This is a genomic window from Candidatus Dechloromonas phosphoritropha (assembly GCA_016722705.1).
Lineage (GTDB): Bacteria > Pseudomonadota > Gammaproteobacteria > Burkholderiales > Rhodocyclaceae > Azonexus > Azonexus phosphoritrophus.
Map to the genome: position 1 here is coordinate 115344 of JADKGN010000005.1, position 54374 is coordinate 169717.

Annotated in this window: 61 protein-coding genes, 2 tRNA genes and 2 pseudogenes (2 of these 65 cut by a window edge); 38 read left to right on the forward strand and 27 right to left on the reverse strand. The window is 62.2% G+C overall.

Going from position 1 to position 54374, the window contains the following annotated elements:
• From IPP03_20110 to IPP03_20150, 9 genes are all read left to right on the forward strand, one after another.
• Nucleotides 1-509, forward strand: the final stretch of a protein-coding gene (locus tag IPP03_20110; protein MBL0354829.1) for a molybdopterin-dependent oxidoreductase. It extends 2215 nt beyond the left edge of the window; only the last 509 of its 2724 coding nucleotides appear in the window; the start codon falls outside the window, past its left edge; it ends in the stop codon at nt 507-509.
• A gap of 349 nt (nt 510-858) precedes the next feature.
• On the forward strand, nt 859-3306 hold the full coding sequence (locus IPP03_20115) for an NAD(P)/FAD-dependent oxidoreductase (GenBank protein ID MBL0354830.1): 2448 nt from the start codon (nt 859-861) through the stop codon (nt 3304-3306).
• A gap of 56 nt (nt 3307-3362) precedes the next feature.
• Nucleotides 3363-3674, forward strand: coding sequence for a nitrite reductase small subunit NirD (gene nirD, locus IPP03_20120; GenBank protein MBL0354831.1), 312 nt, complete (start codon nt 3363-3365; stop codon nt 3672-3674).
• Between the two features lie 75 nt (nt 3675-3749).
• Entirely contained in the window at nt 3750-4964 is a 1215-nt protein-coding gene (locus IPP03_20125; GenBank protein ID MBL0354832.1) for a NarK/NasA family nitrate transporter, read from the forward strand.
• Nucleotides 4965-5025: 61 nt separating this feature from the next.
• A complete protein-coding gene (locus IPP03_20130) occupies nt 5026-6714 on the forward strand; it encodes a bifunctional protein-serine/threonine kinase/phosphatase (GenBank protein MBL0354833.1) in 1689 nt (562 codons plus the stop codon).
• A gap of 12 nt (nt 6715-6726) precedes the next feature.
• Nucleotides 6727-7941 carry an MFS transporter gene (locus IPP03_20135; GenBank protein ID MBL0354834.1) on the forward strand — a complete coding sequence of 405 codons (1215 nt, stop codon included), beginning with the start codon at nt 6727-6729 and terminating at the stop codon, nt 7939-7941.
• A 3-nt stretch (nt 7942-7944) separates the two neighbouring features.
• Nucleotides 7945-8316 carry a CbiX/SirB N-terminal domain-containing protein gene (locus IPP03_20140; GenBank protein ID MBL0354835.1) on the forward strand — a complete coding sequence of 124 codons (372 nt, stop codon included), beginning with the start codon at nt 7945-7947 and terminating at the stop codon, nt 8314-8316.
• A gap of 161 nt (nt 8317-8477) precedes the next feature.
• A complete protein-coding gene (locus tag IPP03_20145; protein ID MBL0354836.1) occupies nt 8478-10418 on the forward strand; it encodes a type IV pili methyl-accepting chemotaxis transducer N-terminal domain-containing protein in 1941 nt (646 codons plus the stop codon).
• Entirely contained in the window at nt 10419-11087 is a 669-nt protein-coding gene (locus tag IPP03_20150) for a response regulator transcription factor (GenBank protein MBL0354837.1), read from the forward strand. It begins immediately after the preceding gene.
• 9 nt (nt 11088-11096) lie between these two features.
• On the opposite strand, the gene IPP03_20155 is transcribed toward IPP03_20150, so the two are convergent.
• The 4 genes from IPP03_20155 to IPP03_20170 form a co-directional block, all read right to left on the reverse strand.
• Nucleotides 11097-11366, reverse strand: a complete 270-nt coding sequence (locus IPP03_20155; GenBank protein ID MBL0354838.1) for a hypothetical protein — start codon at nt 11364-11366, stop codon at nt 11097-11099.
• A gap of 176 nt (nt 11367-11542) precedes the next feature.
• On the reverse strand, nt 11543-12319 hold the full coding sequence (locus IPP03_20160) for a spermidine synthase (protein MBL0354839.1): 777 nt from the start codon (nt 12317-12319) through the stop codon (nt 11543-11545).
• Nucleotides 12320-12331: 12 nt separating this feature from the next.
• Nucleotides 12332-12739 (reverse strand): hypothetical protein, encoded by a 408-nt coding sequence (locus IPP03_20165; protein MBL0354840.1) that lies wholly within the window; start codon nt 12737-12739, stop codon nt 12332-12334.
• 387 nt (nt 12740-13126) lie between these two features.
• Entirely contained in the window at nt 13127-13777 is a 651-nt protein-coding gene (locus IPP03_20170; protein MBL0354841.1) for a class I SAM-dependent methyltransferase, read from the reverse strand.
• Between the two features lie 254 nt (nt 13778-14031).
• Here IPP03_20170 and IPP03_20175 point away from each other — a divergent pair.
• Nucleotides 14032-15248: pseudogene (locus IPP03_20175) on the forward strand (IS256 family transposase).
• Between the two features lie 99 nt (nt 15249-15347).
• Here the strand turns inward: IPP03_20175 and IPP03_20180 are convergent.
• Entirely contained in the window at nt 15348-16733 is a 1386-nt protein-coding gene (locus IPP03_20180) for an IS4 family transposase (GenBank protein MBL0354842.1), read from the reverse strand.
• Nucleotides 16734-16864: 131 nt separating this feature from the next.
• On the opposite strand from IPP03_20180, the gene IPP03_20185 reads away from it, so the two are divergent.
• Nucleotides 16865-17116 carry a hypothetical protein gene (locus IPP03_20185; GenBank protein ID MBL0354843.1) on the forward strand — a complete coding sequence of 84 codons (252 nt, stop codon included), beginning with the start codon at nt 16865-16867 and terminating at the stop codon, nt 17114-17116.
• A 60-nt stretch (nt 17117-17176) separates the two neighbouring features.
• On the opposite strand, the gene IPP03_20190 is transcribed toward IPP03_20185, so the two are convergent.
• Nucleotides 17177-17251, reverse strand: a tRNA-Arg gene (locus IPP03_20190).
• A gap of 184 nt (nt 17252-17435) precedes the next feature.
• Between IPP03_20190 and IPP03_20195 the strand changes: the two genes are divergently transcribed.
• The 10 genes from IPP03_20195 (at nt 17436) to IPP03_20240 (ending at nt 26960) form a co-directional block, all read left to right on the forward strand.
• Nucleotides 17436-19385 carry an ATP-binding cassette domain-containing protein gene (locus tag IPP03_20195; GenBank protein MBL0354844.1) on the forward strand — a complete coding sequence of 650 codons (1950 nt, stop codon included), beginning with the start codon at nt 17436-17438 and terminating at the stop codon, nt 19383-19385.
• 37 nt (nt 19386-19422) lie between these two features.
• The gene (locus IPP03_20200) at nt 19423-20625 is read left to right on the forward strand and encodes an MFS transporter (protein ID MBL0354845.1); all 1203 of its coding nucleotides are present in this window, start codon (nt 19423-19425) and stop codon (nt 20623-20625) included.
• Nucleotides 20577-20756 (forward strand): hypothetical protein, encoded by a 180-nt coding sequence (locus IPP03_20205; GenBank protein MBL0354846.1) that lies wholly within the window; start codon nt 20577-20579, stop codon nt 20754-20756. Before IPP03_20200 ends, IPP03_20205 begins: the two co-directional genes overlap by 49 nt.
• A gap of 52 nt (nt 20757-20808) precedes the next feature.
• Nucleotides 20809-21450, forward strand: a complete 642-nt coding sequence (locus IPP03_20210) for an MBL fold metallo-hydrolase (GenBank protein MBL0354847.1) — start codon at nt 20809-20811, stop codon at nt 21448-21450.
• A gap of 64 nt (nt 21451-21514) precedes the next feature.
• Nucleotides 21515-22132, forward strand: a complete 618-nt coding sequence (locus IPP03_20215) for a DNA-3-methyladenine glycosylase 2 family protein (GenBank protein ID MBL0354848.1) — start codon at nt 21515-21517, stop codon at nt 22130-22132.
• Between the two features lie 57 nt (nt 22133-22189).
• Entirely contained in the window at nt 22190-23158 is a 969-nt protein-coding gene (locus tag IPP03_20220) for an acetyl-CoA carboxylase carboxyltransferase subunit alpha (GenBank protein MBL0354849.1), read from the forward strand.
• The gene (gene tilS / locus IPP03_20225) at nt 23127-24098 is read left to right on the forward strand and encodes a tRNA lysidine(34) synthetase TilS (protein MBL0354850.1); all 972 of its coding nucleotides are present in this window, start codon (nt 23127-23129) and stop codon (nt 24096-24098) included. The genes IPP03_20220 and tilS overlap by 32 nt, the downstream gene beginning before the upstream one ends.
• A gap of 78 nt (nt 24099-24176) precedes the next feature.
• Entirely contained in the window at nt 24177-25055 is an 879-nt protein-coding gene (locus tag IPP03_20230; protein MBL0354851.1) for a 4-hydroxy-tetrahydrodipicolinate synthase, read from the forward strand.
• A gap of 10 nt (nt 25056-25065) precedes the next feature.
• The gene (gene bamC / locus IPP03_20235; GenBank protein ID MBL0354852.1) at nt 25066-26196 is read left to right on the forward strand and encodes an outer membrane protein assembly factor BamC; all 1131 of its coding nucleotides are present in this window, start codon (nt 25066-25068) and stop codon (nt 26194-26196) included.
• The gene (locus IPP03_20240) at nt 26196-26960 is read left to right on the forward strand and encodes an MBL fold metallo-hydrolase (GenBank protein ID MBL0354853.1); all 765 of its coding nucleotides are present in this window, start codon (nt 26196-26198) and stop codon (nt 26958-26960) included. Before bamC ends, IPP03_20240 begins: the two co-directional genes overlap by 1 nt.
• A gap of 52 nt (nt 26961-27012) precedes the next feature.
• Here IPP03_20240 and IPP03_20245 read toward each other — a convergent pair whose 3' ends face one another.
• Both IPP03_20245 and IPP03_20250 read right to left on the reverse strand, forming a co-directional pair.
• Complete coding sequence (locus tag IPP03_20245) at nt 27013-27324, reverse strand: hypothetical protein (protein ID MBL0354854.1); 312 nt, start codon at nt 27322-27324, stop codon at nt 27013-27015.
• 128 nt (nt 27325-27452) lie between these two features.
• Nucleotides 27453-27929, reverse strand: a complete 477-nt coding sequence (locus IPP03_20250) for a hypothetical protein (GenBank protein MBL0354855.1) — start codon at nt 27927-27929, stop codon at nt 27453-27455.
• 51 nt (nt 27930-27980) lie between these two features.
• On the opposite strand from IPP03_20250, the gene rlmD reads away from it, so the two are divergent.
• Nucleotides 27981-29279, forward strand: coding sequence for a 23S rRNA (uracil(1939)-C(5))-methyltransferase RlmD (gene rlmD / locus IPP03_20255; protein ID MBL0354856.1), 1299 nt, complete (start codon nt 27981-27983; stop codon nt 29277-29279).
• A 27-nt stretch (nt 29280-29306) separates the two neighbouring features.
• Here the strand turns inward: rlmD and IPP03_20260 are convergent, their stop codons facing one another.
• From IPP03_20260 to IPP03_20275, 4 genes are all read right to left on the reverse strand, one after another.
• Nucleotides 29307-30884 carry an IS66 family transposase gene (locus IPP03_20260; GenBank protein ID MBL0354857.1) on the reverse strand — a complete coding sequence of 526 codons (1578 nt, stop codon included), beginning with the start codon at nt 30882-30884 and terminating at the stop codon, nt 29307-29309.
• Between the two features lie 9 nt (nt 30885-30893).
• Nucleotides 30894-31271: an IS66 family insertion sequence element accessory protein TnpB gene (tnpB, locus tag IPP03_20265; GenBank protein ID MBL0354858.1), complete on the reverse strand. Its 378-nt coding sequence runs from the start codon at nt 31269-31271 to the stop codon at nt 30894-30896.
• Entirely contained in the window at nt 31271-31579 is a 309-nt protein-coding gene (locus IPP03_20270) for an IS66 family insertion sequence element accessory protein TnpB (GenBank protein MBL0354859.1), read from the reverse strand. Before IPP03_20270 ends, tnpB (IPP03_20265) begins: the two co-directional genes overlap by 1 nt.
• Nucleotides 31580-31725: 146 nt before the next feature.
• On the reverse strand, nt 31726-32418 hold the full coding sequence (locus IPP03_20275; protein MBL0354860.1) for a Bax inhibitor-1/YccA family protein: 693 nt from the start codon (nt 32416-32418) through the stop codon (nt 31726-31728).
• Nucleotides 32419-32547: 129 nt separating this feature from the next.
• On the opposite strand from IPP03_20275, the gene IPP03_20280 reads away from it, so the two are divergent.
• Nucleotides 32548-32635, forward strand: a tRNA-Ser gene (locus IPP03_20280).
• A gap of 53 nt (nt 32636-32688) precedes the next feature.
• On the opposite strand, the gene IPP03_20285 is transcribed toward IPP03_20280, so the two are convergent.
• The 4 genes from IPP03_20285 to IPP03_20300 form a co-directional block, all read right to left on the reverse strand.
• The gene (locus IPP03_20285; GenBank protein ID MBL0354861.1) at nt 32689-33180 is read right to left on the reverse strand and encodes a flavodoxin family protein; all 492 of its coding nucleotides are present in this window, start codon (nt 33178-33180) and stop codon (nt 32689-32691) included.
• Nucleotides 33181-33226: 46 nt separating this feature from the next.
• Entirely contained in the window at nt 33227-33628 is a 402-nt protein-coding gene (locus IPP03_20290; GenBank protein MBL0354862.1) for a hypothetical protein, read from the reverse strand.
• 128 nt (nt 33629-33756) lie between these two features.
• On the reverse strand, nt 33757-33981 hold the full coding sequence (locus tag IPP03_20295) for a hypothetical protein (protein ID MBL0354863.1): 225 nt from the start codon (nt 33979-33981) through the stop codon (nt 33757-33759).
• Nucleotides 33956-34294, reverse strand: a complete 339-nt coding sequence (locus tag IPP03_20300; protein MBL0354864.1) for a YXWGXW repeat-containing protein — start codon at nt 34292-34294, stop codon at nt 33956-33958. Before IPP03_20300 ends, IPP03_20295 begins: the two co-directional genes overlap by 26 nt.
• 154 nt (nt 34295-34448) lie before the next feature.
• On the opposite strand from IPP03_20300, the gene IPP03_20305 reads away from it, so the two are divergent.
• From IPP03_20305 to IPP03_20315, 3 genes are read left to right on the forward strand one after another with little or no spacing between them, the layout of a single operon-like run.
• Nucleotides 34449-34757, forward strand: coding sequence for an IS66 family insertion sequence element accessory protein TnpB (locus IPP03_20305; GenBank protein MBL0354865.1), 309 nt, complete (start codon nt 34449-34451; stop codon nt 34755-34757).
• A complete protein-coding gene (tnpB, locus tag IPP03_20310; protein MBL0354866.1) occupies nt 34757-35134 on the forward strand; it encodes an IS66 family insertion sequence element accessory protein TnpB in 378 nt (125 codons plus the stop codon). The genes IPP03_20305 and tnpB (IPP03_20310) overlap by 1 nt, the downstream gene beginning before the upstream one ends.
• Nucleotides 35135-35143: 9 nt before the next feature.
• Nucleotides 35144-36721, forward strand: a complete 1578-nt coding sequence (locus tag IPP03_20315; protein ID MBL0354867.1) for an IS66 family transposase — start codon at nt 35144-35146, stop codon at nt 36719-36721.
• Between the two features lie 121 nt (nt 36722-36842).
• Here the strand turns inward: IPP03_20315 and IPP03_20320 are convergent, their stop codons facing one another.
• Complete coding sequence (locus IPP03_20320; protein MBL0354868.1) at nt 36843-37052, reverse strand: hypothetical protein; 210 nt, start codon at nt 37050-37052, stop codon at nt 36843-36845.
• A 182-nt stretch (nt 37053-37234) separates the two neighbouring features.
• On the opposite strand from IPP03_20320, the gene IPP03_20325 reads away from it, so the two are divergent.
• The 5 genes from IPP03_20325 to IPP03_20345 are packed head-to-tail and all read left to right on the forward strand — an operon-like array spanning nt 37235 to nt 39682.
• Complete coding sequence (locus IPP03_20325; GenBank protein ID MBL0354869.1) at nt 37235-37543, forward strand: IS66 family insertion sequence element accessory protein TnpB; 309 nt, start codon at nt 37235-37237, stop codon at nt 37541-37543.
• A complete protein-coding gene (gene tnpB / locus IPP03_20330; GenBank protein ID MBL0354870.1) occupies nt 37543-37920 on the forward strand; it encodes an IS66 family insertion sequence element accessory protein TnpB in 378 nt (125 codons plus the stop codon). The genes IPP03_20325 and tnpB (IPP03_20330) overlap by 1 nt, the downstream gene beginning before the upstream one ends.
• A 9-nt stretch (nt 37921-37929) precedes the next feature.
• Nucleotides 37930-38718: a transposase gene (locus IPP03_20335; protein MBL0354871.1), complete on the forward strand. Its 789-nt coding sequence runs from the start codon at nt 37930-37932 to the stop codon at nt 38716-38718.
• A gap of 20 nt (nt 38719-38738) precedes the next feature.
• Nucleotides 38739-39455 carry a transposase gene (locus IPP03_20340; GenBank protein MBL0354872.1) on the forward strand — a complete coding sequence of 239 codons (717 nt, stop codon included), beginning with the start codon at nt 38739-38741 and terminating at the stop codon, nt 39453-39455.
• Nucleotides 39368-39682, forward strand: a complete 315-nt coding sequence (locus IPP03_20345) for an IS66 family insertion sequence element accessory protein TnpB (protein ID MBL0354873.1) — start codon at nt 39368-39370, stop codon at nt 39680-39682. The genes IPP03_20340 and IPP03_20345 overlap by 88 nt, the downstream gene beginning before the upstream one ends.
• Here IPP03_20345 and IPP03_20350 read toward each other — a convergent pair.
• The 10 genes and pseudogenes from IPP03_20350 to IPP03_20395 form a co-directional block, all read right to left on the reverse strand.
• A pseudogene (locus IPP03_20350) lies at nt 39609-41187 on the reverse strand (IS66 family transposase). The gene IPP03_20345 and the pseudogene IPP03_20350 sit on opposite strands and share 74 nt — an antisense overlap.
• Nucleotides 41188-41196: 9 nt before the next feature.
• Nucleotides 41197-41574 carry an IS66 family insertion sequence element accessory protein TnpB gene (gene tnpB / locus IPP03_20355; protein MBL0354874.1) on the reverse strand — a complete coding sequence of 126 codons (378 nt, stop codon included), beginning with the start codon at nt 41572-41574 and terminating at the stop codon, nt 41197-41199.
• Nucleotides 41574-41882, reverse strand: coding sequence for an IS66 family insertion sequence element accessory protein TnpB (locus IPP03_20360; protein ID MBL0354875.1), 309 nt, complete (start codon nt 41880-41882; stop codon nt 41574-41576). Before IPP03_20360 ends, tnpB (IPP03_20355) begins: the two co-directional genes overlap by 1 nt.
• 78 nt (nt 41883-41960) lie before the next feature.
• Nucleotides 41961-42587: a hypothetical protein gene (locus IPP03_20365; GenBank protein ID MBL0354876.1), complete on the reverse strand. Its 627-nt coding sequence runs from the start codon at nt 42585-42587 to the stop codon at nt 41961-41963.
• Between the two features lie 9 nt (nt 42588-42596).
• Entirely contained in the window at nt 42597-42974 is a 378-nt protein-coding gene (gene tnpB / locus IPP03_20370) for an IS66 family insertion sequence element accessory protein TnpB (GenBank protein MBL0354877.1), read from the reverse strand.
• Nucleotides 42974-43282, reverse strand: a complete 309-nt coding sequence (locus IPP03_20375) for an IS66 family insertion sequence element accessory protein TnpB (protein MBL0354878.1) — start codon at nt 43280-43282, stop codon at nt 42974-42976. Before IPP03_20375 ends, tnpB (IPP03_20370) begins: the two co-directional genes overlap by 1 nt.
• Nucleotides 43195-43644: an enoyl-CoA hydratase/isomerase family protein gene (locus IPP03_20380; protein ID MBL0354879.1), complete on the reverse strand. Its 450-nt coding sequence runs from the start codon at nt 43642-43644 to the stop codon at nt 43195-43197. The genes IPP03_20375 and IPP03_20380 overlap by 88 nt, the downstream gene beginning before the upstream one ends.
• 263 nt (nt 43645-43907) lie before the next feature.
• Nucleotides 43908-44111: a hypothetical protein gene (locus tag IPP03_20385; protein MBL0354880.1), complete on the reverse strand. Its 204-nt coding sequence runs from the start codon at nt 44109-44111 to the stop codon at nt 43908-43910.
• A gap of 734 nt (nt 44112-44845) precedes the next feature.
• Nucleotides 44846-45739 carry an ISAs1 family transposase gene (locus IPP03_20390; protein ID MBL0354881.1) on the reverse strand — a complete coding sequence of 298 codons (894 nt, stop codon included), beginning with the start codon at nt 45737-45739 and terminating at the stop codon, nt 44846-44848.
• 175 nt (nt 45740-45914) lie between these two features.
• Entirely contained in the window at nt 45915-46358 is a 444-nt protein-coding gene (locus IPP03_20395) for a universal stress protein (protein MBL0354882.1), read from the reverse strand.
• Nucleotides 46359-46547: 189 nt separating this feature from the next.
• Between IPP03_20395 and IPP03_20400 the strand changes: the two genes are divergently transcribed.
• The 7 genes from IPP03_20400 to carB form a co-directional block, all read left to right on the forward strand.
• Nucleotides 46548-48296, forward strand: a complete 1749-nt coding sequence (locus IPP03_20400) for an alpha/beta fold hydrolase (protein MBL0354883.1) — start codon at nt 46548-46550, stop codon at nt 48294-48296.
• Between the two features lie 146 nt (nt 48297-48442).
• Nucleotides 48443-48889, forward strand: coding sequence for a hemerythrin domain-containing protein (locus IPP03_20405; GenBank protein ID MBL0354884.1), 447 nt, complete (start codon nt 48443-48445; stop codon nt 48887-48889).
• Nucleotides 48886-49113, forward strand: coding sequence for a DUF2249 domain-containing protein (locus IPP03_20410; GenBank protein ID MBL0354885.1), 228 nt, complete (start codon nt 48886-48888; stop codon nt 49111-49113). The genes IPP03_20405 and IPP03_20410 overlap by 4 nt, the downstream gene beginning before the upstream one ends.
• A gap of 12 nt (nt 49114-49125) precedes the next feature.
• Nucleotides 49126-50424 (forward strand): hypothetical protein, encoded by a 1299-nt coding sequence (locus tag IPP03_20415; protein MBL0354886.1) that lies wholly within the window; start codon nt 49126-49128, stop codon nt 50422-50424.
• Nucleotides 50421-50801, forward strand: a complete 381-nt coding sequence (locus IPP03_20420) for a SirB2 family protein (protein ID MBL0354887.1) — start codon at nt 50421-50423, stop codon at nt 50799-50801. Before IPP03_20415 ends, IPP03_20420 begins: the two co-directional genes overlap by 4 nt.
• A gap of 250 nt (nt 50802-51051) precedes the next feature.
• The gene (gene carA, locus IPP03_20425; protein MBL0354888.1) at nt 51052-52242 is read left to right on the forward strand and encodes a glutamine-hydrolyzing carbamoyl-phosphate synthase small subunit; all 1191 of its coding nucleotides are present in this window, start codon (nt 51052-51054) and stop codon (nt 52240-52242) included.
• A gap of 11 nt (nt 52243-52253) precedes the next feature.
• Nucleotides 52254-54374 carry the 5' portion of a carbamoyl-phosphate synthase large subunit gene (carB, locus tag IPP03_20430; GenBank protein MBL0354889.1) on the forward strand. The gene runs 1086 nt beyond the window's last position, so 2121 of the gene's 3207 nt are visible here — the first part of the coding sequence; its start codon is at nt 52254-52256; the stop codon falls past the right edge of the window.

Consider the following 54374-nt stretch of genomic DNA (forward strand, 5'->3'; position numbering starts at 1 on the left):
CGACGATCGGGCTGTACGGACGCAGCAGCCCGCTGGTGGTATTCCGGGCGGCGGCGGCATGTGCGGTCGATGCAGCGCAGATCGCGGAACTGGATCGACTGTTCGGCATGGATACCGACGAAGGCGCCATCGTCTATGAAGACGTCCGGCGCCATATCGCCAAGAAGGCGATTGCCCGCGACGGCAAGTTGCTTGGTGTGCGACTGGCGGGCGAGACACTGGCGCAGAACTGGCTGAAACAGGCGATGGCGGAAGACGAACTCGACGCCAGCCTGATTCGTCTGGCACTGGCCCCCAGTGCCCGGCCACCGGCCACCGTGCCACCTTGCAACATCATCTGCAAGTGCGCCGACGTCAGCGACGTCCGGATTCACAAGGAACTGGCTGGGAGCAGCGGATTGGCAGCGCTCCAGGACAAGCTGAAATGCGGCACCTTTTGCGGCTCCTGCATGCCCGACATCAAACGCCTGGTGGCCGAATTCAAGACCGAAAAGACCACGCCAGCCTGACTGCGGCGGAAGTAGACCAAGAGTTACGCCCGGTACATCAGGGAAATCGGTCATGGCGCAGGGTGCATGTGATCTTCGATGGAAGATGGCCATCGCTGCATAGACCGGTCATCGCGGACGGCAAAATTGCTGCACTGCAACGGAATTCAACGCACCGGCCCGGTGCGGAATTGTTGCGGTCGACCAACTGAAAATGCAAAAAATCATGGACTTATGTGGCTGGCACGGCGATTGCTCCGCTTTAGCCGGAACAGCGAATCAATTGCCAATGACGGTGGTCGGATAGTAACGACGCGAGGCGCTGAAATGGATTTTGCACCCGTGGGTGCGCGCAACACTGGAGCGAAGAATGAGCAAACCCCGCCTCGTCCTGATCGGTAACGGCATGGCCGGTGTCCGCACTGTCGAAGAGCTGTTGAAGATCAAGCCGGACCACTACGACATCACGATCTTCGGTGCCGAGCCGCACCCTAACTACAACCGGATTCTGCTGTCGCCGGTGCTGGCCGGTGAAATGACCATTCAGGAAATCGTCCTCAACGAGATGGACTGGTACAAGGAAATGGGCATCAGGCTGCACACTGGCAAGCAGATCAGGACGATCGACCGTGTCAAGCGCAAGGTGATCGCCGAGGATGGCACCGAGGAGGCTTACGACCGCCTGCTCATCGCCACCGGTTCGACGCCCTTTATGCTGCCGATTCCCGGCAACGATCTGCCCGGCGTCATCGGCTACCGCGACATCAAGGATACCGACGAGATGATTGAAGCTGCCCGCCTGCACAAGCACGCGGTGGTGATCGGCGGCGGCTTGCTTGGCCTGGAAGCGGCCAACGGCTTGAAGCTGCGCGGCATGGACGTGACCGTGGTGCACCTCGGGCCGTGGTTGCTTGAGCGCCAGCTCGACGAAGTGGCCGGCCAGATGTTGCAGAAATCGCTGGAGGACAAAGGCCTCAAGTTCCTGCTCCAGAAGCAGACTGAAATGCTGATCCAGGGTGAAAGTGGCCGCGTCGCTGCGGTGCGCTTCAAGGACGGCATGCAGATTCCGGCCGATCTCGTCGTGATGGCCGCTGGCATCCGCCCCAACTACACGCTGGCCGAATCCTCCGGCATTTATTGCAACCGCGGCATCGTGGTCAACGACACCATGCAGACTTACGACCCGAAGGTGTATGCCGTCGGCGAGTGCGTCAGCCATCGCGGCATCGCCTATGGTCTGGTCGCCCCGCTCTTCGAGCAGGCCAAGGTCGCCGCCAACCATCTGGCCGGTTACGGCATCGGCCGCTACACCGGCTCGGTGACCTCGACCAAGCTCAAGGTCACCGGCATCGACCTCTTTTCCGCCGGCAATTACATGGGCGGCGAAGGCACCGAGGAAATCCTGCTCAACGACCCTTATGGTGGCGTGTACAAGAAACTGGTGATCAAGGACAACAAGCTGGTCGGCGGCGTCATGTACGGCGATACGGCCGACGGCCCGTGGTATTTCCAGCTGCTCAAGGATGGTCGCGACATCCATGAAATCCGCGACCAGCTGATATTCGGCCAATCGCTGGTTGGTGACGTCGGCCATGCCGGCAACAGCAAGGCTGCCTCAATGGCGGACAGCGCCGAGGTTTGTGGCTGTAACGGCATCACTAAGGGCGTCATCGTCCAGGCGATCAAGGCCAAGGGCCTGTTCACCCTCGACGAGGTGAAGAAGCACACCAAGGCGGCGTCGTCCTGCGGTTCCTGCGCCGGCCTGGTCGAGCAGATTCTTGCCTCAACGATCGGTGGCGCCTACACCCCGGCCGCTTCCGACAAGAAGCCGGTTTGCGGCTGTACCGATCATTCGCACAAGGTGCTGCGCGACGTGATTCGCCAGCAGCATCTGATCACCAAGGAAGCTGTTTTTGGCTACATGGAGTGGAAGACGCCGAACGGCTGCGACAAGTGCCGCCCGGCGGTCAATTACTACCTGATCTCGACCTGGCCGCATGAAGCCAAGGATGATCCACAGTCACGCCTGATCAACGAACGCGCCCACGCCAATATCCAGAAGGACGGCACCTATTCGGTTGTTCCCCGCATGTGGGGCGGCCTGACGACGCCCAACGAGCTGCGCGCCATTGCCGATGCGGCGGAAAAATATCAGGTGCCGACCGTCAAGGTCACCGGCGGTCAGCGCATCGACCTGCTCGGCGTCAAGAAGGAAGACTTGCCGGCGATGTGGGCTGATCTGAATGCCGCAGGCATGGTGTCTGGCCACGCCTACGGCAAGTCGATCCGCACGGTGAAGACCTGCGTCGGCATGGAACATTGCCGTTTCGGCACACAGCTGGCGATGTCGATGGGCGTCAAGCTGGAAAAGATGTTGTTCGACATGTATGCGCCACACAAGGTCAAGCTGGCCGTTTCCGGCTGCCCGCGCAACTGCGCCGAGGCCGGCATCAAGGACGTCGGTATCATCGGTGTTGATTCCGGCTACGAGTTGTATATCGGCGGCAACGGCGGCATCAAGACTGAAGTGGCGCAGTTTCTGTGCAAGGTGCATTCCGACGAAGAGGTCATGGAATATGCCGGTGCCTTCCTGCAGCTTTACCGCGAAGAGGGTTGGTATCTCGAACGTACCTGCCACTACCTCGAACGCGTCGGCATGGATTACGTCAAGGGCAGGGTTGTTGAAGACGGCGAGAGCCGCAAGGCGCTCCATGGCCGCCTGCTTGATTCGCTGAAGGACGCCAAGGATCCGTGGGCCACCTCGCGCGAGCCGCAGGCGATCAAGCAGTTCATTCCGATTGCGCTGGCCGTCGAGTAGGTCAGGGCGCTTGCTACGGTCGACACGAAAAAACACTGAAAATCGAGGATAGAACCATGAGCAACTGGAAACTGATCTGCCCGCTGGAAGACATTCCGCAACTCGGCTCGCGCATCGTCAAGCCGACGATAGGCGCCGACATCGCCATCTTTCGCACTAGCAGCGACGAGGTCTTCGCACTGCACGACAAATGCCCGCACAAGGGCGGGCCGCTGTCGCAGGGCATCGTCCATGGCAAGCGTGTCACCTGCCCGTTGCATGGCTGGAACATCGGCCTTGATCACGGCCAGGCGGTCGCACCAGATGTCGGGTCGTGCACAAGGTTTGAAGTGAAAGTGGAGGGTGGCGAGGTATTCCTTTCCGTCTGACGAGAGCAGCGGCTGGCCTAGCAGCAGGTCGCTCGTGAAACGACCGCTATCGCGGTCAAACTGGAGAAAGTAACAATGGACAAGAAATCATTCCTCAAGGCCGGCCATACGCCGACGTTGCTAGTGGCCTTCCTCTACTTCGACCTCGCCTTCATGGTCTGGGTCATTCTTGGCCCGCTCGGGGTCGGCATCGCCAAGGAACTCGGCCTGTCGCACGCCGAAAAGGGCCTGATGGTGGCCACGCCAGTGCTGGCTGGCGCGCTTCTGCGCATCGTCATGGGCATTCTGGTCGATCGCCTGTCGCCAAAAAAGGCGGCTATCATCGGTCAGGTCGTCGTCATCACGGCGATGGCATATGCCTGGCTGGCGGGTGTCCACTCCTATGCCGAGGTGTTGATCCTCGGTGTTTTCCTCGGGGTTGCCGGGGCCTCATTCGCTGCCGCGCTGCCACTGGCCTCGCGCTGGTATCCGGCCGAGCACCAGGGCACGGCGATGGGCATCGCCGGCGCCGGCAACTCGGGCACCGCGCTGGCCGCCCTGTTTGCCCCCGGACTGGCTGCCGCTTTCGGCTGGACCAACGTCTTCGGCATCGTGCTGATCCCGCTACTCATAGTTCTGGTCGCCTTCGTCTTCATGGCCAAGGATGCGCCCGATGCGCCGCCGCCCAAGACGCTGGCCGAGTACATGAAGGTGCTCAAGGACAAGGACGCCTGGTGGTTCATGTTTTTCTACTCGGTGACTTTCGGCGGCTTTGTTGGTCTGGCTTCGTCGCTGGTCATCTACTTCAACACGCAATATGGCCTCGATCCGGAAACTGCCGGCTTCTTCACAGCCGGCTGCGTCTTCGCCGGTTCGCTGGTGCGCCCGATCGGCGGCAATGTCGCCGACCGTGTCGGGGGCGTCAAGTCGCTGACCGTCATGTACATCTTTGCCGCGATCTTCCTCGCCATCGTCAGCTTCGGTCTGCCGCAGGCATGGATGGCACTGGCTGCCTTTGTCGGCGCGATGCTGGCTCTCGGCATGGGCAACGGCGCGGTGTTCCAGTTGGTACCACAGCGCTTCAAGAAGGAGATTGGCGTCATGACCGGGCTGGTCGGCATGGCCGGCGGCGTCGGCGGCTTCTACCTGGCTTACAGCCTCGGTTATTCCAAGCAACTGACTGGTACGTACCAGTCCGGCTTCCTGATTTTTGCCGCACTCGCCGTGCTTGCACTGGTCGGGCTTACCGGGGTCAAAACCCGCTGGCGCACTACCTGGGGTGCCAGCCACCTGACGGCCGCCAGGATCTGACGTAGAGTTGCGGGGCGGGGTAGCCAGATGGCTTCCCCACTTTTTTTCTGCGGACCATGCCATGCCATTGCAAGTCGCTGTCGGCTACGCCTCGCTGACCGGCCCGCGCGAGCGGAATGAGGATTTTTGCGGTCTCGCCACTCCCGATGGCCAGGAGCTTGAAAACAAGGGAATCATCGCCGCCGTCGCCGACGGCATCGGCGGCCACAAGGGCGGCCGCGAGGCAGCGGAATATAGCGTGCGCGGCCTGCTCGCCGATTACTACGCGACGCCCGATACCTGGAGCGTGCCGCGCGCCATCGAGACGGTGACGACGGCGCTCAATCGCTGGGTCATCGCCGAAGCGAGCCGCAACGCCGAACTGGCCGGCATGGCGACGACGCTGTCGGCGCTGGTCCTGCGCGGTCGACGCTATTACACGGCGCATATCGGGGACAGCCGGATCTGCCGGATGCAGGAAGGGCGGCTGGCCGCGCTGACCGTCGACCACACCTGGGAACACCCGGAACTCAAGAACGTCCTGTCGCGCGCCGTTGGCCTCGACTCGCGCGTGCTGATGGACTTCGCCGACGGTGAGCTGGTCTTGAACGATCGCTTCCTGCTGGTTTCCGACGGCGTCTGGGGCGTGCTGCCCAATGCGCTGATGGCCGAAGTTCTGCTCGACCATCCCGAGCCGCAGGCAGCCGCCGCCGCCCTGAGCAGTCTGGCTCTGGCACACGGCGGGCACGACAACGCAACGGCGGTCGTCATCGACGTGCTGGCCCTGCCGCGGGCGAGCCTGCGCGACAGCCTCGAGAGTGCCGCCAGCCTGCCCCTGCCGCATCGCCTCAGGGTCGGGCACGAAATCGACGGGCTGATTGTCGAGGAAGTGCTGCATGATGCCCGCGAGACGCTGCTCTATCGCGTGCGCAACCTGCGCAATGGCCAACAGCTCGTGCTCAAGACGCTGCAGCCGACGCTGCAAGGCGATGCCGGCGCCAGCGCCGCGCTGCTGATGGAAGAATGGCGGACGCGACGGGTGCTTTCTCCTTGCTTTCCGCAGGTTGTGCCGTCCGATGAAAGAAGCGGTCTGTACTACCTGATGACCTGGCACGCCGGCGCCACGCTGCAGGCGCGGCTCGATGCCGATCAGCATTTTCCGGTCGGTGATGTCGTGCGCTTTGGCATCGCGCTGCTCAAGGGCATTGCCGCGCTGCACCGGCTCGATATCGTGCATCGCGACATCAAGCCCGACAATGTTCATCTCGGGCAGGATGGCGCGTTGCGCATCCTCGACCTCGGTGTTGCGATCAGCCTTGGTGAGCGCAAGGCCGACGACCCCGTCGCCCAGGCCGGAACGCCATCGTACATGGCGCCCGAACTCCTTGCAGATGCGCCGCCGGCGCCGGGCTTCGATCTTTACGCCGCAGGTGTTACGCTCTACCACCTGCTTACCCGCAAGTACCCTTATGGCGAAATCGAACCCTTCCAGAAGCCGAAATTCGGCGAACCCGTCCGACCGACCCGCTGGCGCCCGGAAATTCCTGGCTGGCTCGAGAACATCCTGCTTAAGGCCGTCGCGCGCGAGGCGCAGGACCGCTTCGAAACTGCCGAGGAATTTCTGCTGGCGCTCGAGCGCGGCTCCAGCCGGCCGCTCGCGGCACCCAGCCGGCGGCCGCTGGTCCAGCGCAATCCGCTCATGCTGTGGAAGATCGTCGCCGCCGCTTCGCTCGCGGTCAACTTTGTTTTGTTGCTCAAAATTCTGCGCTAGGGCGAGGTGGGAATGAGTTTCGCGCCAAGGTCAACGCTCGGGCAGATCCCGTCGGGGGTCTGGGTGCTCGGCATCGTCAGCCTGCTGATGGATATCTCGTCGGAGATGATCCATAGCCTGTTGCCGCTGTTCATGGTTACCACGCTTGGCGCGAGCGCGCTGGTGGTCGGGCTGATCGAAGGGCTGGCCGAGGCGACAGCGCTGATCGTCAAGGTTTTCTCGGGGGCGCTCAGCGACTACCTTGGCCGGCGCAAGGGGCTGGCGGTCTTCGGCTACGCGCTGGGGGCGCTGACCAAGCCGGTTTTCGCGCTGGCTTCCGGCACTGGCATCGTCCTCGCCGCCAGGCTGCTTGACCGTGTCGGCAAAGGGGTGCGCGGTGCGCCGCGCGACGCGCTGATCGCCGACATCGCGCCGCCGCAGGTGCGCGGCGCGGCGTTCGGCCTGCGCCAGTCGCTCGATACGGTCGGCGCCTTCGTTGGTCCGCTTCTCGCTACCGGCCTGATGTTGCTGTGGGCCGACGATTTCCGGTTGGTGTTCTGGGTCGCCGTGATTCCCGGCCTGCTCGCCGTCGCCCTCCTCTGGCTCGGCGTTCGGGAACCTGACAAGCCGGCCCCGGAAAGACGCAGCAACCCCATCCAACGCGACAATCTGCGCCGTATGGGCGCTGCCTACTGGTGGGTTGTCGGGGTCGGCGGCCTGTTCGCCCTGGCCCGCTTCAGCGAGGCCTTTCTCGTCCTGCGCGCGCAGCAGATTGGCATCGCGCTGGCGCTGGTTCCGCTGGTCATGGTCGTCATGAACATCGTCTACGCGCTCGCGGCCTATCCCTTCGGCAAGCTCTCCGACCGCGTCAGTCATTCCCGCCTGCTTGCCGGCGGGCTCATTGTGCTCATCGCCGCCGATCTGGTGCTGGCCGCCAGCAGTCACTGGAGCGCCCTGCTCGGCGGGGTGGCGCTGTGGGGCATCCACCTCGGCATGACGCAAGGCCTGCTGGCGACGATGGTCGCCGATACCGCGCCGGCCGACCTGCGCGGGACGGCGTTCGGTTTCTTCAATCTGGTCAGCGGGCTGGCCATGCTGGTGGCCAGCCTGGTTGCCGGTCTGCTCTGGGATTCCTTGGGCGCGGCGTTCACCTTTTATGCCGGCGTGGCCTTCTGTCTGGTGACGCTGGCGGCACTCGCCTGGCGTCCCGCCGGCGCACGGCAAACCCCTGCCCGAAGGGAAGCCTGATCCATGGCCACCGCGCTGATCCTCTTCGCCCACGGCGCCCGCGACCCGGAATGGGCAAATCCGCTGCGTCGCATGCAGGCGGCGGTTCGCCGGCGCGCGGGTGATGTTCCGGTCGAACTGGCCTTTCTGGAATTCATGCCGCCGACGCTGCACGATTGCGCGACCGCGCTGGTATCCGGCGGCGCTGGGAAAATTATCGTGATACCGATGTTCATCGCCCAGGGCGGGCATCTCAAGCGCGACGTGCCGGTAATGCTCGACCGGTTGCGGTCGACCTGGCCGGAAGTGCAATTTTCGCTGAGCGCGGCCATCGGCGAGAATGAAACTGTCGTCCAGGCCATCGCCGCGGCGGTGCTCGAGGCAGCCGCCCTGTAGCTTGCCGGGTGAGCAGGCAGGCCGACCGGACACGTACTCCCGCCGCCGTCGTCGCATCCGGAGTGGCCGGAAGCAGAGATTTTGCCGTCCCTTGACCGGGACGCTTGCATTTTTCGCGAACACGAGGCTAATGTGCTTGGCACAAACTTACCGAGGCATTGATGTTCGTCGTCCCTGGAAAGCTTTCGCGCAAGATAGTCGGGATGCTGTCCGTCTTCTTTCTGGTGGCCCTCGCGGCGATCGGCATGACGCTCTACCTCTCCTGGCAACTCGAGGGCGTGGCGGCAGCGATCAACGACGCTGGCAGCCAGCGCATGCGCGCCTATCGCATGGTCCACATGATGTCGCATGGGCTAGCAGGCAGGCAGGACGCTGCCGGGTTCGTAACTCGCCTACGGGCCGAAATCGAGGGCTTCGACCAAGTGCTGCTCGATCTGCGCCGGGGTGATCCATCGCGACCCATGGCGCCCCCGCGCGATGACGAAGTCGGGAAACGGCTGCTCGCCGTTGAGGATTTCTGGTATCAGGCAATCCGTCCTTTGGTTGCTGGCTTTCTCAGCCAGGTGCCGGATCGGCGCCGGGTGGCCGTCGAGCGCTTAGATAGCCAGGTGGAAGATTTCGTCGGGAATATCAACGACCTCGTGCTGGCGATGGAACAAAGCTATGCCGCGAACACCAATCTCCTGCGCTCGGTGCAGGCGGCGCTGGTGCTGATGGCCGGCCTGGGGACGGCAGTCCTTATCTGGTTCTTCAATCAGCAGGTAATCCGCCCGGTCAACGAATTGCATGCCGGCATCCGGCGAATGGGAGAGAGTGACCTCGGAGTTCGCGTTCCGGTCGGGAGTGACGATGAATTCGGCGGTCTGGCGAACGGCTTCAACGAGATGGCCGAACATCTGCAGGCTGCCTACAGTACGCTCGAGGAACGCGTGGTGGCGGAAACGCGGAGTCTGGGTGAGCGCAACCGGGAACTGGGCATCCTATACGAAATAACCGCCGTTCTCAGCGAGCCAGTGCCGATTGAGGCGCTGTGCCAGGGGTTCCTCAGCCGGATCCGTGCGGCGCTGGGGGCCGATGCCGGCGCCGTGCGCCTCTACGCCGCCGATACCGAGAAGCTCTACCTGATGACCCATGAAGGCCTGTCTGCGGAATTCGTCGCCCGCGAGTCGGAAATGGATTGCGGCGACTGCCTGTGTGGCGATGTCATCGATACCGGGATGCCGGTCGCCTTCGACACGGTCAACCCGCCGCCCGGCATGAAGTTGCGCACCTGCATCCGCGAGGGCTTCGCTTCCGTGACGGCCTTTACCGTGCAGTACGACCGGCAGCGGATCGGGGTTTTCAATCTCTACTTCCGGCAGGCGCATCCCGTTTCGGCGCAGGAGGTGAATCTCCTCGAAACCCTTGGCCGGCATCTTGGCGTGGCCATCGAAAACCAGCGGCTGCGCTTGCGCGAGAAGGATCTGGCGGTTTCCGAGGAGCGCAACCTCCTGGCCCAGGAACTGCACGACTCGATCGCCCAGGGGCTCGCCTTCCTCAATATTCAAGCCCAGTTGCTGCAGGATTCGCTCAACAAGCAGGATGTCGAGGAAGCAAGCGGCACCGTGGCGCAACTGCGGGCCGGCATCCAGGAAAGCTATGACAAGGTCCGCGAGCTGCTGGTCCACTTCCGCACCCGGATGCACCAGACCGATCTCGATTCCGCCATCGTGGCGTCCCTGGCGAAGCTGGAGGACCAGACCGGCGTCGCGGTGCGCTTCGATCGCTCGGGCAACGGCCTGCCGCTGCTGCCTGAAAGCCAGATTCAGGTCATGCACATCGTTCAGGAATGCCTGTCCAACATCCGCAAGCATGCCCGCGCCGCGACCGTCAAGGTGATCGTCAGACGTAGTCGGGAAGGCATGCATATCGAGGTTGCCGATGACGGTGTCGGATTTGACCCGGAAACCGATCCCGCGGTATTGTCCGACCGCCATGTCGGGCTCAAGATAATCAGGGAAAGGGCGCGCCGCGTGGGCGGTCAGTGCCAGGTGAAATCGGTGACGGGGGAGGGCACGCTTGTGTCGCTGTGGCTGCCCCGGCAACAAAGAGAGGCTGCATAAATGGGAGAAAAAATCCGGGTCCTGATCGTCGACGATCACGCCCTCTTTCGCAGTGGTGTCAAATCGCTCCTGCAGCGGCATCCGGAATTCGACGTGGTGGACGTGGCGGGTGACGGCCTCGAGGGTGTCAAACGGGCAAAGTTCCTAAAACCTGATGTCGTGCTGCTTGACATCAACATGCCGGGCATTCCCGGCCTTGATGCCTTGCGCCTCATCGTCGAGGAGGTGCCGGAAACTCATGTCCTGATGCTGACTGTTTCCGAGGATGCGGAAGACCTCATGGAGACCCTGCGCGGCGGCGCGGCGGGCTATCTGGTCAAGAACATTGAAACCGAAGCGCTGGTCGATGCCATCCGTCGTGCGGCGGCGGGCGAATCCGTCGTTTCGCTGCAGATGACCGCCAAGTTGGTGCAGGGGGTGCGCGATCAGGCCAAGGCGGACCTGGCGGCGCACCATCACGACAAGTTGTCGCCGCGGGAGAGAGAAATTCTTGGTTGCCTGGCGCACGGCGACAGCAACAAGGAAATCGCGCGGTCGCTCGATCTCGCCGAAAGTACGGTCAAGATCCACATCCAGAATATTTTCAAGAAGTTGAACATGACGAGTCGCGTGCAGGCGGCGCTCTATGCCGCCGAACACGGACTCGGCGCGCAGTCGCGCGACCGTTAGGCACGGGCCTCAGTCGCGGATCGGCTGCGGGCAGCGCCGGCGGAAATCCTCGTAGGTGCGCAGGTGCCTTGCCGCGCTGACGTGATCGCCACGGTGGACCGCGCGCTCGGCACGATTCTTGAGCACGCCGCGCATGTGCTCCAGGCCACGCCGGGAACGCAGCAGATTGTGGCCGACCACGACGGCGACGATAGGAGGCAGGTTCTCCTCCTCGGCGATGGCGGCGACTTCCTGTTCGGTAAGGTCGCACATGTCGATACAGTCTCTGAGTGCAAGCATCGCAGTAATCCTCAAATTATTGCCAATCCATATGACTTCGACAATAAGCCAAAGTTCCGGTCAATCCGGCGTCTCCGGGAGAGAAGCGAGCCGTCGGCGCGGGCAATTTCCAGACGCGTTCGTCAATAAATCCGGGTCGACCGCGCCACACGGGAAGTGCCCCCAGGGGCAACTGGCTAGATTCTGGGTACCCCTCCGGGAAGCGGATGGGCGAGTTGTAGTCGGCTGATCGTCGATCGCAGGTCGAGGCCGGATGCCTTCTTGAGTAGAAGGGCATTTTCGCGCATGGCATCCAGCGAGATTTCCACCGGTTCGCCGCCGGTTGCGAAAGCGATGGTGTTGCCGCTGTCGCTCGACGGGAAAACCGCGACGCGCCCGTCGAACGCAACCGCGAGGCGTTCGACGCTGGCAGCAAAACCCTTGCTGCGACCGAGCAGATTGACACCGAGCAGTCCGCGGTCGCTCAGTCGGGCGCGACAGGCCTGGTAGAAGGGCAGGGTGTCGAGGATTCCGGCGCGGGCGTCGGCATCGAAGCCGTCGATCAGGATGTAGTCGAAACGGCGGTCGCCGGCCAGCATGAAGTCGGCGCCGTCGCCGATGACCACGGCCAGGCGTGCGGGATCGTCCGGCAGCCTGAAATGCTGGCGGGCGATGAATTCGACCCGCGGGTTGATCTCGACGACCGTGCTCTGGCACTCTGGCAGGTTGCGGTAGATGAACTTGGCCAGCGAACCGGCGCCCAGCCCGACGAGCAAGGCGCTGCGCGGCCAGTCGGGATCATCGCGCAGCAACAGTCCGGCCATCATCTCCCGCGTGTAGGCAAGTTCCAGCGACCACGGCCGGGCAATGCGCATCGCGCCCTGCACCCAGTCTGAACCGAAGTGCAGGTAACGCACGCCGGCCTCCTCACTGATATCGACCGAATGTTGTGGCGGCTGCTTGCGGGCTTTCATGGTCAAATTGTCCTAGACGCCACTGCTCGGGGCTTTCCCCGAGTCGGTCCAGGCGAGCACCAAGAATTTCGCCACCGGAGCGCAGGTGCCCCTTCGCTGAAAGATGTTGAGCCCGTTGCGCAGGTGCGAATCATCCAGCGGGGCGCGGCGGCTGCCATGGTCGATCGAGACATCGACCAGTGCCGAGCCGGGGTGGAACTTCGGCAATTGCTCACGGCGCGGCGGCTGCGGCGCTTTCGCGCTGGGAACGAGGATGACGTCAGCGGCGGAACGGTCTCCAGCGCAAGGGCCGATGGCAGTACCGGCACCTCGCCGCACGCTGACCCATTGGCCGTGTCGCACCATTTCGCGAACGCTGCCCGGCGTCAAGCCGACCCGGTATTCGTGATTCCTGATTTCCTGCGGAACGCCGACCAGCATATCCTTCTCCTTGATTCGTCGCTGCTTCCATCCTGGCTGAACGATCGTCCGGCCGGGACGGTTCGGTGCACCTCACCGATAGTGGTCAATCTAGCGGAAAATAACATCAGCAACGGATCGACCATAGGCAGGAATGCAAGAAATTCGTTCGAACTGGCGCGGATGCGCCTGAATCTGTTCCGGCCAAGCATGCGCCAGGAGCAGGAAAAAGGTGCGAGAGCGCAAGGCACCGACAGCGAAACCCCAAGTTGCCGGCATGCCCGGGCGGGGTGTCGCCGTACCCGTTAGGGAGGTGCCCGACAGCTCGATAGCGGTCGTTCCGACGCAGCCCGGGATCCGGGAAAATCAACTGCCTGGACCCTGGCTTTCGCCAGGGTGACGAGTATTTCAGCGTTTCCTCCGACTGCCGCGCTCCGCGCTTGCGAAGGCAATCCCACAGTAGTTGTAGGTGAGCGGCCGAGGACCGGGCAGGTACATCGCCTTGAGGTCCGGGCACTCGAAGCCCGCCTCAAGCAGCAGCGACGGAATGTCGCGGTCGAGATGACAGCCCCCGGCAATTTTCTTCCACCATGGCGTGATGCGCTCCTGCCAGCGCCGCACCCAGGGATCGGGTGCGCGCCCGTGTTCGCAGAAAATGAGTTGCCCGCCGGGAACCAGGACGCGCCGCATTTCCTTCAGGGCAGCCAGCGGGTCGGGAATCGTGCACAGCGTGTAGGTGACGATGACCGTGTCGAAGCTGGCGGCGGCGCGCGGAATGCGTTCGGCGGACAGACCGACCAGATCGACCTCGAGGCCGGCGCTACGGATGCGCTTCTTCGCCAGTTCGTGCATTTCCAGCGCAGGATCGAGCCCGGTGAGCGATTCGATCCTGGTCTTGTCGTAATGCCGCATGTTGAGGCCGGTGCCGATGCCGATCTCCAGCACCCGGCCATGCGCCAGCGGCACGACCTTGGCCCGCTGATGGCGCACCGCCTTGACGCTGCATGCCGAGTCGATCAGGTAGGGCAGCAGCGTTCGCTCGTACCAGTTGGGCTTCATGTCATGCACCTTATTTGTTACACGCGAGTTCTTTGGGCGTGTTTTAATTTGACTTGTTACTTTCATGGCAGTTTCTGGGGACAGTCGAGATGGAAGAAATCGGGTTTGATGTCCAAGGTTCTGCTCCTGAGCCTTACCGTGTCACTTTCATACGATTGAGTCCCTAAACTGCTGTAAATCGGGTGGCAGGTAGCCACCGCTTCGATTCGGTAAACTGACGTTGCGAGACGATCGATAACCGAAGGAGAGAAGCGATGACTGGGTATGAGGTTAGCGTAGGAACGGACTTGCTGCCAGGGCTTTTAAACGGGCAGGACGGGCTGGCGAAACTGGTGGAAGCGGTGCTCAATCAAGTACTGGAGGCGCAGGTGACGGAAACGCTGGGGGCGACGCGGCACGAGCGCACGGACGAACGGGCCGGCTATCGCAACGGCTACCGGCCACGCACCCTTTACACGCGGGTTGGGCCGGTGACGCTGCTGGTGCCGCAGACGCGGGACGGCAGCTTTTCGACGGACATCTTCAAGCGCTACCAGCGGAGCGAGCAGGCCTTCGTTCTGGCGCTCATGGAAATGGTCGTGCACGGTGTCTCGACGCGCAAGGTCTCGGCGATCACCGAAGAGCTGTGCGGCGCCAGCTTCTCCAAATCGATGGTGAGCGCACTGTGCGCCGGACTGGAACCGCGGGTCAGCGCGTTCAACGAACGGCGGCTGGACGGCGAGTATCCCTTCGTGCTGGTCGATGCCCTGTTCATCAAGAGTCGGCAAGAAGATCGTGTGGTTTCGCGTGCCGTGCTGACCGTCTCAGGCATCCGCTCCGATGGCTTCCGGGAGATTCTGGGCGTGCGGATCGGCGACACCGAGAGCTTCGCCACCTGGGACGAGACCTTCCGCTGGCTCAGAGGGCGCGGCCTCAAGGGCACGCAGTTCATCATCTCGGACGACCACGGCGGCCTGCGTGAAGCGGCAGCGCGGCACTTTCAGGGGCCAGCTGGCAACGCTGTCAGGTGCATCTGATGCGCAACATTCTGGGCCAATGCAACACCCGCCACCGCGCCGAGGTGGCAGCTGCCGTCAAGCTCGTGCTGCAGGCGCCCGATCTGGTCGAGGCCAAGCGCCGCCTGGCGGAATTCACCGAGCGCTTCGCCAAGAGCGCCCCCAAAGCGGTGGCCTGCCTCGAAGCAGGATTCGAGGATGCCATGGCGGTAATGGTCTTGCCCGAGAAGTATCGCAAGCGGCTACGCACAACGAACATGCAGGAGCGGCTCAACGAGGAAATTCGCCGGCGGGAGCGCGTGATCCGCATCTTCCCCAACGACGAGTCAGCCTTGCGCCTGATCGGCGCTCTGCTGGCCGAACAGAACGAGGCTTGGCAGGAACGGAAGTACCTCGACATGGATGAATTCAAGGAGTGGGCGGCTTCCCGCGCCGCAGCTAGCGAGGGCAACAACGTTGTTGCCCTCGCTAGCTGAAAACCATTCGTCATTCATCGGATCGAAGAGTATTTACAGCAGATTTTGGACTTGACTGACAAATGCCGTATATGGTTTGGACTCAAGGGCGAATGGCACTTACTTAAGCTTTTTGGGATGTCCATTTTTCATGACGATAGCTTTGGCGAGATTACGTGGTTTGGTGAGCATTGGATAGGGTTTAGGTCGTCGTTTGACGGCGCGAGGCTCGATCCGGCCCGGTCGGTTACCGACCTGTTGTTGGGCGATTAAAACGAATAGTTCGCTGTGTATGTTGTGATGGCTACGGCTCGCAAAGGGTGCCCAGGCGAGCCAGATTTGCACGGTATGCTTGAAGCTCAGTTGGCGCGGCAATCTGTGGGAGAGCATCGCAGCCTGAGCCATCATTAACCGAATCAGATTGTAGGCGAGGAGATAGACCCAGATTTCCTTGATCGCCATCGCAGGCGTCAGGCAACTCAGTCGTTCCATGCCGAGCGTGGTCTTGATGTTGCGCAGATCGAGTTCAACGTGCCAGCGATCCCGATAGAGCGATTTCAAGGCCGTCTTGTCGGTTTGTTTTGGGCAAAGCAATGTCGTCACCCGTGTCTTGCCACCGACCCGAAGCTCGCGTACGGTCAGACTCTCGGGGGCCTGATCGTAGTCGGCCTGAGGCATCCAGTCGGGTTTGCTGGCGGGTTTTGGCAGCACGATCAGATGATCGCACTGCCCCAACTGCCGACCTCGGCAAAAATCGGTGGTGCGTTGCCGCGCGCCATTTTGTTCAAACACCGCATCAATGCACCGCTCGCGTAATGAGCAGAGGAGAAAGTAGGTGGCGTAGAAGGCGTCGCCCAACAGTAAATCACCCTGCTCCAGGGAATCGAATATCGAACGCAGCAACGACTGCTCATCGCTGCCCTTGCCCCGACAGGAGCCGGTCGCGGCATTGAGGACCGCCCCGCTACCCAAACAAACGAGCCCAACGATCCGGCACTGCGGGAAACCCAACCCCGGCTTCTGGCTCGTCGGTTGCGGGTGGACGACCTGATTGTCTGAGGTGTCGGGCATTACGACGGTCGTCCCGTCCACCAGACGGACGGGACGACCCCGCCAATGCCAAGCTGTCGGCGCCTGCGTGGCGACTCTTTGCCCCACGTGGCACGCCAGTGTACTGAGCATCTTCAAAGGCAAGCGCTTTCGCGCCCGGCAATAGGCGCCCGTGTGGGTGCTGCCCGGCACCAGGCCGCCAACCAGGCATTTGACCGCACGGTCATTGACTGCCTTCTGGCAGGAACAATCGGTGCTCAGCGCTTGGGCCAGAAACATCGACAACGTCTCCGTCGGGGGATATTGCCTTTCTCGGTGGGGCGGCAGTTCAGATTCCACGGCATCGAACAATTCCGGCCCCATCAACAGGTTGAAAAACGCATAGGCGTCGCTCTGGGCAGCGTGGGCCTTGACCGTTCGGTGTTGCTGTGCGCGTGTACTGCGGATAGGATGCATTTGGGCTGGCTCATCGTGGGCGGGTTGGGTGTTTGGCGACGCCAACTTATCACGCGTCGATCCAGCCTGTTTCATCATTTGCATCAAAGAGTTGAACGTTAAGTAAGTGCCATTCGACTCAAGGGCCGTTCTTGAGCTTCAAGGAAGGTGACTTGATTCAAGCCAGAGATGGTCGTTCGGCTGTACAGGTTCGATTCGCGAACCCTATGGGCTGGGACCCTTCCAAGGGCGAGATGTATCAGGGGAGCGTGTTTTATTTGGAATACGAAGTATCCGAAGGCGTCTACACTAAATTGCAGGAACGCACTTGCACTCAAATGCAATTCTTGCAACTGGTGATATTTGGCAAATACGAATCCGAGTTAGAGAGCGGTTCGCCGTAGGCAAAGTTCAGTTCGATAGGAACACGGTGGGCTGGTGGAGGGTGTTCTCGAATTTCAATGTGGTACCCCCAGGTGGAATCGAACCACCAATTCGCCCTTAGGAGGGGCGTGTTATATCCATTTAACTATGGAGGCCGCGCATGCGCCGGGTTCCGGCGCCATCGCCAAGAACGCATTGTACCGGTGTAGTGCCTGCTTCGGATAGTTGCGGCGATCGTCCGACGTATCTCAAACCGAATGCGTCGCGCGCGGCGCCAAGCGGATAAAATGTCGCTTCCCTTGGCCGGCGGTTCCGCGGGTCGCCGTTTTCAGAATTCCGATGCCTTATCTCAAACTTTCCGACGCCTGTCTCGCGTATGGCCACGTTCCGCTGCTCGATCACGCGGATTTCCTGCTCGACCCGGGCGAGCGCGTCGCGCTGATCGGCCGCAACGGGACCGGCAAGTCATCCCTGCTGGCGGCTCTGGCGGCCGGAACCGGGAGGGGCAAGCTCGACGACGGCGAGGTCTGGGTGCAGCCCGGTATCCACGTCGGCTACGTACCCCAGGAGCCGCTCTTCGATGCACGGTCGACGGTGTTCGCGGCGGTGATTTCGGGGATGGGCGAGGCCTCGCGCCTGCTCGCCGCGTATCACGGCGTTTCACACCAACTAGCCGAAGGTGCCGGCGATCACGATGCCTTGCTGGCGCAGATGGATGCCCTGCAGCACGAACTGGAGGCCTGCGGCGCGTGGACCCACGAGGCGCAGGCGGAGAAGGTCATCGATCGCTTCGGGCTCGACCCGGACGCCAGAGTCGGCAGTCTTTCCGGCGGCCAGAAGAAGCGTCTGGCGCTGGCCCAGGCGCTGGCCATCACGCCGGAGGTGCTGCTCCTTGACGAGCCGACCAATCATCTCGACATTGCCGCCATCGAATGGCTGGAGAACATGCTGATCGAGACCGGTGTCACGCTGCTCTTCATCACTCACGACCGGACCTTTCTCGATCGTGTGTGCACGCGCATCGTCGAGCTCGATCGCGGCAAGCTGGCGAGCTTTCCCGGCAGCTTCAGCGACTACCAGCGGCGCAAGGAACTGCTGCTGCACGAGGAGGCGCTGGCCAACGCGCGCGCCGACAAGTTGCTCAAGGAAGAAGAGGTGTGGATCCGCAAGGGTGTCGAGGCGCGGCGGACGCGAGCGGTATTCCGGGTCCAGCGGCTCGACCTGCTGCGCGCCGAACGTCAGGCGCGGCGCGAACGCATGGGGAAGGTCAATCTGCAGCTCGATGCCGGCGACCGAAGCGGCAAGCTGGTCGCCGAACTCGAGCATGTCAGCAAGTCCTATCCTCCAAGGGGACTTCCTGCGGGGCGTGGTCAACAGCCGGTCGTGCGCGATTTTTCAGCGCGTATCCAGCGTGGTGACAGGATCGGCGTGATCGGCCCCAATGGCGCCGGCAAGACGACGCTGCTGCGCCTGATTCTCGGCGAGTTGAAGCCGGACGCCGGCATCGTCCGGCTGGGAACGAAGATCGATGTTGCCTATTTTGACCAGTTCCGTACCCAGCTCGATCCGGATTCGTCGCTGGTCGATGTCATTTCCCCGGGCTCCGATTTCGTCGACATCGGCGGTGCGCGCAAGCACGTGATTGGCTACCTCGAGGACTTCCTTTTCCGGCCCGAGCGGGCAAGATCGCCGGTCAGTTCGCTATCCGGCGGCGAGCGCAACCGCCTGCTGCTGGCCCGCCTGTTTGCCAGGCCGGCCAACGTGCTGGTTCTCGACGAGCCGACCAACGATCTCGACATCGAAACGCTGGAACTGCTCGAGGAATTGCTCGCCAACTACGACGGGACGCTGTTCCTGGTCAGCCATGACCGGACCTTCCTCGACAATGTCGTGACCCAGACCATCGCCGCCGAGGGCGACGGCCATTGGAAGGAGTATGCCGGCGGCTACAGCGACTGGGCTGCCTACAAGGCGAGCGTGGCCAGGGAGTCGGCGAGACAGAAGACCGAGGCCAGGCCGGCAGTCAAGGCTCCCGAGCCGACAAAAGCCAGGGGCGACAAGTTGTCTTGGAAGGAGCAGCGCGAGCTCGAGGCACTGCCAGGCCAGATTTCCGCACTCGAGAGCGAACAGGTTGAACTGGGCAAGCGCCTCGCCGATGCGTCGATCTACCAGAGCGATCCGCAGGCGGCACAGACGGCGGCCGGGCGGCTGGCGGTCATCGACGATGAACTGATGGCGCTGCTCGAACGCTGGGAAGCGCTTGAGGCGCGTGCCGGGAACCCGGCATGATCCGCGTTTTCGAATTGAATTTTGGAGACTGTTGCGCATGAGCAAGCCAAGCTGGCGCACACCGCTGGTCATCCTGGTGGGCGGCTGCATCATCCTGACGTTGGCGATGGGCGTGCGCCATACCGGCGGCCTTTTCCTGCAGCCGATGACCGCCGACCACGGCTGGAGCCGCGAAACCTTCTCGTTCGCTTTCGCGCTGCAGAATCTGATCTGGGGGCTGGGCTCACCTTTTGCCGGGGCGCTCGCCGACCGTCACGGCGCCGGGCGCACGGTGCTCGGCGCCGCCGTGCTCTATGTCATCGGGCTGGTTTTGATGGCCTATTCCGCCACGCCTCTGGCTTTCAATCTCTCGGCCGGCGTGCTGGTCGGCCTTGGCCTGTCCGGCACCACCTTCGCCGTCATCATGGGCGTCATCGGCCGCCACACGACCCCCGAGCGGCGCAGCCTGGCACTCGGCATCGCCAGCGCTGGCGGCTCCTTCGGCCAGTTCGCTGTGCTGCCGGTCGGCCAGATGCTGATCTCCACCTACGGCTGGCAGAGCGCACTGGTGCTGCTCGCCGCCGGGGTCGGACTGATCGCGCCACTCGCCTACGCCATGGCCGATGGACACAAGCCGTCGGCGGGCGCCGGCCAGTCGGTCGCCCAGGCTTTGCATGAAGCCCGTGGCGAGAAGAGTTTTCACTACCTTTTCTGGGGCTATTTCGTGTGCGGCTTCCAGACCGCCTTTATCATGCTGCACCTGCCGTCTTTCGTCGTTGACGCCGGCTTCTCGGCCAATATCGGCATGACCGCGGTGGCGCTGATCGGTCTCTTCAACATCTTCGGCTCGTTCTTCTTCGGCTGGGGCGGCGGGCGCTACAGCAAGAAAAACCTGCTGGCCATCATCTATGCGCTGCGCGCCGTGGCGATCGCCTTTTTTCTGCTGTTTCCGCTGTCGACCGCAACGGTCTGGATTTTCGCCGCTGCGATGGGTCTCCTGTGGCTCGGCACGGTGCCGCTGACCAACGGCCTGATCGCCCAGATCTTCGGCCTGCGCTACATGTCGATGCTGACCGGTGTCGTCTTCCTCGGCCACCAGCTCGGCGCCTTCCTCGGCGTCTGGCTGGGTGGGCGAATTTTCGACCAAACCGGTTCTTATCTGCTGGCCTGGCTGATCGCCATTGGCCTCTCGGTCGTTGCCGCGCTTTGCTCGTGGCCGATCAACGAGAAGCCGCTGGCACGGCAGGCGGTGCCGGCATAAAGCCGCACTGGCGCTGGTTTCTCGCCGGGGTCGGCGCCGCGCTGGCGATCCTGCTGCTGGCCTTCATCTTCGTTTCTTACCAAATGCCGGAGCTGCTGCTCGACTGGTCCAACCTCCGCTATTGCGGCTAGGCGATTGCTCTGCGTGCGATAATTGCCTTCATTCAGTTATTTGCGGCCCGCTATGCGCTACACGATCATTCCCGTTACTCCCTTCGAGCAGAACTGCACCGTTTTCTGGTGCGAAAAGACCCGCCAGGCTGCTGTCATCGACCCGGGCGGAGACGTCGAGCGCGTCCTCGACTTTCTCGATCAGGAGAAGCTGATGCTGGCGAAAATACTCGTCACCCATGGTCATATCGACCATGCCGGCGGGGTGGCCGCGCTGGCGGCGCGCACCGGCGCGCCGATCGAGGGGCCGCAGGAGGAAGACCGTTTCTGGATCCAGAGCATGCCCCAGCAAAGCAAGATGTTCGGTGTGTCGAGCGCGTTGAGCTTTGAGCCGGACCGCTGGCTGCACGCTGGCGACAAGGTGAATTTCGGCGAAATCGAGCTCGAGGTTTTACATTGCCCCGGCCACACGCCCGGCCATGTCGTCTTCTTCCATCGGCCGAGCCGGCTGGCGCAGGTCGGGGATGTGCTGTTCCAAGGGTCGATCGGGCGCACCGACTTCCCCCGTGGTGATTACGACACGCTGATCCGCTCGATCAAGGAGCGCCTGTTCCCGCTCGGTGACGATGTTGAATTCATCTGCGGGCACGGCCCGATGTCCACACTGGGCGAGGAGCGGCGCCACAACCCTTTCCTGAGCGGCAGGTACGGCTGATCGGGCGGCCGGAGTTGCTGTTGCGGTCGACGCCGTTTTCCGGCCAATTTTCGCAAAGGCCGCGATGACCCCTCCCTACTGGCAGCAGGCCGCGCGCGAGCTGGCGGCCGCCGACGAGCGCATGGGCGAACTGGTTGAGCGCTATTCTGGCCTCGGTCTCGTTTCGCGCGGTGACCCGTTTGCGACTCTGGCGCGTTCGATCGTCGGGCAACAGATATCGGTCAAGGCGGCGGATTCCGTCTGGGGGCGTTTTGTCGCGGCGCTACCCGAGGTTTCACCGCAGGCGGTCATGGTGGCTGGCGAGGAAGGTCTCGCCGGTTGCGGCCTGTCGCGGCGCAAGAGCGAGTACGTGCGCGATCTTGCGGCGCATTTTGTCGCGGGGCGACTCGATCCATCCGCCTGGGCCGCGCTGGACGACGAGGCGCTGATTGCCGCCCTCACCGAGGTGCGCGGCATCGGCCGGTGGACCGCCGAAATGTTCCTGATCTTCAACCAGCTGCGTCCGGATGTTTTCCCCATTGACGATCTCGGCCTGCGGCGGGCGGTGTTCGAGCGCTACTTCGCCGGCGCCAGGCAGTCGCGTCAGGTGCTCGCGGAATTTGGCGAGCGCTGGCGGCCCTGGCGCTCGGTTGCGACCTGGCACCTGTGGCGCAGCCTGGACCCGCTCCCGGTCGAGTATTGAGCCGGGCGTTTCGGGCTTTGAGTTAAAATACGCGCCAATCAGGAAAACGGTCTGTCCATGAAAACAACCTTTCTCGACTTCGAACAGTCGATCGCCGAACTCGAATCCAAGATCGAAGAGTTGCGCTTTGTTCAGGATGATTCCGCCGTCGACATCGCCGAAGAGATCGAGCGACTGGAAAAAAAGAGCGCCCAACTGACCAAGGACGTCTATGCCAAGCTTTCGCCGTGGCAGATTTCCCAGGTGGCGCGCCATCCGCAGCGCCCCTACACGCTCGATTACCTGTCGCTGATCTTCTCTGATTTCGAGGAATTGCACGGCGATCGCGCTTTCGCCGACGACCATGCCATCGTCGGCGGCCTGGCCCGTTTCAACGGTCAGCCGGTGATGGTGATCGGCCACCAGAAGGGACGCGATACCAAGGAAAAAATTTATCGGAATTTCGGCATGCCGCGCCCGGAAGGTTACCGCAAGGCCTTGCGCCTGATGAGGCTGGCCGAGAAATTCGGCCTGCCGGTGCTGACCTTCGTCGATACGCCGGGCGCCTATCCCGGCATCGATGCCGAGGAGCGCGGCCAGTCCGAGGCGATCGGCCGCAATCTCTACGTGATGGCCGAGTTGAAGGTACCGGTGATCGTCACCATCATCGGCGAAGGCGGTTCCGGCGGCGCGCTGGCGATTGCGGTCGGTGACGTTCTGCACATGCTGCAATACTCGACCTACTCGGTGATTTCTCCCGAGGGTTGCGCCTCGATTCTCTGGAAGAGCGCCGACAAGGCGCCCGAGGCGGCCGAAACCATGGGGATTACCGCGCCGCGCCTGAAGACGCTTGGGTTGGTCGACAGGATTGTCAGCGAGCCGCTAGGCGGTGCGCATCGCGACCATGTGGCGATGGCGCAATCCTTGAAGAAGGTGCTGCAGGATGCGCTGATGAACCTCTCCGCGCTGTCGACCACGGAACTGCTCGCCAAGCGCTACGAGCGGCTGATGAGCTATGGCCGCTTCAAGGAACAACCTGCAAAGTAGTCTCCCGGCCAGGGTTGCCGCGTTTCTCGCAACCCGTACGACGCCGGGTGAGGACATTTGCGTGGGACTCTCGGGTGGTTGCGATTCGGTCGCCCTCCTGAATGTTCTCGCTATTCTTGTTCCGCACGGGCATTTGCGGGCCGTGCACGTCCATCACGGCCTGTCGACAAATGCCGATCGCTGGGCCGATTTCTGCACTGACTATTGCCGGGATCTCGGCATCGGCCTGTTGGTCGAACGTGTCGAAGTCGACCGGCGCAGTGGCCTCGGACTCGAAGCGGCAGCCCGTGAAGCGCGCTACCGGGTGTTTTCCGGGTCAACCGGCGGACTTCTCATGCTTGGGCATCATCAGGGTGACCAGGCGGAAACCCTGCTCTTCAACCTGCTGCGCGGCACCGGCGTTTCCGGAGCCGCCGGCATGCCGGTCGACCGGCAGCATGGCCAGCTACGCATCCTGCGCCCGCTGCTCGACACCAGCCGCGAAGAAATCGAAGCCTATGCGCGGCAGCACGCGCTCACCTGGGTGGATGACGAAAGCAACGCCGATACCGGCCTGACGCGCAATTTCCTGCGTCATTCGGTGTTGACCGCAGTCGCCAGCCGCTTTACGGCAGCCGAGAAAAATCTGGCGCAGGCAGCCGGGCGCTTCGCCGAGGCCGCTATCCTGCTCGACCAACTGGCGGCCATCGACTGGCAGGCAGCGGCAGTCGACGACACCCTGGATCTAAAGAAAATCCGCGACCTGTCCCCGCCGCGCCTGAAGAATCTGTTGCGCCACCGGTTGCGTCAACTGGGCTGGCAGGCGCCGGCAGCCGCCCGCCTCGAAGAGTTTGCGCGGCAATTGCAAAGCGCCGGCCCGGATCGTCATCCTTCGCTCGATCTGGCCGAAGGCAGCATGGTTTCCGGCCAGGGCAGACTGCGCTGGATCACCCGAGGGTAACAATCTGTTACCAAGCGCCTTTCCGCTGCAAGTAGCGTTAAGTTACAATCGTCAAATTATTTTCCTGCCGAATACGCCATGATTACCGGATCCCTTGTCGCCATCGTCACCCCCATGCAAGAGGATGGCAGTCTTGATTTGACCTCCCTGCGCAACCTGATCGACTTCCATGTGCGCGAAGGTACCGATGCCGTCGTTGTCGTCGGCACCACCGGCGAATCGCCGACCGTCGATGTCGCCGAGCACTGCGAACTGATCCGGGTCACGGTCATCCATGCCGCCGGCCGGATTCCCGTGATTGCCGGTACCGGTGCCAATTCCACCGATGAAGCGATCGAGTTGACCGAGTATGCGAAAAAGGCTGGCGCCGACATGGCGCTGTCGGTTGTTCCTTACTACAACAAGCCGACCCAAGAAGGCCTCTATCGCCACTTCAAGGCAATTTCCGAAGCTGTCGAACTGCCGGTCCTGCTCTACAACGTGCCCGGCCGCACGGTGGCCGACATGTCCAACGACACCATCCTGCGTCTGGCGCAGGTGCCCGGTATCGTCGGCGTCAAGGATGCCACCGGCAACCTCGACCGCGCTTGCGACCTCATCGCCCGTGCACCCAAGGGTTTCGCCCTTTACAGCGGCGACGACATGACCTGCGTCGCCTCGATCATGCTCGGCTTCCACGGCAATATCTCGGTTACCGCCAACGTGGCGCCGCGCCTGATGCACGAAATGTGCGTCGCCGCCGCCGCCGGCGACGTCGCGCGGGCCCGGGAGATCCACTTCCGCTTGCTCGGCCTGCATCGCGACCTGTTCTGTGAAGCCAACCCGATTCCCGTGAAGTGGGCCGTCCAGCAACTCGGGTTGATGCCGGGCGGGATCCGCCTGCCGCTGACGTCCCTGTCCGAAGCCAACCATGCCCGGGTCCTAGCCGCCATGCGCCATGCCGGCCTGCTCGCCTGACGGAGTGAACATGAATCATCGACTTTCGTGGTCTGTACCTGTAATGACGCTTCTGGCCATTGCCGTCGCCGGATGCAGCGTCGTTCCGGATTCGAAAAAGATCGAGTATAAGTCCGCGGGCAAGGTTCCGTCGCTCGAGGTTCCGCCAGATCTCACGCAGGTGACACGCGACGATCGCTATGCCGTTCCCGATGCGGCAGGCAAGGGCAGTGCTACCTTCTCGGCCTACACCGCCGACCGCACGCCGGGGGCCCAGGCAAAAAATTCCGTCGTTCTGCCCGAGGTGGAGAAGGTCCGGGTCGAGCGCTCGGGTAACCAGCGCTGGCTGGTGGTGGCTGCACCCGCGGACCAACTGTGGGGTCGGGTCAAGGATTTCTGGCAGGAGAACGGTTTCATCATCGCCATAGAACGGCCCGATGCCGGGGTGATGGAGACCGATTGGGCCGAGGACCGCGCCAAGATCGACGACGACATCATCCGTGGCACACTTGGAAAATTCTTGGACTCCCTCTATTCGACTGGTGAGCGCGACAAGTTCCGGACCCGCTTCGAACTCGGCGCGGAGCCAGGAACCACCGATATTTTCGTCAGCCATCGTGGCATGGAGGAGGTCTATACCTCAACCTCCAAGGATGAGACCCGCTGGCAACCGCGCCCGGCGAATCCGGAACTCGAGGCGGAGATGCTGCGGCGCCTGATGGTCAGCCTTGGAGCGGAAAACAAGCGCGCCGAGGCCAGTGTCGCGGCGGCCAAGGCGGAGCCGCGCGCCAGGCTGGCCAGCAACAACGAAGGGAGCGGAAGCCTGGAGGTCTACGAAAGGTTTGACCGCGCCTGGCGCCGGGTTGGTCTGGCTTTGGACCGCGTCGGATTCACGGTAGAGGACCGGGACCGTTCCAAGGGGCTTTATTACGTTCGCTACGTGGATCCGGATGCCAACCTCAAGAAGGGTACGGGCTGGCTCGACAAGCTGAGCTTCTGGAAGAGTTCCGAACCGGCGGGCAGCGGCAAGCCGCAGTACCGCATCCATGTCAGCGAGTCGGGAGAGAACAGTGTTGTTCAGGTTCTCTCCAGCGAGGGCGGTACCGACAAGTCGGAAACCGCGAAAAGGATCCTGAGCCTGCTCTATCAGCAGTTGCAGTGATCCGCTTTGCGTCGCTCGGGAGCGGCAGCGCAGGCAATGCGCTGCTGGTCGAAAGCGGTGCAACCTGCCTGATGGTCGATTGCGGTTTCGGGCAGCGCGAGACGTTGAGGCGTCTCGCGCGCCTTCGGCGTGATCCGGCGGACCTGAGCGGGATTCTGATCACCCACGAGCATGGTGACCATATCGGCGGCGTATTTCCTTTTGCCCGCCGCCATCGCCTGCCTGTCTGGTTGACTCACGGAACCCTCGCGGCGTGCGTATCCGCAGCCGACGGTGTTGATGTCCGAATCATCGACAGCCATGTGGCGTTTGTGGTCGAAGCGCTGCAAATCCAGCCCTTTCCCGTTCCGCACGACGCCAGGGAACCGGTTCAGTACGTGTTCTCCGACGGTGTCCGGCGGCTGGGGCTGCTGACCGACGCTGGTGGCGTCACCCAGCACATGCGTGACATCTTGTCGGGAGTCGATGGGCTGATCCTCGAATGCAATCACGACGCGGCACTGCTGGCTGCATCGAACTATCCGCCGTCATTACGGCGCCGGATAGCCGGCCGTCTCGGTCATCTGGAGAATGGTGCGGCGGCGGGACTGTTGCGCGAGATCGACTGCAGCAGGTTGCAGCACGTGGTTGCGGCGCATCTGAGCGAACGCAACAACCATCCTTCGCTGGCAATCGGCGCCCTCGCGACGGTACTCGGCGATGCTGCCGGGCGGGTCAGCGTGGCCTGTCAGGAAGCGGGTTTCGACTGGTGCCAGCTGGCTTGACGGTCAACAAAAAAGCGGAGCCGCAGCCCCGCTTTTGCCGAAATCCGAAGAATTACTTCTTGGCTTCCATACCGGCTTGCTTGGCGGCTTCCATGCCAGCTTGCTTGGCCGCTTCGATAGCAGTGCTTTCCTTGCCAGCCATGCCGGCTTGAGGAGCAGCAGCGCCGGCCATGCCAGCATGTTCAGCAGGCTTGGCGGCTTCCATGCCGGCTTGCGGAGCGGCCATGCCAGCTTGCGGAGCAGCAGCCGGAGCCGGAGCGGCGGCGGGAGCGGGCGCCGGAGCGGCAGCTTTCGGCTCTTCCTTCTTGCCACAGGCAGTTAGGGCAACAGCAAGCAGAACAGCAACGAGAATAGACTTATTCATGGTGATTTCCTTATCGACAAGAAGAAAAAATACGGCAAATAATGATGGCCTCTTGAACCAATCGCCGGTGATTATATCAACTTTTCAAATCGAGTATGAAATGCTGCGTTACTCCTTTCGCTTCTGCCTTACAGGCCTAGCGTTGTCGCGGTGACCGGCGTCCCGCCCGCGGCCCAGATTTCGGCAAAGCGCCGGAGGTAGGGCATGACCTCATCCAGTTCGTCGATCAGCAGTTTGCCGCGCGGCTGATTCTGGTCGAAGCGGATCAGCGCATGGGCATCGTCGACCAGTATCATCGAATCGCGGAGGTGGCTGAGTTGTTCAGGTGTCTGCTGCGCCGCGCTATTGTGGCTATATGTGGTCAACAAGCGCTGTGTCAGCGGTTGTCGCTGCTGTAGTGGTTCGGTGTCGCGCAAGGCGATGCGCAGGCAATCCGGGTGGTGCAAAGCGAGCGGTATTTTGAGCGCTTCCATGCGCTCCGAAGCCTCGAGGCGCAGCATGCCGAGGTCTTCGTCATAGATCCACACCTGTTTGCAGGCGAGAGCCAGAATGCGATCGATCGCCGTCTGGTAGTCGTTCCAGGAAGTAATTAGTTCGCGAGACATGGTTCGAAGTTTAGACCATTGGTAGAATTTATGCTTTATCCGGAGCCACTCATGCCGATTGGTGTCATCGAATCCCTCGACAACGAGGCCCGTGGAATCGCTTGCCAGGAGGATAAGACGATTTTCGTCGACGGCGCCCTTCCCGGTGAGATCGTAGAATATGCAAGTTTCCGGAGAAAGCCGGGTTATGAGATTGCGCACCTGGTCAGCGTACTCTCCAGTTCGCCTTCCAGAGTCAAGCCGCGCTGTGAATACTTCGGAATCTGCGGCGGATGCGCCATGCAGCACCTCGAGTTCTCGGCGCAGGTCGCCGCGAAGCAGCGCGTTCTCGAGGACAGCCTCGAGGACATCGGCCATGTTCGGGCGGGTCAGATCCTGTCCCCGATTCATGGCGCACCGTGGGGTTATCGTCACCGCGCCCGTCTCGGCGTGCGCAATGTGCCCAAGAAGGGAGGCGTGCTGGTCGGCTTCCACGAGCGCCGCAGCAGCTACATAGCCGACATGCGCTCCTGTGCCGTGCTGCCGCCGCATGTCTCGGATCTGTTGCTGCCGCTGCGGGAACTGGTTGCCGCCCTCTCGGTTTCCGAGCGCTTGCCGCAAATCGAGGTTGCCGTTGGCGAGGAGTGTACCGCGCTGGTCCTGCGCATCCTTGAGCCATTGACCGTGAACGATGAGGAATTCCTGAGAGCGTTTGCCGACCGGCATCATGGTGTCGTGTTCTACCTGCAGCCCAAAGGCCCGGATACGGTGTATCGCTTCTATCCCGTTCCCGGCCCGCGTCTATCTTATCTGCTGCCGGAATATGGCCTGGAATTCGAATTCCGGCCGACCGACTTTACCCAAGTCAACCCCGCGGCCAACCGTGTTCTGGTGCGCCGGGCCCTGCGCCTGCTCGATCCGCAGCCGGGTGAGCGGATCGCTGATCTGTTCTGCGGACTGGGCAATTTCACGCTGCCGATTGCCTGTTCGGGAGCCTCGGTGCTTGGGGTGGAAGGCAGCCAGGCGCTGGTCGAACGTGGGTGTGCGGGTGCGGTCGCCAACGGGCTGGCCGATCGTGCCGAGTTCGCCGTCGCGAACTTGTTCGAATGCACGCAGGAATCGCTGGAGAGACTTGGGCACTTCGACAAGATGCTGATCGACCCGCCGCGCGAGGGTGCGATCGAGGTGGTCAAGGCGCTCCCGGCAGATGGCCCGCGGCGCATCGTCTATGTCTCATGCAATCCGGCAACGCTGGCGCGGGACGCTGCGGAACTGGTTCAGGCTAAGGGTTATTCCTTCAAGGCCGCCGGGGTCGTAAATATGTTCCCCCACACCGGACATGTCGAGTCGGTTGCGGTTTTTGAGAGGTAACCGGCAACTACGCGGCGTCGAGCGCCCCTACTTCGGCAACGCGTACAAAGGCGAGCGCAGCGGGTTCTGAGCGAACAGTTCTTTCCAGACCCGTGGCGTGAGTTCATGGACGCGGTCGGCGGGGTGCTCGGCGACGCGCTGCAGGACATCGACGAGATAATCGTAGGGGTCGATCTGATGCAGCCGACAGGTAACGATCAGGCTCTGGATGATCCCGACCTGCCTGGCGCCGAACTCCGTCCAGCAGAACAGCCAGGAGCGGCGCCCCATGGGAATCACCCGCAGGGCGCGTTCGAGGTGATTGGTGTCGATCGGCATGTCCGGGTCGGCGAGGAAGACCTCCAGTCCCCATCGTCGATCGCGCGCGTAGGCCAGCGCCCTGGTCAGCGGATTGCGCGGTAACAGCCCCTGCGCCGCGAAGCGTTCGCCAACCCAGGCGAAGAAACGCTCGACGATCGGTTTGGCATGCTCCAGACGATAGTCGCGCTTCCTTGCACCGGTGAGCTTTTGCTCGCGGATGCGCTCTTCGACCTGATACAGGTCCCCAATGAGCGCGAGTGCCTGCGCTGCCGCTTCTGGTTCCGCGTCTTGCGCGTCAAAGAACTTACGACGCGTGTGCGCCCAGCATTGGGCGTGCGTGATCCCGATCTGCGCCGCGTAATGACTGTAGGCCTGATAGCCGTCCGACAACAGCACCGCGCCTTCGGCGGCGGTCAGTCCGAGGGCCGCCTCGACGTGCTTGAACTCGCGACTGGCGAAGAAGGGGAAACAGATTTCGTCGCCTTCGCCATACACCGGCCAGAAGTACGCCGCTTTCAGCTTGCCGGGTGCGCCCTGTCCGGCCTTGATCGGCGTCTCGTCCATCGCCTTGACGCGCGAGCTGCGGATCGAGGCAAACTGCGCCTCGTAGATCGGTTCGAGCAGAGTGATGCCCTGTTGCCCGATCTGCGTCAGCCACGGCCGGCTGACGGTGATTCCCGCATCGGCCAGGCGTTGATGCTGGCGATACAGTGGCAGGTGGTAGGCAAATTTGTCAATCAGCAGTCCGGCGACGAAGCTGACGTCGGCCCGGCTGCCCTCAATGACACCGGCCGGCGCGTTGGCGCAGACCAGTGTCTGGTTACTCTTGAGCTTGATTACCGGCCGGCGATACTTGATCACCACGTAGCTACCCGGCCGTTGCGCCAGGCGATAGCTGTCCTTGTGGCTGATGACCTCGTAGTCCTCGGGAGAGAGGCCTTCGACTTCCGGCGCGGTGAGCTCGACGACTTCGACTGGGACGCGGTTCTCGTCGAAGAAGGGCACGCTTTCGTCACTGGGACGCTTGCTGGTCGGCTGACGGGTATGCGCGGCGACGGGGCGACCTGGTGACTCAGAACCTGGTGGGGGCGTCGGGAACTCGCCGAGACTCAGTTGGCCGCTCGGCGTGACGTCGATGCGTCGTTCGCTTTTCTGGCCGAAGATCTGGCGCTTGAACCAGTCGATTTGTTGCTTCAGTGCGGTGATTTCAGCAGACAGCGTCTGGCACAGATCCAGCACCTCTTGCGGGCACAATGCCGCGGCTTGTTCGAGGTTGTAAACCGTCTGGTAACGTGCTGAATCCATGCGTGTATTTTAACACAAGCCGCTGTTTTGAAGCGTTTTTATGGGCGCTCCAGAGGCGTGATAACGCTTCTTCCGGCGTCCCGGCTCGATCCCTTCGAGGAGCAGTTTCAGACCGGTCCAGTCGATTTCGCACGTGCGCACTTTATCCCAGTTGGCGACGAAACGGCCTTCTTCGAGACGCTTGGCCCACAGGCAGAAGCCGCTGCGATCCCAGTAGAGCACCTTCACCTGAGTGCCACGGCGATTGAAGAAGACGAAGAGCTGGCCGCTCAGCGGGTCCTGACCGAGGACATGACGGGTGATCGCGTACAGACCGTCGAAGGATTTGCGCAGGTCGACCGGCTGGCCATAGACTTGGACGCGGATTTGGCCTTCAGGGAAAAACATCAGCGGCGCTCCGGCTGCAGGATCAGGCCGCCGCCGAGGTCGAGGGTGAGGTGGAAACGAGCGGGCGTCGCCGTGGTTGTGCTCAGAGGGCCGACGTCGACGAAGGTGGCCGGCTGGCCGCTGGCCTTGTCCTGACTGTCGAGGGCGATGCCCAGACGTGTGCGCCAGCGATGGAAGCTGGTATCGCTGATCTCTTCGCGTTTGCAGAAGGTCGCAACGTTCAAACCGCTGCCCGGAAATCGCGACAGCAACGCCTCCCATTCGCTCGCGCTACGCCGCACCCGCGACCCTTCCCCTGCCTTGGCCATCCTGGCCTCCTCCGCGTTTCGTGATTCGAGGAGGACATTGTCGACAGCACGATCGGCGCTGGAAAGAACGCCGCAGAGTTACCGGTTACTTTGAGAGGACATGAAAAAGGGCGGCTACAGCCGCCCCTTCGCTGGAGACGCGATGTTCAGTCGCGGTCGCCGGTAAAGGCCATGATCAATTGCAACAGACTGACGAAAACGTTGTAAACGTCAAGGTAGACCGCCAGAGTCGCCGAGATGTAATTGGTTTCGCCACCCTGGACGATACGGCTGATGTCGTGGAGGATGTAGGCGGAAAACAGGACCACGACAACGGCAGCGATGGTCAGCGACAGTACCGGAATCTGGAAGAAGATGTTGGCAACCGCCGCCAGCAGGACAACGATCATCCCGACGAACAGGAATTTGCCCATCCCGCTGAAGTCACGCTTGCTGACCGACGCGATTGTCGCCATCGTCACGAAGATGGCACCGGTTCCACCCGCGGCCAGCGCGATCATCGAACCTCCGTTCGAAAACCCAAGGGCGACCTGTAGGATGCGCGACAGCATCAGACCCATGAAGAAGGTAAAGCCGAGCAGCAGGGCAATGCCGAGGCCGCTGTCCTTGTTCCTCTCGATGCCCCACATGAAGCCCCAGGCGATGCCAAGGAACAGCATGAAGGCGAGGAGCGGGCTACCCGCCAGGAAGCTGAACTGCATCTGGATGCCGACCAGGGCGCCGATAACCGTCGGCACCATCGACAAACCGAGCAGCATGTAGGTATTGCGTAGAACTCGGTTTTGCTGGAGGGCAAGTTCCGGGGAGCCTCGACTGGCGACTTGGAAGTCAGTTTGCATGCAGAATCTCGCTTTCTATAGATTGATACCAGCGCTAAGACTAATTGAGCCGCCCAAAAGTTTCAATACATTGTTGACTGCGAGGGTCGGGTAATATTGATCGATGGCATGCTATGATTCAGGCACGCTGGGGCTGTGGCAGAGCGGTTGAATGCACCGGTCTTGAAAACCGGCGTGGGGAAACCCACCGTGAGTTCGAATCTCACCGGCCCCGCCAAAAAAAACAGCAATTCAGTAAGTTACCCGTCGCGTTAATTGCGAAGCAGGCCACTAGAACACCCCAAGCGCGATCCCGGTCGCCAATGCGGCGCCGAGTTCGGCGCACAGTGCGAGTTGCGGGGCGGCGATGATTTTGGGTTGCAGGATCGCCTCCGGGGTTTGCGCGTGGGTACAAACGATCAGGGGTTCGGCGACGGGCTTCAGGCGCCAGCCGGTTGCAATGCGGGCGATCTGCCGTGCGGCGCCGCTGCCATCGCTACCGGCACAGATCAGAGTCGCATAAGGCCGCCCATTCACCCGGTCGAGGGCGGCATAGTAGGTCCGGTCAAAAAAATCCTTGAGCAGGCCGGAAATCGAACCGAGGTTCTCCGGCGTCGCGAAGATGTAGCCGTCGGCTTCCAGAACATCGTCCGGACCGGCATCGGGGGCGTGGAGCAGGCGTGTGCTGAGCGCAGGCTCAGCCACCGCTCCCTCCATGGCCGCCTGCGCCATCTGCAAGGTGCCGCCGGTCATCGAGTGATAGACGATAAGCAGATTTTTCATGGGCCGGTGCTGACGACAGTGCATTCAGGGTAGGCAGCGCGGTCGCTCAATACGGGTGAGCGGGAACTGCTTGCCAGCCCTCGGGACACGTCTTGGTGTAAGGGTAGTACATGGCGCTCGACCCACAATAGTACCAGGCGCTGGCGGGATCGGTCAGAGGCGCTCCGGCTTCAGGCGGACCGTCGATATAGACCTCTTGTGGCGCATAGGCCGGCCCGGCATTGTACGGATCGACATACGCAGGCCTGCTGCTCTCGGCCATGATCGCCAGGCCGGCAAGGGCACCGAAAATTGCCAGGCCAGCCCACGGCGAGACACTGCCTCCGCCATGATAGCCGGAACCGCCGTGATATCCGTTGCCGCCACGGCCGTAATATCCGCGGTCGGCATGGGCCGGGAGCGCCACCAGAGCCATCGCCGCGATGAATGGGACAACAAATTTGCGCATGATTGCTTCCTTTGGGTGCGACGCCAGTATGTACCCAGATTGCCCAAAGCGCTGATGTCGGTTGAGCGCCCTGGCTGGCGATCTGCTTGGCATCCTGGCGAATGCGTCGGCTGAAGAACGATTCGGATTCACTGCTTCTTTTCGTCAGAACTTCCAACTACCGCGCTGACCCCCGCCGCGGCGACGTCGACCGTCGTCCCGACGACCGTCGTACCCACCTTGACGGTTGTCGCAACCACCGTTACCGCCGCGTCAGCCACGGCAACCACCGCACAGCCGGTGCACTGGAGAACAAGCAGGAAAGCGAGCAGGTAGGTGCGCATCGGCTCAGTGCCGATCCCAGTAGCCGCCATGCTGCTGCCAGTGCTGCCCGTCCCGCTCCCAACGGTACGGAACCCATTTTTGCCCGTGACGCGGCGGCGCCCAATAGCCTGGACCCCACTCATAGCGACTGCCGCGCCAGTGCCAGGCACCGGAAATCCAGACATACCCGACCGTCGGTGGAGGGCCGAGATACTCGACGCGCGGGGGCGGCGGCGCCATCATGACCGGCTCGACGTACACCGGCCGGCCGACGGGCGCGACGACGCAAGCGCTCAGCGATATCGCCGCAGTGGCGAGAGCGGTAGCGAGAAATCTGGCTCGGTTCATTGCATCGTTCCTCATAGAGATTTTCGGATATTAAACGAGGCGAGAGCCGGGAGCTGTAACCAGTGGTAAGGACTTGTAACGTAACCGGTAACTCTGCGGCGTTCTTTCCAGCGCCGATCGTGCTGTCGACAATGTCCTCCTCGAATCACGAAACGCGGAGGAGGCCAGGATGGCCAAGGCAGGGGAAGGGTCGCGGGTGCGGCGTAGCGCGAGCGAATGGGAGGCGTTGCTGTCGCGATTTCCGGGCAGCGGTTTGAACGTTGCGACCTTCTGCAAACGCGAAGGGATCAGCGATACCAGCTTCCATCGCTGGCGCACACGTCTGGGCATCGCCCTCGACAGTCAGGACAAGGCCAGCGGCCAGCCGGCCACCTTCGTCGACGTCGGCCCTCTGAGCACAACCACGGCGACGCCCGCTCGTTTCCACCTCACCCTCGACCTCGGCGGCGGCCTGATCCTGCAGCTGGAGCGCCGCTGATGTTTTTCCCTGAAGGCCAAATCCGCGTCCAAGTCTATGGCCAGCCGGTCGACCTGCGCAAATCCTTCGACGGTCTGTACGCGATCACCCGTCATGTCCTCGGTCAGGACCCGCTGAGCGGCCAGCTCTTCGTCTTCTTCAATCGCCGTGGCACTCAGGTGAAGGTGCTCTACTGGGATCGCAGCGGCTTCTGCCTGTGGGCCAAGCGTCTCGAAGAAGGCCGTTTCGTCGCCAACTGGGATAAAGTGCGCACGTGCGAAATCGACTGGACCGGTCTGAAACTGCTCCTCGAAGGGATCGAGCCGGGACGCCGGAAGAAGCGTTATCACGCCTCTGGAGCGCCCATAAAAACGCTTCAAAACAGCGGCTTGTGTTAAAATACACGCATGGATTCAGCACGTTACCAGACGGTTTGCAACCTCGAACAAGCCGCGGCATTGTGCCCGCAAGAGGTGCTGGATCTGTGCCAGACGCTGTCTGCTGAAATCACCGCACTGAAGCAACAAATCGACTGGTTCAAGCGCCAGATCTTCGGCCAGAAAAGCGAACGACGCATCGACGTCACGCCGAGCGGCCAACTGAGTCTCGGCGAGTTCCCGACGCCCCCACCAGGTTCTGAGTCACCAGGTCGCCCCGTCGCCGCGCATACCCGTCAGCCGACCAGCAAGCGTCCCAGTGACGAAAGCGTGCCCTTCTTCGACGAGAACCGCGTCCCAGTCGAAGTCGTCGAGCTCACCGCGCCGGAAGTCGAAGGCCTCTCTCCCGAGGACTACGAGGTCATCAGCCACAAGGACAGCTATCGCCTGGCGCAACGGCCGGGTAGCTACGTGGTGATCAAGTATCGCCGGCCGGTAATCAAGCTCAAGAGTAACCAGACACTGGTCTGCGCCAACGCGCCGGCCGGTGTCATTGAGGGCAGCCGGGCCGACGTCAGCTTCGTCGCCGGACTGCTGATTGACAAATTTGCCTACCACCTGCCACTGTATCGCCAGCATCAACGCCTGGCCGATGCGGGAATCACCGTCAGCCGGCCGTGGCTGACGCAGATCGGGCAACAGGGCATCACTCTGCTCGAACCGATCTACGAGGCGCAGTTTGCCTCGATCCGCAGCTCGCGCGTCAAGGCGATGGACGAGACGCCGATCAAGGCCGGACAGGGCGCACCCGGCAAGCTGAAAGCGGCGTACTTCTGGCCGGTGTATGGCGAAGGCGACGAAATCTGTTTCCCCTTCTTCGCCAGTCGCGAGTTCAAGCACGTCGAGGCGGCCCTCGGACTGACCGCCGCCGAAGGCGCGGTGCTGTTGTCGGACGGCTATCAGGCCTACAGTCATTACGCGGCGCAGATCGGGATCACGCACGCCCAATGCTGGGCGCACACGCGTCGTAAGTTCTTTGACGCGCAAGACGCGGAACCAGAAGCGGCAGCGCAGGCACTCGCGCTCATTGGGGACCTGTATCAGGTCGAAGAGCGCATCCGCGAGCAAAAGCTCACCGGTGCAAGGAAGCGCGACTATCGTCTGGAGCATGCCAAACCGATCGTCGAGCGTTTCTTCGCCTGGGTTGGCGAACGCTTCGCGGCGCAGGGGCTGTTACCGCGCAATCCGCTGACCAGGGCGCTGGCCTACGCGCGCGATCGACGATGGGGACTGGAGGTCTTCCTCGCCGACCCGGACGTGCCGATCGACACCAATCACCTCGAACGCGCCCTGCGGGTGATTCCCATGGGGCGCCGCTCCTGGCTGTTCTGCTGGACGGAGTTCGGCGCCAGGCAGGTCGGGATCATCCAGAGCCTGATCGTTACCTGTCGGCTGCATCAGATCGACCCCTACGATTATCTCGTCGATGTCCTGCAGCGCGTCGCCGAGCACCCCGCCGACCGCGTCCATGAACTCACGCCACGGGTCTGGAAAGAACTGTTCGCTCAGAACCCGCTGCGCTCGCCTTTGTACGCGTTGCCGAAGTAGGGGCGCTCGACGCCGCGTAGTTGCCGGTTACCTTGTAACCGCCCTCTTGATCACCGCGGGTGGAGGTCTTCCGGCCCCTGCGTGTCAGTTGTCCTCATGCACGGCCACGGCAGGAAAAAATTCAGCGGCCACGGATATTCGGGAAACCGAGACCCGGGGTCTGCGGCAGCAACATCCAGCTGCGGACGATGGCCGGCGCATCGCCGGTGTCGCTCTCCCCCGCCAGTCGGCTGTGGCAAGGCCGTGACAGAAATCCGGGGCGATGGAAGGCGCGAGGTGGGCGCAGGCGGTCAGCTCGCAGGCGCTCTCCGGGCTGGAGGTGATGATGCACTCGACGCCTGCCGCGGGCGCGGGCCGAATTCGACGCTGGCCGGCAGGCCGCGAGAAGGCACCGGGCGTCCGCCTCATCCCATGCGCCATTGGTGTAACCGGTAACTCTGCGGCGTTCTTTCCAGCGCCGATCGTGCTGTCGACAATGTCCTCCTCGAATCACGAAACGCGGAGGAGGCCAGGATGGCCAAGGCAGGGGAAGGGTCGCGGGTGCGGCGTAGCGCGAGCGAATGGGAGGCGTTGCTGTCGCGATTTCCGGGCAGCGGTTTGAACGTTGCGACCTTCTGCAAACGCGAAGAGATCAGCGATACCAGCTTCCATCGCTGGCGCACACGTCTGGGCATCGCCCTCGACAGTCAGGACAAGGCCAGCGGCCAGCCGGCCACCTTCGTCGACGTCGGCCCTCTGAGCACAACCACGGCGACGCCCGCTCGTTTCCACCTCACCCTCGACCTCGGCGGCGGCCTGATCCTGCAGCTGGAGCGCCGCTGATGTTTTTCCCTGAAGGCCAAATCCGCGTCCAAGTCTATGGCCAGCCGGTCGACCTGCGCAAATCCTTCGACGGTCTGTACGCGATCACCCGTCATGTCCTCGGTCAGGACCCGCTGAGCGGCCAGCTCTTCGTCTTCTTCAATCGCCGTGGCACTCAGGTGAAGGTGCTCTACTGGGATCGCAGCGGCTTCTGCCTGTGGGCCAAGCGTCTCGAAGAAGGCCGTTTCGTCGCCAACTGGGATAAAGTGCGCACGTGCGAAATCGACTGGACCGGTCTGAAACTGCTCCTCGAAGGGATCGAGCCGGGACGCCGGAAGAAGCGTTATCACGCCTCTGGAGCGCCCATAAAAACGCTTCAAAACAGCGGCTTGTGTTAAAATACACGCATGGATTCAGCACGTTACCAGACGGTTTACAACCTCGAACAAGCCGCGGCATTGTGCCCGCAAGAGGTGCTGGATCTGTGCCAGACGCTGTCTGCTGAAATCACCGCACTGAAGCAACAAATCGACTGGTTCAAGCGCCAGATCTTCGGCCAGAAAAGCGAACGACGCATCGACGTCACGCCGAGCGGCCAACTGAGTCTCGGCGAGTTCCCGACGCCCCCACCAGGTTCTGAGTCACCAGGTCGCCCCGTCGCCGCGCATACCCGTCAGCCGACCAGCAAGCGTCCCAGTGACGAAAGCGTGCCCTTCTTCGACGAGAACCGCGTCCCAGTCGAAGTCGTCGAGCTCACCGCGCCGGAAGTCGAAGGCCTCTCTCCCGAGGACTACGAGGTCATCAGCCACAAGGACAGCTATCGCCTGGCGCAACGGCCGGGTAGCTACGTGGTGATCAAGTATCGCCGGCCGGTAATCAAGCTCAAGAGTAACCAGACACTGGTCTGCGCCAACGCGCCGGCCGGTGTCATTGAGGGCAGCCGGGCCGACGTCAGCTTCGTCGCCGGACTGCTGATTGACAAATTTGCCTACCACCTGCCACTGTATCGCCAGCATCAACGCCTGGCCGATGCGGGAATCACCGTCAGCCGGCCGTGGCTGACGCAGATCGGGCAACAGGGCATCACTCTGCTCGAACCGATCTACGAGGCGCAGTTTGCCTCGATCCGCAGCTCGCGCGTCAAGGCGATGGACGGACGCCGATCAAGGCCGGACAGGGCGCACCCGGCAAGCTGAAAGCGGCGTACTTCTGGCCGGTGTATGGCGAAGGCGACGAAATCTGTTTCCCCTTCTTCGCCAGTCGCGAGTTCAAGCACGTCGAGGCGGCCCTCGGACTGACCGCCGCCGAAGGCGCGGTGCTGTTGTCGGACGGCTATCAGGCCTACAGTCATTACGCGGCGCAGATCGGGATCACGCACGCCCAATGCTGGGCGCACACGCGTCGTAAGTTCTTTGACGCGCAAGACGCGGAACCAGAAGCGGCAGCGCAGGCACTCGCGCTCATTGGGGACCTGTATCAGGTCGAAGAGCGCATCCGCGAGCAAAAGCTCACCGGTGCAAGGAAGCGCGACTATCGTCTGGAGCATGCCAAACCGATCGTCGAGCGTTTCTTCGCCTGGGTTGGCGAACGCTTCGCGGCGCAGGGGCTGTTACCGCGCAATCCGCTGACCAGGGTGCTGGCCTACGCGCGCGATCGACGATGGGGACTGGAGGTCTTCCTCGCCGACCCAGACGTGCCGATCGACACCAATCACCTCGAACGCGCCCTGCGGGTGATTCCCATGGGGCGCCGCTCCGTAACCGGTAACTCTGCGGCGTTCTTTCCAGCGCCGATCGTGCTGTCGACAATGTCCTCCTCGAATCACGAAACGCGGAGGAGGCCAGGATGGCCAAGGCAGGGGAAGGGTCGCGGGTGCGGCGTAGCGCGAGCGAATGGGAGGCGTTGCTGTCGCGATTTCCGGGCAGCGGTTTGAACGTTGCGACCTTCTGCAAACGCGAAGGGATCAGCGATACCAGCTTCCATCGCTGGCGCACACGTCTGGGCATCGCCCTCGACAGTCAGGACAAGGCCAGCGGCCAGCCGGCCACCTTCGTCGTAACCGGCAACTACGCGGCGTCGAGCGCCCCTACTTCGGCAACGCGTACAAAGGCGAGCGCAGCGGGTTCTGAGCGAACAGTTCTTTCCAGACCCGTGGCGTGAGTTCATGGACGCGGTCGGCGGGGTGCTCGGCGACGCGCTGCAGGACATCGACGAGATAATCGTAGGGGTCGATCTGATGCAGCCGACAGGTAACGATCAGGCTCTGGATGATCCCGACCTGCCTGGCGCCGAACTCCGTCCAGCAGAACAGCCAGGAGCGGCGCCCCATGGGAATCACCCGCAGGGCGCGTTCGAGGTGATTGGTGTCGATCGGCACGTCCGGGTCGGCGAGGAAGACCTCCAGTCCCCATCGTCGATCGCGCGCGTAGGCCAGCGCCCTGGTCAGCGGATTGCGCGGTAACAGCCCCTGCGCCGCGAAGCGTTCGCCAACCCAGGCGAAGAAACGCTCGACGATCGGTTTGGCATGCTCCAGACGATAGTCGCGCTTCCTTGCACCGGTGAGCTTTTGCTCGCGGATGCGCTCTTCGACCTGATACAGGTCCCCAATGAGCGCGAGTGCCTGCGCTGCCGCTTCTGGTTCCGCGTCTTGCGCGTCAAAGAACTTACGACGCGTGTGCGCCCAGCATTGGGCGTGCGTGATCCCGATCTGCGCCGCGTAATGACTGTAGGCCTGATAGCCGTCCGACAACAGCACCGCGCCTTCGGCGGCGGTCAGTCCGAGGGCCGCCTCGACGTGCTTGAACTCGCGACTGGCGAAGAAGGGGAAACAGATTTCGTCGCCTTCGCCATACACCGGCCAGAAGTACGCCGCTTTCAGCTTGCCGGGTGCGCCCTGTCCGGCCTTGATCGGCGTCTCGTCCATCGCCTTGACGCGCGAGCTGCGGATCGAGGCAAACTGCGCCTCGTAGATCGGTTCGAGCAGAGTGATGCCCTGTTGCCCGATCTGCGTCAGCCACGGCCGGCTGACGGTGATTCCCGCATCGGCCAGGCGTTGATGCTGGCGATACAGTGGCAGGTGGTAGGCAAATTTGTCAATCAGCAGTCCGGCGACGAAGCTGACGTCGGCCCGGCTGCCCTCAATGACACCGGCCGGCGCGTTGGCGCAGACCAGTGTCTGGTTACTCTTGAGCTTGATTACCGGCCGGCGATACTTGATCACCACGTAGCTACCCGGCCGTTGCGCCAGGCGATAGCTGTCCTTGTGGCTGATGACCTCGTAGTCCTCGGGAGAGAGGCCTTCGACTTCCGGCGCGGTGAGCTCGACGACTTCGACTGGGACGCGGTTCTCGTCGAAGAAGGGCACGCTTTCGTCACTGGGACGCTTGCTGGTCGGCTGACGGGTATGCGCGGCGATGGGGTGAAGCTGGTGACTCAGAACCTGGTGGGGGCGTCGGGAACTCGCCGAGACTCAGTTGGCCGCTCGGCGTGACGTCGATGCGTCGTTCGCTTTTCTGGCCGAAGATCTGGCGCTTGAACCAGTCGATTTGTTGCTTCAGTGCGGTGATTTCAGCAGACAGCGTCTGGCACAGATCCAGCACCTCTTGCGGGCACAATGCCGCGGCTTGTTCGAGGTTGCAAACCGTCTGGTAACGTGCTGAATCCATGCGTGTATTTTAACACAAGCCGCTGTTTTGAAGCGTTTTTATGGGCGCTCCAGAGGCGTGATAACGCTTCTTCCGGCGTCCCGGCTCGATCCCTTCGAGGAGCAGTTTCAGACCGGTCCAGTCGATTTCGCACGTGCGCACTTTATCCCAGTTGGCGACGAAACGGCCTTCTTCGAGACGCTTGGCCCACAGGCAGAAGCCGCTGCGATCCCAGTAGAGCACCTTCACCTGAGTGCCACGGCGATTGAAGAAGACGAAGAGCTGGCCGCTCAGCGGGTCCTGACCGAGGACATGACGGGTGATCGCGTACAGACCGTCGAAGGATTTGCGCAGGTCGACCGGCTGGCCATAGACTTGGACGCGGATTTGGCCTTCAGGGAAAAACATCAGCGGCGCTCCAGCTGCAGGATCAGGCCGCCGCCGAGGTCGAGGGTGAGGTGGAAACGAGCGGGCGTCGCCGTGGTTGTGCTCAGAGGGCCGACGTCGACGAAGGTGGCCGGCTGGCCGCTGGCCTTGTCCTGACTGTCGAGGGCGATGCCCAGACGTGTGCGCCAGCGATGGAAGCTGGTATCGCTGATCCCTTCGCGTTTGCAGAAGGTCGCAACGTTCAAACCGCTGCCCGGAAATCGCGACAGCAACGCCTCCCATTCGCTCGCGCTACGCCGCACCCGCGACCCTTCCCCTGCCTTGGCCATCCTGGCCTCCTCCGCGTTTCGTGATTCGAGGAGGACATTGTCGACAGCACGATCGGCGCTGGAAAGAACGCCGCAGAGTTACCGGTTACGGCGTTGATGCTGGCGATACAGTGGCAGGTGGTAGGCAAATTTGTCAATCAGCAGTCCGGCGACGAAGCTGACGTCGGCCCGGCTGCCCTCAATGACACCGGCCGGCGCGTTGGCGCAGACCAGTGTCTGGTTACTCTTGAGCTTGATTACCGGCCGGCGATACTTGATCACCACGTAGCTACCCGGCCGTTGCGCCAGGCGATAGCTGTCCTTGTGGCTGATGACCTCGTAGTCCTCGGGAGAGAGGCCTTCGACTTCCGGCGCGGTGAGCTCGACGACTTCGACTGGGACGCGGTTCTCGTCGAAGAAGGGCACGCTTTCGTCACTGGGACGCTTGCTGGTCGGCTGACGGGTATGCGCGGCGACGGGGCGACCTGGTGACTCAGAACCTGGTGGGGGCGTCGGGAACTCGCCGAGACTCAGTTGGCCGCTCGGCGTGACGTCGATGCGTCGTTCGCTTTTCTGGCCGAAGATCTGGCGCTTGAACCAGTCGATTTGTTGCTTCAGTGCGGTGATTTCAGCAGACAGCGTCTGGCACAGATCCAGCACCTCTTGCGGGCACAATGCCGCGGCTTGTTCGAGGTTGTAAACCGTCTGGTAACGTGCTGAATCCATGCGTGTATTTTAACACAAGCCGCTGTTTTGAAGCGTTTTTATGGGCGCTCCAGAGGCGTGATAACGCTTCTTCCGGCGTCCCGGCTCGATCCCTTCGAGGAGCAGTTTCAGACCGGTCCAGTCGATTTCGCACGTGCGCACTTTATCCCAGTTGGCGACGAAACGGCCTTCTTCGAGACGCTTGGCCCACAGGCAGAAGCCGCTGCGATCCCAGTAGAGCACCTTCACCTGAGTGCCACGGCGATTGAAGAAGACGAAGAGCTGGCCGCTCAGCGGGTCCTGACCGAGGACATGACGGGTGATCGCGTACAGACCGTCGAAGGATTTGCGCAGGTCGACCGGCTGGCCATAGACTTGGACGCGGATTTGGCCTTCAGGGAAAAACATCAGCGGCGCTCCGGCTGCAGGATCAGGCCGCCGCCGAGGTCGAGGGTGAGGTGGAAACGAGCGGGCGTCGCCGTGGTTGTGCTCAGAGGGCCGACGTCGACGAAGGTGGCCGGCTGGCCGCTGGCCTTGTCCTGACTGTCGAGGGCGATGCCCAGACGTGTGCGCCAGCGATGGAAGCTGGTATCGCTGATCTCTTCGCGTTTGCAGAAGGTCGCAACGTTCAAACCGCTGCCCGGAAATCGCGACAGCAACGCCTCCCATTCGCTCGCGCTACGCCGCACCCGCGACCCTTCCCCTGCCTTGGCCATCCTGGCCTCCTCCGCGTTTCGTGATTCGAGGAGGACATTGTCGACAGCACGATCGGCGCTGGAAAGAACGCCGCAGAGTTACCGGTTACATCGTACTGATGGCACGACAACCAGATTTCCCTGGCCCGCTTCATGCCGATGGTGGGCGCCGTGAGCCCGGCGCCGCTTACCGTCTGGTCGCCACCCGGGCAGAAAGCCTCGGTGCCGGCGCCGGTCATGATGATGACACCGATGGCGTTGTCGTGATGGGCGTGGTGAACGGCGTCGATCAACTGCTTGACCGTTTCCGGGCGAAAGGTGTTGCGCTGTTCCGGACGGTCGATGGTGATCCGGGCGATGCCTTCGGTGGCATCGTAGAGAATGTCGGAATAGCTGGCCTGGGGGCTGCCAGGCGGGAAGGTGGTCGGATATGGCGTTGAGCAAAATTGCGGTCAGGCCGCAGGTATAGCCTGACCCGCAGCCCGCCGAATTGATCTGAGCGCGCTCAGCGGCGGATGAACCTCCGGCTCGCTGAATGCGGCATAGTCGGCGTTGTGCCGAAATGGTTGATGCGCATCCTGGGAAAGCGAATCACGAGGATTCAGCGTGGGCGCCGTCGTTGCCATCGTTGCTGTCAGCGCAGCATTCATGAATCGACATGGTTTTCCTCAGACAATTGATCGTGGCGGCGATGGTCGCCGTCCTTGTTCCGGTCCTTCAGGCCACCGAACCTCCCGACCACCAGTTCGAAGTCTTGTCGCGCCTGGCGGACGGCGGCCTCGGGGCGATGCCCGGGCAGACCGTCGAGGTTGATGTCGATCTCCCGGCCAGTTCCGGTTTTACCGTCCAAGTCATGGGCGAGCGTGCCGAAGCGCGCACCGCATGGCCTTCAACCAGGTCGCCGAGGGCTGGAGCTGGCGCCCCCTGGCCGATCCCGAGGGCGACAACTACTATCGCTACAAATTTCTGCCCCTGCGGTCGATGATGGTCGAGTGTGGAGAGTAGGTCCATGAAGACAAGATCGGCGTCCCGCAACTGGCCAAGGTCACGTGGCGTTATGACTACTTTCTCGCCTTTGAAAACCTTCATGATTTCTATCGGCGCGTCGCTGATGACGATACCGGCTTCAGTGCGGAACTGCCGGCTGGCGCCGAGGCATATCTCGAGATGCTGGCGCGGGTGCGCCTATTAGAGCCGGTGATCAGCGAAAGCACACCTTTTCAAGGCAACCTACGACAAGCCGACCGACCCCACCTTGAAGAAGCGCAACCTCATCGCCATGCTTGGAGAGGTGTATATCATCGATATGAAAAGCGACCGCTTTTACTGTCGCATCCCTCAGGGCAAACGCATTTACTCTTGAGGAGAGAGGCCGAGCAATGAGGCCCGATATTTTGGGAGTCGATCTGCGGTTTTTCGGCGGGAGCGCAAACTGCGCTTGGGGTACTGAGTATCTTGGCGTAGCAACGCAAGGGCGAACTTGCGCAGGGTGGCGAAGTTATGCGGCGCGTGGTCTTTGCGGACACGGCAGTTGTCCTCTCGAAACGTGACATCGAGCACCCAATGCAGGCTGTTCTCGATACCTCAATGACTGCGTGCTGCGTTGGCAAAAGACGCTGCGGTGGTGACGCCCTTGCTGCCGATGTAGAAGGCGCGCTCCTTGGAAAGCGTGCCGTTGATGTCCCGCTGTCGCTCGATCATGCCGACGCCAGCGAGTTTTGGCCAGTGTGTCTGGAACTTCTTGTCCAGCCAGGACAGGTTCGTGACCCACATCGCCCGTCGGGCTTCGATGCGGCCATGGTTCTTCTCGACAGATTGGAATCGATCAACCGGCAGCGTGCCGAAGCCGGCTGTCTCGCCATCAGAAAAGAACTCTCGCAAGGCATTCGCCAAGGTTTCCTGATTATCCTTGACGGCCAGCAGATAATCCCCGCTCTGGTCGAGAATCTTTCGGGCAATCTCGGTCTGGCAACCGATGGCATCAATCGTCACGATGCATCCCTTGAGGGTCAGTGTGTCGAGCAGCGCCTTGATGGCGGGTATCTCGTTGCCCTTGCCACGGGTATGCTCCTGGGCCAGACACAAGCCGCTGGCAGTGGCGTAAGCGCTGATCGTGTGCAGCGCGCTGTTATTGCCATCCCGGGAACCACAGGCGGTCTTGCCGTCGATGGCGACTACCCCCGCCACAACGCCGATGAGGCCACTGATCCATTCACGGAAACAGGTCTCGAATACTTGGGCATCCAGCAGGCGGAATACCCGGCCAAAAGTGTCATGGGACGGTGTGCCGTGCTCAAGAACCAGGTGCTGCTTCAGCCAAGCCTCGTTGTCCTCGGCCCATTCGGCGACATCCACCCAACTATCCGCTCCGCACAACACTGCCCACAGCGCCATCAGGATCATTTCCGTCAGATCGTGCCGCTGCGCAGGCCCGGTGCGAGGATCATCCAGACCAACAAATACTTCCGTCAGTGTCATTTCCATTCCCGACAAAAGTCGAGAGTAGACCTGATTCCGACCGAGTCCACAAGACCCCATCATAACTCACTGATAGTAAACAACTTTCCAGCAGGGTGTACGATATCTGCGTATGCAATAGCCCTGTCGCATCCCTCACGGGGCGGGACGCTGCTTCGCGCGCTGAAGCTGCCGCTCAGCGGTAGACCAGAACCGGAATCCTCGAATGAGTCAGCACCTTCTGGGTCTCGCTGCCGAGCAACAGGCCAGTGAGGCCGCGGCGGCCGTGCGAAGCCATGAAAATCAGGTCGCAGCCGGATTTCTCGGCGGCCTCGATGATAGCCTCGTAGGGCACATCGCTGGCTGCCGTCGCGCTTGCGCACTCGACACCCGCCGCGGCGCATTCGCTTTTCACCTCAGTGAGATATTCGCTTGCCTGCTGGTCGGCGAGTTCGGCAAATTTTTCCGGCGTGGTGGGATCGATCAGCGCACCTTCACCGAAATAGGCGATCGGGTATTCAGGTTTGGCGAAGAAGACCGTCACCTTCGCGCCGATTTCCTTGGCGAACATCACTCCCCGCTTTGCCGTCGCCCTGGAAAGCTCGGACCCGTCGGTCGGTACGAGAATGTGCTTGAACATGGTGCTTCCTCCTTTTTAGAACGTGCCAATATGGCGACTTTCTCAAATTCCATCCTACGCCAACTATCGGCAAAGCGGAACCGAATGTGCCAAAAGTGTCTGGCGGGAGCGCGATTAGGGCGCTCGCACCAAGAATTCGATGCGGGTCTATGGTATAAACGTCGCTCAATTGGCAAGGGAATTACCAGCATGTCCGAGATCTCGTCAGCAAAGTCACGCGGCATCGACCTAAGCGGCCTGAGTCCGCTGGAAACCGCCGGGATGGCTATCAGCAAGGCCGCCGATCCTTACGGCGTGACCTCGTCGCTGCTCAGTGCGCAGATGGCCTGGATGATGCACCCGCAAGAATTGCTGCGCGCCGCCAACGCCTTGTCGGGCGACCTGTTGGCCTTGCAAGCGCACGTTGTGCGGCGCGCGCTTGGCATGCCCTCCGAGGATGTGATCGAACCGAACCCCGACGATGTACGGTTCTCCGATCCGATATGGACCGATTCGGCGACCTGGGACATCATCAAAGAGTGGTATCTGGCCTTTACCCGCCGCCTGCAGGATATGTATTTCGAGACGCCGGGCCTGTCGGACAAGGAACGGCGGCGTGCTGCGTTCTGGCTGCGCAAATGGCTCAACATGGTGGCGCCGACCAATTATTTCTGGCTCAACCCGGTGGCCATGGAGCGTTTCGTGGCGACCAGTGGCGAGAGTCTCGCCCGTGGTTTCGAGAACTTCATGCGCGACGTGAAGGCCCGCAATATCCAGATGGTCGAACCCGATGCCTTCGTCGTCGGCAAGGATCTGGCGACGACGCCGGGTAAGGTGGTGTTCCGCAACCGCCTGGTCGAACTGATTCACTATGCGCCGACCACGGAAAAAGTACGGGCGCTGCCGATCGTCATCGTCACGCCGTGGATCAACAAGTTCTACATCCTCGACCTGAATTCCAAGAAGAGCATGGTCAAGTATCTGACCGATCAGGGGTTTTCGGTCTTCATCACGAGCTGGAAGAACCCTGGTGCCGAAATGTCCGAAGTGCGCTTCGACGACTATCTGCTCGAAGGCGTCAACGAGGTCGTGCGCGTCGCCAGCGAATTCTGCGAGGTGCCGCAGGTGCATCTGGTTGGTTACTGCATCGGCGGCACGCTGGTTTCGACCTACATGGCCTGGGCCAACAAGCGTTTCACTGCCGATCAGGTGCCAGTCGCGCACTGGTCGTTGCTCACTACGCTGACCGATTTTTCGCATCCCGGCGATATCGATGTCTTCATCGACGAAGCAAGCATCGGCGCGCTGGAAGAGTTGATGGACCAGAAGGGTTATCTCGACGGCAGCGAAATGGCCAGTTCCTTCCGCATGCTGCGCTCGAACAGCCTGATCTGGCATTACTGGGTGCGCAGCTACCTGATGGGCGAACCGCTGCCACCGATCGACGTGCTGTTCTGGAATATGGATACGACGCGCATGCCGCGCGCCATGCACTCGTATTACCTGCGCGAGATGTACCTGCACAACAACCTGATCAAGCGCGATCGCCTGAGCATTGCCGGCGAAGCGATCGACCTCGACCGCATCGTACAGCCGCTTTATGCGGTGACCGCCGAGGACGACCACATCGCGCCGTGGATCCAGTGCTACCGGATTCGCAAGTACGTTAACGTCAACGCCTCGGTGCGTTTCGTGCGCTCCAGTTCGGGCCACATCTTCGGCATCGTCAATCCACCCGTCAACCCGCCCAAGCGCTCCTACCGGATCGCCGAACCCGAGCGCAACGAGCACTGGGAACACTGGCTTGACCGGGCCGAAACGAAGCAGGGAACCTGGTGGGAGGACTGGACGCGCTGGCTGGGCGAGCGCTGTGGCGACATGGTCGTCGCCTATCCGGCGGTAAGCCGCAGTTTTCCGGCACTGGCCGATGCGCCAGGAACTTACGTTTTGGAAAAATAGGCCGCCTTTTCGGCAAGGTGAGCTGGATTTTTCGCGGACTTTCGGCGGCCTGCCACCGGCCATTGCTTACGTTTTCTTGACCGTGATTAAGGAGGGGGCGGCGCCGTATCCCGAGAATGGGGGCTTTCCAACCGTGCGAGTTCGCCATGACCACCATCCAGACCTTCATGACCGACGACCATCGTCGCTGCGACGATTTCTTTGCCGAGGCCGAGCAGGCCATCGGTAAGAAGAATCTGCCGGCGGCAAGGGCTGCGTTCAGTCACTTTCGCAATGCCATGCTCGCGCATTTCGACTGTGAGGAAAAAACCCTGTTCCCGACCTTCGAAGCCAAGACCGGCATGCGCATGGGGCCGACCCAGGTGATGCGCATGGAGCACGGCCAGATACGCGCGCTGCTCGATGATGCGGTCGACGCGCTGGAACAGGCAAATCCGGACGATTTTCTCGGGCTCGCCGATACCCTGCTGATCATGATGCAGCAGCACAACATGAAGGAAGAGAACATCCTCTACCCGATGTGCGACCAGCATCTCGCCGGTGAAACGCCCGAACTGCTGGCGTGCCTCGAAACCGAACTGGCCGAGTCGTGAGCCATCCGAAGACACCCCATGTCGTCGATGCGCGCTATATGGAGCCGCCGGAGCCGTTCGTGCAGACCATGGAAATGCTCGACACCCTGCAGCCCGGCGAGAAGATGCTCCTTCTTCTCTTCCGCGAGCCGCATCCGCTCTACAAAGTGCTCAGGCAGAACGGCCATGCCTACGAAACCGAGTTGCTCGCCGACGGCACCTTCGAAATCCTGATCTGGCACTGAACGGAGGCACGGATGCAGGCGCTGCTGTCGTTCGACAAGGCTCCCCCCTTCGCGGCCCCGCTGCGCTTCTTCCTCACGGCCCCGCTGTTCTCCCTGGCGGCGGGACTTCTGCTTCTGTTCGTCGGGCCCGATCTTCTGGCATCGCGCTGGACGCCGGGCCTGCTGGCGGCGACGCACCTGATCACGGTCGGTTTCATGCTCATGGTCATGCTCGGGGCTCTGATCCAGATCCTGCCGGTGGTCGCCGGCGCCAACCTCGACAACCCGCTGGCGGTTGCGCGCTGGCTGCATGCCGGCCTGTCAGTGGGAGCGCTTCTTCTGGCTGCGGGATTCCTGATCGGGCAAGCGGCTCTGCTGAGCACGGCGGCGCTGATCCTCGTTCTCGGCGTCGCGGCGTTTCTGGTCGCCAGCGGGCGGGCACTCTCCGGCGTGCCGTCAACCAGTCCGACGATCCGCGGTCTCAAGCTGGCGCTGGCAGGACTTGCCGGTGCGGTCGGACTCGGCGCCTGGCTGGCCCTCGCCATCGCCAACGGCTGGCCAGCCGCGCTGCCATCGCTGGTCGACCTGCACGTCGGCTGGGCGCTCGGTGCGTGGGCTGGTGTCCTGCTGGCGGCGCTGGCCTGTGTTCTCGTGCCGATGTTCCAGTTGACCCCTAGTTACCCGGCGCGGCCAAGCTGGTGGTTTCCTGGTGTCATGTTCGGGCTGATGGCTGCCTGGGGACTTGGCGTGGTCCTTGACGCGCAAGCAGCAATTCGACTGGCCCAGGCCCTGTCGGTGGCTGCCGGCATCGGCTTCGCCATTCTCACCCTCAAATTGCAGGCGCAGCGCCGGCGGGCACGCAGGGATGTCACTTACCGGTACTGGCAGATAGGGCTGGCGAGCGCCGTTTTCGCCCTCGCCATGGTGTTGACCGCAACAGTCTGGCTGCCGCTCGCCGACCTGCCCGGATGGAGCCTGTTCGCCGGCATCCTGTTGCTGGTCGGTGGCTTCATGTCGTTCATCATCGGCATGCTGTACAAGATCGTCCCGTTTCTCGCCTGGATGCATCTGCGCAACCGCGGCAGCGCCCGGTCACCGGTACCGAACATGAACAAGCTGCTGCCGGAGGCCGACATGCAGCGCCAGATGCAGGCGCATGCCGTGGCCCTTGCCCTGTTGCTGGCGGCGGTCATCCAGCCCGGCTGGCTGGCCCGGCCGGCCGGCATTGCGCTGGCGGTGGCCAGCGGCTGGCTGATGGTCAACCTGCTGGGCGCCGTGCGCCGTTACCGGCAGCATCTTGAAAAGCTCGACCGGGAAGCCGTGGCGGCATGAGTTACCTCGCGCTCAAGCATCTCCATGTCGCCTGCGTCGTGCTCAGCGGCCTCGGCTTCGCCCTGCGCGGCTGGTGGATGCTGGCCGGTTCGCCGCTGCTCAAGGCCCGCCTGGCCAAGGTCGTTCCCCATGTCGTCGACACCACGCTGCTCGGCAGTGCCGTGGTCATGGCCTGGCAGAGCGGCCAGTATCCGTTTGTGCAAGGCTGGCTGACCGCCAAGTTCTTTGGCCTGCTGGCCTACATCGTTTTCGGAACGGTGGCGTTGAAGCGTGGCAGGACGCCCCGCCAGCGCGGTTTTTTTCTGGTGCTCGCGCTGCTGGCTTATGCTTACATCGTCGGCGTGGCGCTGACGCGGAATCCGCTGCCCTGGTCGTGATCCGGCAAGGGCATGCAATGCGGGCCCCGGGAGAGGCGAACCCCCAGACAGCTTCCGAAGACGCTGCGTGAGCGGCACCTATCAAAGGCGGCCCAGCGGACCACGCCGCCCTTTGATACCCTGTAACCCCCTTCTTCGCCCTGGAAAGCGACAATCGACGGGTTGTGAATTTGCCCGGCCGGGTCGTTTCGGATAAAATCGCCTAGTTGAAAAGCACGAGCGGGGAGGCGCAAGCCTTCCCGCTCGGCACATGAACAAGCAGGAATTTCCAGGAGAGCCGGTCGTGTCGTTGCTGCCCTCATTTACACCCGCTATTCTTGCCCTGGCCGATGGAACGTTATTCCACGGGGAATCAATCGGCGCCGATGGCGTGACCAGCGGTGAGGTGGTTTTCAACACCGCCATGTCGGGCTATCAGGAAATCCTCACCGACCCGTCCTACTGCCGGCAGATCGTCACGCTGACCTACCCGCATATCGGCAACACAGGTTGCAATGCGGAAGATTTCGAATCCGACGCCAATTATGCCGCGGGTCTTGTCATCCGCGACCTGCCACGCCGCGCCTCGAACTGGCGTTGCGAAGACGACCTCGCGTCCTATCTAAAGAAGCATGGCATCGTCGCCATTGCCGGCATCGATACACGCAAGCTGACGCGCATCCTGCGTGAAAAGGGCACCCAGGCCGGTTGCATTCTGGCCGGTGAAGTCGACGAGTCCAAGGCGCTGGCCATGGCACGCGCTTTCCCGGGGCTGAATGGCATGGACCTGGCCAAGGTGGTTTCGGCCAAGGAAGGCTATGCCTGGACCGAGGCCGAGTGGACCTTGAAGGGTTACAAGCAGGCAGCGGAGCCACGTTTCCATGTTGTCGCCTACGATTTCGGCGTCAAGCGCAACATCCTGCGCATGCTCGCCGAGCGCGGTTGCAAGCTGACTGTCGTGCCGGCCCAGACGTCGGCCGCCGAGGTGCTGGCGCTGCAGCCGAATGGGGTTTTCCTGTCCAACGGCCCCGGTGATCCCGAGCCTTGCGATTACGCGATAGCAGCGATCCGCGAATTCCTCGATCGTGGCGTGCCGATCTTCGGCATCTGCCTTGGTCACCAGTTCCTCGCTCTGGCCTCTGGCGCCAAAACGCTGAAGATGAAGTTCGGCCACCATGGCGCCAACCATCCGGTCAAGGATCTGGATACCGGTCAGGTGCTGATCACCAGCCAGAACCACGGTTTCGCGGTCGACGCCGAATCCCTGCCCAAGAATCTGCGCGCCACCCATGTGTCGCTGTTCGACGGTTCCCTGCAAGGCATCGCCCGCATCGACGTTCCGGCCTTCTCCTTTCAGGGTCACCCGGAAGGGAGCCCGGGGCCGCACGATGTGGCTTACCTGTTCGACCGCTTCCTCGACACCATGACGCACGGCTTCGCGGCGCCGCAACCGGGACATTAAGGCAAATCAGCATGCCGAAACGTACAGACATTCAAAGCATCCTCATCATTGGTGCCGGACCGATCATCATCGGCCAGGCCTGTGAATTCGACTATTCCGGTGCCCAGGCCTGCAAGGCGCTGCGCGAGGAGGGCTACAAGGTCATCCTGGTGAACTCCAACCCTGCCACCATCATGACCGACCCGGAAATGGCCGACGTCACCTACATTGAGCCGATCACCTGGCAGGTCGTTGCCAAGATCATCGAGGCGGAGCGGCCCGACGCGCTGCTGCCGACCATGGGCGGCCAGACCGCGCTGAACTGCGCCCTCGATCTCGCCCGCGAAGGCGTGCTCGCCCAGTTCGGCGTCGAACTGATCGGCGCCTCCAGGGAAGCGATCGACAAGGCCGAGGATCGCCAGAAGTTCAAGAACGCGATGACCAGGATCGGGCTTGGTTCGGCCAAATCGGCGACCGCGCACAGCATGGAAGAAGCCTACCAGGTGCAGGCGGCGATTGGCTTCCCGACCATCATCCGCCCGTCCTTCACGCTGGGCGGCACCGGCGGCGGCATTGCCTACAATATGGAAGAGTTCGAGACCATCTGCAGGCGTGGTCTCGAAGCCTCGCCGACCAACGAATTGCTGATTGAGGAATCGTTGCTCGGCTGGAAGGAATTCGAGATGGAAGTCGTCCGCGACAAGGCGGACAACTGCATCATCGTTTGCTCGATCGAGAACCTCGACCCGATGGGCGTTCATACCGGCGACTCGATCACCGTGGCCCCGGCCCAGACGCTGACCGACAAAGAATACCAGATCCTGCGCAACGCCTCGATTGCCGTGCTGCGCGAGATCGGCGTCGATACTGGCGGCTCGAACGTCCAGTTCTCGATCAACCCGAAGGACGGTCGGATGATCGTCATCGAGATGAACCCGCGCGTCTCGCGTTCGTCGGCGCTGGCTTCCAAGGCGACCGGCTTCCCGATCGCCAAGATCGCGGCCAAACTGGCGGTCGGCTACACGCTCGATGAACTGGCCAACGACATCACCGGCGGCAAGACCCCGGCCTCCTTCGAGCCTTCCATCGACTACGTCGTCACCAAGGTGCCACGCTTCGCCTTCGAGAAGTTCCCGCAGGCCGATTCGACGCTGACCACGCAGATGAAGTCGGTTGGCGAAGTGATGGCCATCGGCCGCACCTTCCAGGAATCGCTGCAGAAAGCCTTGCGCGGCCTCGAAGTCGGTGTCGACGGCTTCAACCTGAAAACCGTCGATCCGGAAACCATCGACGAGCAACTGGCACGGCCAACGCCGGACCGCCTGTGGTACATCGCCGATGCTTTCGGTGTTGGCATGACGGTCGACAAGGTGTTCGACCTGACCAGGATCGACCCGTGGTTCCTCGTTCAGATCAAGGAACTCGTTGATCTTGAACTGGAAATAGAAAAACGCGATTTTTCGACGTTGACCGCAGAAGAACTGCGGTTCCTGAAGCGCAAGGGCTTCGCCGACCGCCGTCTGGCGCACCTGACCAAAACGACCGAAACTGCTGTCCGCCAGCGACGCCACGAACTGAATGTGCGCCCGGTCTACAAGCGTGTCGATACCTGCGCTGCCGAATTTTCGACAGATACCGCCTACATGTACTCGACCTATGAGGACGAGTGCGAAGCCAATCCGACCGACAACAAGAAGATCATGGTGCTCGGCGGCGGTCCGAACCGTATCGGTCAGGGCATCGAGTTCGACTACTGCTGCGTGCATGCCGCGATGGCGATGCGCGAAGACGGTTACGAAACGATCATGGTCAATTGCAACCCGGAAACCGTGTCCACCGATTACGACACCTCGGATCGCCTGTATTTTGAGCCGCTGACGCTGGAAGACGTGCTGGAAATCGTCGCCGTCGAGAAGCCGCTCGGCGTCATTGTCCAGTATGGTGGCCAGACTCCGCTCAAGCTCGCGCTGGCGCTCGAAGCGAATGGCGTGCCGATCATCGGGACGACGCCGGAATCGATCGACATTGCCGAAGACCGCGAGCGCTTCCAGAAGCTGCTGCACGAACTCGGCCTCAAGCAGCCGCCCAACCGCACGGCGCGCACCGAGGAAGACGCGCTGCGTCTGGCGGCCGAAATCGGCTATCCGCTGGTC

Excerpts from the sequence above, each read along its gene's own strand:
- IPP03_20215 (MBL0354848.1), top strand. The coding sequence starts at position 21,515 with ATGACCCCTCCCTACTGGCAGCAGGCCGCGCGCGAGCTGGCGGCCGCC.
- IPP03_20420 (MBL0354887.1), top strand. The coding sequence starts at position 50,421 with ATGAGTTACCTCGCGCTCAAGCATCTCCATGTCGCCTGCGTCGTGCTC.
- IPP03_20230 (MBL0354851.1), top strand. The coding sequence starts at position 24,177 with ATGATTACCGGATCCCTTGTCGCCATCGTCACCCCCATGCAAGAGGAT.
- IPP03_20290 (MBL0354862.1), bottom strand. The coding sequence starts at position 33,628 with ATGCGCAAATTTGTTGTCCCATTCATCGCGGCGATGGCTCTGGTGGCG.
- IPP03_20390 (MBL0354881.1), bottom strand. The coding sequence starts at position 45,739 with ATGACACTGACGGAAGTATTTGTTGGTCTGGATGATCCTCGCACCGGG.
- IPP03_20260 (MBL0354857.1), bottom strand. The coding sequence starts at position 30,884 with ATGGATTCAGCACGTTACCAGACGGTTTACAACCTCGAACAAGCCGCG.
- nirD (MBL0354831.1), top strand. The coding sequence starts at position 3,363 with ATGAGCAACTGGAAACTGATCTGCCCGCTGGAAGACATTCCGCAACTC.
- IPP03_20285 (MBL0354861.1), bottom strand. The coding sequence starts at position 33,180 with ATGAAAAATCTGCTTATCGTCTATCACTCGATGACCGGCGGCACCTTG.
- IPP03_20160 (MBL0354839.1), bottom strand. The coding sequence starts at position 12,319 with ATGAAAGCCCGCAAGCAGCCGCCACAACATTCGGTCGATATCAGTGAG.
- IPP03_20195 (MBL0354844.1), top strand. The coding sequence starts at position 17,436 with ATGCCTTATCTCAAACTTTCCGACGCCTGTCTCGCGTATGGCCACGTT.
- IPP03_20130 (MBL0354833.1), top strand. The coding sequence starts at position 5,026 with ATGCCATTGCAAGTCGCTGTCGGCTACGCCTCGCTGACCGGCCCGCGC.
- IPP03_20360 (MBL0354875.1), bottom strand. The coding sequence starts at position 41,882 with ATGGCCAAGGCAGGGGAAGGGTCGCGGGTGCGGCGTAGCGCGAGCGAA.
- IPP03_20415 (MBL0354886.1), top strand. The coding sequence starts at position 49,126 with ATGCAGGCGCTGCTGTCGTTCGACAAGGCTCCCCCCTTCGCGGCCCCG.
- IPP03_20300 (MBL0354864.1), bottom strand. The coding sequence starts at position 34,294 with ATGAGGAACGATGCAATGAACCGAGCCAGATTTCTCGCTACCGCTCTC.
- IPP03_20400 (MBL0354883.1), top strand. The coding sequence starts at position 46,548 with ATGTCCGAGATCTCGTCAGCAAAGTCACGCGGCATCGACCTAAGCGGC.
- IPP03_20295 (MBL0354863.1), bottom strand. The coding sequence starts at position 33,981 with ATGGCGGCTACTGGGATCGGCACTGAGCCGATGCGCACCTACCTGCTC.
- IPP03_20125 (MBL0354832.1), top strand. The coding sequence starts at position 3,750 with ATGGACAAGAAATCATTCCTCAAGGCCGGCCATACGCCGACGTTGCTA.
- IPP03_20375 (MBL0354878.1), bottom strand. The coding sequence starts at position 43,282 with ATGGCCAAGGCAGGGGAAGGGTCGCGGGTGCGGCGTAGCGCGAGCGAA.
- IPP03_20250 (MBL0354855.1), bottom strand. The coding sequence starts at position 27,929 with ATGTCTCGCGAACTAATTACTTCCTGGAACGACTACCAGACGGCGATC.
- IPP03_20165 (MBL0354840.1), bottom strand. The coding sequence starts at position 12,739 with ATGCTGGTCGGCGTTCCGCAGGAAATCAGGAATCACGAATACCGGGTC.
- IPP03_20170 (MBL0354841.1), bottom strand. The coding sequence starts at position 13,777 with ATGAAGCCCAACTGGTACGAGCGAACGCTGCTGCCCTACCTGATCGAC.
- IPP03_20325 (MBL0354869.1), top strand. The coding sequence starts at position 37,235 with ATGGCCAAGGCAGGGGAAGGGTCGCGGGTGCGGCGTAGCGCGAGCGAA.
- IPP03_20345 (MBL0354873.1), top strand. The coding sequence starts at position 39,368 with ATGGCCAAGGCAGGGGAAGGGTCGCGGGTGCGGCGTAGCGCGAGCGAA.
- IPP03_20315 (MBL0354867.1), top strand. The coding sequence starts at position 35,144 with ATGGATTCAGCACGTTACCAGACGGTTTGCAACCTCGAACAAGCCGCG.
- IPP03_20405 (MBL0354884.1), top strand. The coding sequence starts at position 48,443 with ATGACCACCATCCAGACCTTCATGACCGACGACCATCGTCGCTGCGAC.
- IPP03_20220 (MBL0354849.1), top strand. The coding sequence starts at position 22,190 with ATGAAAACAACCTTTCTCGACTTCGAACAGTCGATCGCCGAACTCGAA.
- IPP03_20140 (MBL0354835.1), top strand. The coding sequence starts at position 7,945 with ATGGCCACCGCGCTGATCCTCTTCGCCCACGGCGCCCGCGACCCGGAA.
- IPP03_20395 (MBL0354882.1), bottom strand. The coding sequence starts at position 46,358 with ATGTTCAAGCACATTCTCGTACCGACCGACGGGTCCGAGCTTTCCAGG.
- tnpB (MBL0354874.1), bottom strand. The coding sequence starts at position 41,574 with ATGTTTTTCCCTGAAGGCCAAATCCGCGTCCAAGTCTATGGCCAGCCG.
- tilS (MBL0354850.1), top strand. The coding sequence starts at position 23,127 with ATGGCCGCTTCAAGGAACAACCTGCAAAGTAGTCTCCCGGCCAGGGTT.
- tnpB (MBL0354858.1), bottom strand. The coding sequence starts at position 31,271 with ATGTTTTTCCCTGAAGGCCAAATCCGCGTCCAAGTCTATGGCCAGCCG.
- IPP03_20305 (MBL0354865.1), top strand. The coding sequence starts at position 34,449 with ATGGCCAAGGCAGGGGAAGGGTCGCGGGTGCGGCGTAGCGCGAGCGAA.
- IPP03_20270 (MBL0354859.1), bottom strand. The coding sequence starts at position 31,579 with ATGGCCAAGGCAGGGGAAGGGTCGCGGGTGCGGCGTAGCGCGAGCGAA.
- IPP03_20115 (MBL0354830.1), top strand. The coding sequence starts at position 859 with ATGAGCAAACCCCGCCTCGTCCTGATCGGTAACGGCATGGCCGGTGTC.
- tnpB (MBL0354866.1), top strand. The coding sequence starts at position 34,757 with ATGTTTTTCCCTGAAGGCCAAATCCGCGTCCAAGTCTATGGCCAGCCG.
- IPP03_20150 (MBL0354837.1), top strand. The coding sequence starts at position 10,419 with ATGGGAGAAAAAATCCGGGTCCTGATCGTCGACGATCACGCCCTCTTT.
- IPP03_20155 (MBL0354838.1), bottom strand. The coding sequence starts at position 11,366 with ATGCTTGCACTCAGAGACTGTATCGACATGTGCGACCTTACCGAACAG.
- IPP03_20275 (MBL0354860.1), bottom strand. The coding sequence starts at position 32,418 with ATGCAAACTGACTTCCAAGTCGCCAGTCGAGGCTCCCCGGAACTTGCC.
- bamC (MBL0354852.1), top strand. The coding sequence starts at position 25,066 with ATGAATCATCGACTTTCGTGGTCTGTACCTGTAATGACGCTTCTGGCC.
- IPP03_20200 (MBL0354845.1), top strand. The coding sequence starts at position 19,423 with ATGAGCAAGCCAAGCTGGCGCACACCGCTGGTCATCCTGGTGGGCGGC.
- IPP03_20145 (MBL0354836.1), top strand. The coding sequence starts at position 8,478 with ATGTTCGTCGTCCCTGGAAAGCTTTCGCGCAAGATAGTCGGGATGCTG.
- tnpB (MBL0354877.1), bottom strand. The coding sequence starts at position 42,974 with ATGTTTTTCCCTGAAGGCCAAATCCGCGTCCAAGTCTATGGCCAGCCG.
- IPP03_20135 (MBL0354834.1), top strand. The coding sequence starts at position 6,727 with ATGAGTTTCGCGCCAAGGTCAACGCTCGGGCAGATCCCGTCGGGGGTC.
- IPP03_20180 (MBL0354842.1), bottom strand. The coding sequence starts at position 16,733 with ATGCATCCTATCCGCAGTACACGCGCACAGCAACACCGAACGGTCAAG.
- tnpB (MBL0354870.1), top strand. The coding sequence starts at position 37,543 with ATGTTTTTCCCTGAAGGCCAAATCCGCGTCCAAGTCTATGGCCAGCCG.
- IPP03_20245 (MBL0354854.1), bottom strand. The coding sequence starts at position 27,324 with ATGAATAAGTCTATTCTCGTTGCTGTTCTGCTTGCTGTTGCCCTAACT.
- carA (MBL0354888.1), top strand. The coding sequence starts at position 51,052 with ATGAACAAGCAGGAATTTCCAGGAGAGCCGGTCGTGTCGTTGCTGCCC.
- IPP03_20210 (MBL0354847.1), top strand. The coding sequence starts at position 20,809 with ATGCGCTACACGATCATTCCCGTTACTCCCTTCGAGCAGAACTGCACC.
- IPP03_20365 (MBL0354876.1), bottom strand. The coding sequence starts at position 42,587 with ATGGATTCAGCACGTTACCAGACGGTTTACAACCTCGAACAAGCCGCG.
- IPP03_20335 (MBL0354871.1), top strand. The coding sequence starts at position 37,930 with ATGGATTCAGCACGTTACCAGACGGTTTACAACCTCGAACAAGCCGCG.
- rlmD (MBL0354856.1), top strand. The coding sequence starts at position 27,981 with ATGCCGATTGGTGTCATCGAATCCCTCGACAACGAGGCCCGTGGAATC.